Raw genomic sequence first — 56,309 nt, forward strand, 5'->3', positions numbered from 1 at the left:
CCGCGGTGGTGGTGCTGCTGGCGGTGATCCTGCGGCTGGCCCGGTTCTCCTGCGTGACGCTGCGTGACGGCATCTTCCAGGGGATGCCGAGCCCGTTCGGCGCCCTGACCGTCGTCGCGATCGTGCTGCTGGAGCTGCCCTTCGTGCCGACGCTGCTGGCGATCATCGGGGTGGCCTGGCTGATGGTGAGCCGGGTCGAGTACCCGAAGCCGCGGGGCCGGCTCGCGGTGGCGATGCTCAGCTGGATCGTGCTGAGCATGGGCATGCTGGCGGCCTGGGCGCTGGACGCCCCCGGCGGCCAGATGCTCCTGCAGACCGGATGCTCCCTCCAGATCGTGCTGGGCGCGATGATCCCGGTCTTCGCGACGGCCCGCCGGGTCAACACCTTCCGCGACAACCGCCGCGAGGCGCGCAGCGCACAGATCCAGTAGCGGATCGCGGTCCACGGACCGGACACGGAACCAGAAAGGCCCCCGCCGGGCGCGTCAGCCCGGCGGGGGCCTTTTGTCGTATCCGGGAGCACGCGGGCACGCAGGGCGCGGAAGCGGAGGCCCAGGGGGCGCGTCGCGGGCCTCCGAGCCCCGCGACGCGCTCCTGGCCCGTAGGCCACGCCCCGGCCCGTACGTCAGCGCCTCGGACGCGCCCCCGGCCCGTACGTCAGCGCCTCACAGCAGGAAGTCGCGCGCGAGGGCCTCCGCGGCCCGCTCCAGGAGCGGGCCCGCCTCGGCCATGCAGCGGGCCGGGTCCGGCTCCAGGTCGGTCAGCGGGTAGGCGCGGCGGATACCAGCCCGGCCCAGGGCCTCCGGCGGCAGGGCCAGGCGCCCGCAGACCGCCGCCACGTCCAGGCCAGCGGCGCGGGCCGCCGCCGCGACGCCGGCCGGTGCCTTGCCGTGCAGGGTCTGCTCGTCCAGCGACCCTTCGCCGGTGACGACGAAGGTGGCGCGGGCCAGGGCCGGGGCGAAGCCCAGCACCTCCAGCATGACGTCGATGCCCGGCCGGAAGGCGGCGCCCAGGCCGACGAGGGCGCCGTAGCCGATGCCGCCCGCCGCGCCCGCGCCGGGCGCCGCGGCGTACTCGGCGGCGCGGGGCCCCACCGCGGTCTCCAGGACCTTGGCGTAGTGGGCCAGGGCCGCGTCCAGCGCCGCGACGTCCTGTTCGCTCGCGCCCTTCTGCGGCCCGTAGACGGCGGGCGCGCCCTTGGGGCCGGTCAGCGGGTTGTCCACGTCGCCGGCGAGGACCACCTCCGCACGGGCGAGCCGCGCGTCCAGGCCCGACAGGTCGGCGGTGGCCAGATCGCGCAGCGGACCGCCGCCCGGTGCGAGCGGTGTGCCCGCGGCGTCCAGGAAGCGGGCGCCGAGGGCGGCGAGCATGCCCGCGCCGCCGTCGGTGGTGGCGCTGCCGCCGACACCGAGGACGATCGTGGCGGCGCCCGCGTCCAGTGCCGCGCGCAGCAGCTCGCCGGTGCCGTACGTGGTGGCCGTGAGCGGCGCGAAGCGGCCCTTCGGGAGGTGCTGGAGGCCGGACGCCTCCGCCATCTCGACGACGGCCGTGCCGTCCGCGTGGAGCGCGTAGGTGGCCGTCACCGGGGCGCCAACGGGGCCGGTGACCCGGACCTCGTGCCGGGTGAAGCCTGCCGCGAGGGCGGCCGCGACCGTGCCGTCGCCGCCGTCGGCGACCGGGACGGACTCCACCGCCAGGCCGGGGACGGCCCGGCGCAGCCCGGCCGTGACGTGGCGGGCGACCTCGGTGGCCGTGAGCGAGCCCTTGAATTTGTCCGCGGCGACCAGCACCCGCGGTGCCCGGTCCTGGTCTGCCGCCGGTGTCCTTGCTGCGTCCGCCACTGTTTCCCCTTGCTTTCGAACTGGCAGTCGCGCCGCTGCGACCTTATCCGGCGGGGGCCCCGGCGAACAGGGACCGATGACGCCGAACGGCGCGCCAAACCGGCAGAGGACCACTTTTCCGGCCATAGTGGGACGCCATGAGCGTGCAGACGTCCGAGGAACCGACGCCGAATTCCGTGCCGGGCAGCGCGGAGCACGATCCGCCGCCCGACCTGACCCTGGTCGGTGTCGGAGTGGCCGCGGTGCTCGCGGTGGTGGCCTGGGCGGCGCTGGGCAAAAAGAATTTCGAATCGGTCACCGATTCCGCACTGAATTGGGTGCTGGGGAATTTCGGCTGGCTGTTCGTGGTGGCCGCCGATGTCTTTCTCGTCCTGTGCGTCGTCATCGCCTTCAGCCGTTTCGGCCGTATCCGGCTCGGCAAGGACGACGCGGAGCCGGAATTCGGCAATCTGGCGTGGATCGCGATGATGTTCAGCGCCGGCATGGGCATCGGCCTGATGTTCTACGGCGTGGGCGAACCGCTCCAGCACTACGTCTCCCCGCCGCCCGCGAGCGGGGTCACGCCGCACAGTGGCGCCGCGGCCCGTACCGCGCTGGAGTACTCGTTCTTCCACTGGACCCTGACGCCGTGGGCCATCTACGGCATCGCGGGCCTGGCCCTGGCGTACGCGGGCTTCCGCAAGGGCCGCAGCAACCGGCTCAGCTCCGCGTTCGTCCCGCTGATCGGCGAGCGGCGGGCCGGCGGGCGGCTGGGGCACCTGATCGACCTGCTGGCCGTCTTCGCGACCGTCTTCGGTACGGCCACCAGCCTCGGCCTCGGCGCCCTCCAGGTCAGCAGGGGGCTCAACATCACCACGGGCGCGGCGGACAGCACCACCGTGCAGCTGGTCATCATCGTCGCGCTGTCCGCCGCGTTCGTGGCGTCGGCCTTCTCCGGCCTGCACAAGGGCGTCAAGTGGCTGTCCACCCTGAACATCGTGCTGGCCGCGCTGCTGATGCTGTTCGTCTTCGTGCTCGGGCCGACGGTGTACGTCCTGGACAGCATCCCGGCGAGCGTCGGCGGCTACCTCGGCGACCTGCTGCCGATGGCCTCGCGGACCGGCGCGTTCACCGAAGCGGACTGGCTCGGCGTCTGGACGATCTTCTACTGGGCCTGGTGGCTGTCCTGGGCCCCGTTCGTCGGCACGTTCATCGCGCGCATCTCGCACGGGCGCACCATCCGGGAGTTCCTGGTCGGTGTCCTGCTGGTGCCCAGCGGCGCCACGATGGTGTGGTTCTGCGTGATGGGCGGCAGCGCGATCCGGCTGGACGCCAGCGGCCTCGCCGACCTGGCGAAGAACGCGAAGGACGCGGAGGCGTCGCTGTTCGGGATGCTGGACGCGCTGCCGGCCGGGGCCGTGACCTCCTGGGCGGCCATGATCCTGGTGATGACGTACTTCATCACCAGCGCCGACTCCGCGTCCCTGGTGATGGGGTCGCTGACCAGCCGGGGCGCGCTGCACCCGCGGACGTGGCTGGTGGTCACCTGGGGCATCCTGATGGCCGCGGTCGCGGCGGTGCTGCTGGTGGCCGGCGGGCTCGGCTCGCTCCAGACGGCGACGATCCTGGTCGCGCTGCCCTTCGTGTTCGTGATGCTGGCGCTGTGCTGGGCGCTGCTGAAGGAGCTGCGCGAGGACCCTGGTGCCGGTCCGGCCCGGCACCACGCGCTGCACGGGCTGCGGGACGCGGTGCGCACCATCGTCGGCGAGACGATCACCGAGCAGGGGCGGACGCGCCACCCGCGGCTGCGGCGGGCCGCGGACGCCAAGCGGTCGGGCGACGACACGGGCACGCCGGGGCCGGGGACCTCCGGGCAGGGCACACCGGGACAGGGACCGCCCGAGCAGGGGCCCCCGGGGCCGTAGCGGGCGCCCGGGGAACGGACCGGACGACGGGCGCGCGCCGCGGCGCGCCCGGTACCGGACACGTACCGATCGGCGAACACACCTGTTCCCAGGGCGACTTGATCGGCACAATGAGCCTGTGCCGCATTACGACTATGTGGAGTTCCCGTTCGAGGACGCCACCGTCCGGGTGGAACTGGCGTCCGCCGGCGAGCCGGCCGGCGGGGCCGGTGACGCGGACCTGCCCGGCGGGATCGGCGGAGTCACACCGGTGGGCAGCGGTGCCCGGGTCACCGCCCTGGCGTCCGACGCGCTGCGGGCCGTACTGAGTCCGCTGGGGCCGGTCCTCCAGCAGGTGCACGACGCGGTGCGGTCGGCGCCCGATCCGCCGCGGGAGCTGGCCGTCACCTTCGGCGTGCAGATCGGCCAGGACCTGAAGCTGGGCATCGTGGGCAGCGGCGGCCAGGCGAGCATGACCGTCTCGGCGAGCTGGCAGTTCCCGGTTCGGGACTGAGCCGTGGGCTGGTTCACGGTGCCCGCGGACGAGCCCCCCGCGGACGCCCGCGGAGCCCTGGTCAGGGTCGTGGGCGGGCAGGCCCGGACGGCGGGCGCGGGGGTCTACCTGACCGCCCGGTACCTGCTGACCTGTGCCCACGTGGTCAACACCGCGCTCGGGCGGCGGCCGCTGAGCCACCCCGACCCGGGGGACGTCCGCCTGGAGGTCGCCTTCCCCGCGCTGTCCCCCGCCCCGGCCGTGCCCGCGCGGCTGGTCGTGTGGGTGGCTCCGCGTGCCGCCGACCGCGCCGGTCCGGCACCCGACGGGGCGCTGGAGTGGGCCGGTGACCTGGCCGTACTGGAGCTGGACGGGCCGCCGCCCGCCCCGGTGCGCGCGCTGCCCTGGGCGGACCTGGCCACCGGCCAGGAGGTACGTACCTGGTACGGCGGCGGGCAGCCGTTCACCTATGCCGACGTGCGGGTGGGCGCCTGCGACGGCTCGGTGGGCTATCTGGACGGGCAGCTGTCGGGCGCGGCCGTCGAGGAGGGCTACAGCGGCGGCCCCCTGTGGTCGCTCCGCGACGCGGCCGCGGTCGGCCTGATGATGGGCCGGATCACGGCGCCGGGCGGAGCATTCTCCGCCCAGCACACGGTACGGCGCAGCTGGGGCATCAGCCGGCAGGCGATCGAGGCCGAGCTGCTGCGGGCGGGCGCGGGCGGACTGCTGCCCCCGGACCGCAGGCGCGGTGCGGCGGCCTTCTCCGACGACAGCGGTTTGCGCGACATGCTGGCGGGACCGGTGCAGGCGCTGCTCGGGGTGCCCGCTGAGCGTGCCGCGCACGCCACGGCCCTGGGCGCGGAACTGGGCCTGCGCACCCCGGCGGACGGTTCGGCGCCCACCGTGGAGGAACTGGTCACCGTCCTGTACACGGAGCGGCGGGCGCTGCCGACCCTGAGCGAGTCGGTCGCCCGTACCGTCACCGACGGCGGGGCGCGCGCCGAGCTGGACCGGCTGCTGGCCCTGGGGCGGATGGTCGAGGAGGGCGGCCTGCTGTCGGTGGGCGAGCACCGCAAACTGCTCGCCAAGCTGACGGACCTGACCTGCCGTGATCCGGGGCTGCTCCCCCGGGCCGCCGCCGCGGCCCTGCAGTTCATGACGCTGCCCGCCCCGCTGCACGGCGCGCGGCTGTCGGCTTCGGCGGTGCCGGCCGCGCTGCGGGCGCTGGAGACCTGGCCCGGCGACTGCACGTCCGTACCGAACGAGACGCCCCGGCTGCCCGCGCTGGTGCGGGTGGTCGAGTACGTGGCGGCGGAGGTCGGCGGGCTGCCGGGCGAGGTGCTGCGGGAGTGGAGCACCCGGGTCGCGCAGCGGCTGGGCGTCCATCCGTCGGCGCTGGACGAGCGGCGGGCGGACGCGGCGCGCTGGGCCGCGCGGACGGCGTCGGCGGGTACCTGTGTCCTGGTGGAGCTGTCCCGGCACACGGACGACCCGCCGGACCGCTACCGGTGCTCGCTGTGGCGGGTGCGGGACGACGGCACGGCCGCCCGTGCGGGGCCCGGCGACGACCGTCCGCTGGACGGCGCGGGCATCGCCCGGCTGGTGCGCGCCGTCGCCAGTGGCGCGGAGGGTCCCGGGCAGGGCGTGCCGATGGTGGCGGTGGCCGTCGGCCCGGACGGGCTGCAGCTGCCGGTGGACGAGTGGGACGGCGCGGAGCCGGGTGAGCTGTATCCGGCGCCGCTGGGCGAGGACTTCCTCGTCGTCCTGCGCTGCCCGCAGGTGCGCCGGCACTCCCGTACCGCTCTGCACGATCTCAGCCGCCGCTGGGAGGCGCGGCGGCGCACCGGGCCGCTGATCGCCGACGAGCAGGTCACCAGCGACCGGGAGCTGATGGGGATGCTGAAGACCACGCACCGGGACCAGGGCAGCGTCGTGGTGCACGGGCCGCCCAAGCACCGGGCGCTGCTGCTGAACGTGTGCTTGTTCATGGGGGTGCCGATCGTGCTGTGGGACCGGGAGGCGGTCGACCACCGGCAGGCGGCGCGCCTGGAACCGTCGCGCCCGTCCGGGCCGTTGGAGGAACTGCCGGAGCGCATACGGCATTTCCGGGTACGGGCCCACATGGACCCGGCGCAGGCGGCCCGGCCCGCGCTCGTCTGGGAGGACGCCGGGCTGCCGCTGCCGGACGAGTTGCGGCTCGCCGATCCGGGTGCGGGAGCGCAGGGATGACAGGCGCGCGACGTACGAGGCGTACGGGCCGCGGCGCGCGGGTGCGGGCCGCGGCGGGAAGCGACGGCGGACGGGCGGGAGCGGATCGGCGATGACGGAGAACGACGCGTGGCGGCTCTTCCGGGGCGATCGCACGCCCCGGCGGGCGGTGCTGCCCCCGGCGCCGCCCTGGCGGCAGTTCGGGCCGCCCGGTGACGCGGACGGCGGGCGGCGGCGGGAGCGCCCGTACCTGATCGGCCGGGCGCAGGCGGACGTGGTGAGCGCCGCCCTGCACCTGCGGCGCCCGCTGCTGGTGACGGGCCACCCGGGCACCGGCAAGTCGTCGCTGGCGCACGCCATCGCCCACGAGCTGAGCCTGGGGCCGGTGCTCCAGTGGCCGGTCAACAGCCGTTCGGTGCTCAAGGAGGCGCTGTACGACTACGACGCCATCGGCCGGCTGCGGGAGACGCATCTGCGCCAGGAGCACGCGGGTCCCGAGCCGGACATCGGCACGTACATCCGGCTGGGGCCGCTCGGGACGGCGCTGGTGCCGCGCGAGGTGCCGCGGGTGCTGCTCGTCGACGAGCTGGACAAGGGCGACGTGGACCTGCCCAACGACCTGCTGATGGTCTTCGAGGAGGGCGAGTTCGAGATACCGGAACTGTCCCGGCTGCCGGAGGACCGCAGCGAGGTGGAGGTGCTGCTGCACGGCACGGACAGCGGGCGGGTGCGGGTGACGCGCGGTCTGGTGCGCTGCCGGGAGTTCCCGGTGGTGGTGATCACGAGCAACGGCGAGCGGGACTTCCCGCCCGCGTTCCTGCGCCGCTGTGTCCGGCTCGCGCTGCCCGAACCGGACGAGCAGCAGCTGCGCAGGATCGTCGCCGCGCACCTCGGCGAGGACGCCCTGCCGGGGATGGACGACCTCCTGCACACCTTCATCAACGAGCGGGCACACGGCGAACTGGCGACGGACCAGCTGCTCAACGCGGTGTTCCTGCGCAAGGGCGGGGTGGACCTGGACGCGCAGGGACTGCTGCTGGCGGTCCTGCACCGGCTCGGCGGAACGGTGTAGCCGTGCCGGGCGGCGGCTCCGGTTTCGAGCAGGTCGGTGCGGTCACCGGCTACGACCTCTCCACCCTGGAGCTGCTGGACGTCCTGTGGCTGGCCGGGCGGCTGCCCCGGGACGGTTCGGTGCCGCTGGCCGCACTGCTGGGGCAGCCGTCCGGGCCGCACTCCGGCGCGCAGCGGGTGCCGTCCGAGGAGCCGGACCGGCGGCCGGGCGGTACGGCCACGGGCACTTCCGGCCGGGCGCCGAGCGCCGGTGCCGTACCGGCCGGGCGCCGGCAGTCGCCATCCCAGCTCGCCGGCGCGCTGCACGCCGCCGCTTCGGCGAGCGGCGCCGTCGAATTCTCCGACACCGCCGCGCAGTCCGGGCACGAGGACGCCGGGGCGCTGCCCGTACGGATACCGGAGAGCAAGGCGCTGGGCCACGAGGAGCTGCGGCTCAGCCGCGCACTGCGCCCTCTCAAGCAGCGCCGGCCGCGCCGTGACCGCCAGGAGCTGGACGACGCGGCGACCGTGGCGGCGATGGCCGAGACCGGGCTGCCGGACGTGGTGACGCGGCCCGCCCGCGAACGGTGGCTGGATCTGACGCTGCTGATCGACGACGGCGTCTCCATGCTGCTGTGGCGCCGCCTGGCCGCTGAACTGCGGGCGCTGTTCGAGCAGTTGGGCGCCTTCCGGGACGTACGGGTACATGGCCTGGACAGCCGGTCGCCGGGCGGTCCCCGGCTGCGGGCGCGCCCCTTCGACCCCGATCCGGCGCTGCTGTCGCCCGCCTCGGTCGCCGATCCGTCCGGCCGCAGCCTCATCCTGGTCGTCAGCGACGGCGTGGGCTCCTGCTGGCGCGACGGCACCCTGCACACCGCTCTGGAGCGCTGGGCGCGGCGCGGCCCCACCGGCGTCGTCCACGCGCTGCCCGCGCACATGTGGAGCGGTTCGGGGCTGCGGGCCGAGCCGTGGCGGGTGACGACCCGGCGGCGGGGCGCGGCGAACGACACCTGGGACGTGGCCAACGCGCTGCTGCCCGCGGGCCTGGCCGACGACTTCCGCGGTGTCCCGGTCCCCGTCCTGGAGCCGCGCCGCGCGGCCGTCGCCGCCTGGGCCCGGCTGGTGGCCTCGCCCGGGGCGAGTGCCGAGCTGCCGCTGCTGGCACCGCCCGCCGCTCCCGGGGCGCGCCCGGTGGCGGGCACCCGCGGCCCGGACGCGGCGGACGCCGTGCTGCGCTTCCGCGACGCCGCCTCGGCCCCGGCGTACCGGCTGGCCGCCCATCTGGCCGCGGTGTCGCCGATCACGGTGCCGGTGATGCGGCTGGTGCTGGACGCGGTGCCGTGGCCCGCCGAGACGTCGCACCTGGCGGAGGTGTTCCTCGGCGGGCTGATGCGCCGCGCCGGGCCCGCGGACGGCGCGCAGCCGCAGCACCTCAGCTTCGAGTTCGCCGAGGGCGCCCAGGAGATCCTGCTGGACACCGCCTCCCCGATCGAGCTGCTGCGCACCACGCGTGCGGTGACCGAGCGGCTGGCGCGCCTGGTGGGCCGTTCGCCGGACTTCCCGGCGTGGCTGGCGCACCCGTCCGGTACGGGTGAACTCCTGCCGGGCACCCGGCCGTTCGCGTGGCTGGAGGACCGGCTGCTGACGCACCTCGGTGCCCGGCCGATGGCGCCGATCAGGGCGCTGCCTCCGGAGACGTACGAGGAGGCCCGGCTGCCGGACACGTCGGGGGCGGCGCCGTCCTGGCTGCCGCTGCGTCTGCAGGACCTGCACTCGCTCGGCCCGTACACCCTGCGGCTGCGCGGCGAGTCCAGTGGCGTTCCGAACGCGTACATCGGTGTGGACGAGGCGGGCGCGCAGGTGCTGCTGCGTGTGTCGCCGTCCGTCAAGTGGCCGATGGCCAGGGAGCTGCTGGGTGTCGAGTTGCGGGCACTGCGCCGTATGGGCGGGGTCTACGCCCCCGAGGTGGTGGCCAGTGACCTGGAGGGGCCGGTGCCGTGGATCGCTCTGCGGCTCGAACGGCTCAGTACGGAGCTGCCCGCGCCGACGCTGCGCGCGCTGCTGCACGCGGCGGGCCCGCTGCACGGCTCGCCGCTGTTTCCGTGGCTCGGATGGCACCTGGCGCGCGCGGTGAGCCGCTGCCACCGCAACAACATCGTGCACGGCGCGCTGACGCCCGGGACGGTGCTGGTCACCGAGGAGACGGTGCGGATTCTGGAGTGGGCCTCGGCCCGGATCGACGGTGAGTCCAGCGCGTCGCCGCTGGCCATGCCCACGCGTTCCCCGCACCGCGCGCCGGAGGTCACCTCCTGGGGTGAGTCGCGGATCGCCGCGGGCGACGTGTACGCGCTGGGCACGATCCTCGTCGACGCCGCGACGGGCCGGTCCTGGCGGTGGTACCAGAGCACCACCCTGCTCACGCTGGAGGAGTTCCTCCAGATGGACGCCGGGCTCCGGGACATCCTGCTGCGCTGCATCGACGTCGAGCCCGAGGCCCGTCCGACGGCCGCCGAGGTGGCCGAGGTGTTCGCGGGCTATCTGCCGGAGTCGGTCACCCGCGCCCAGGCCGCCGACGCACCGGCCGGTCCGTCCCCCGGCCTGAGCCCGGAGCTCACCGAGCCGGACCGCAGCGACGCCGACGCCGAACGCGACCGGCTGCTCGCCACCGTCCGGGCACCGCTGAGGCGGCCCCTGCACGTCGCGCTGCTCGCCCTCAAGGACCGGGTGGGCTGCACCACGACGACGACGGTGCTCGGCGCGCTGCTCGCCGAACAGCGCCGGGAGCATGTCCTGGCCGTCGACGCGGACCGGCACGCCGGCAGCCACATCCGCATCGCGCGGCGCGTCTACCGCGACACCGCCGCCCGGCTGTCGGACCTGGCGCGCTCCGTCGGCCACGTGCACGACTTCGAGGACTTCCGGCTGTTCGTGTCCCAGCACCGGTCGGGACTGCTGGTGCTGGCCAACGACTCCGTACAGCACCGGACCGGCCCGCCGGGTCAGTTCACCGACCGGGACTACGCGGCGGTGACCGCGCTCGCCGAGCCGTACTGCGCCGTCACCCTCGCCGACACCGACCGGTTCCCGCAGGCCGTGCTGGACCGCGCCGACCGGGTGGTGATCGTGACCCGGGCCGACCCGGCCGGGCTGACGCACGCGGAGCGGTCCATGGACCGGCTGCTCACGCTGGGCCTGCCGCATCTGGCATCGGACGCCGTGGTGGTGCTCAACCACAGCCGCCCGGAGGCCGGCTGGACCCTGAATCCGGCGACCGTGCGCGGGCTCAGTTCACGCTGCCGCGACGTGGTCATGGTGCCGCGCGACGGCCATCTGGCCACCGGCAGCGTGGTGGAGCTGTCCTGGCTCGCCCCGGAGACCTACCGGGCGTATCTGCGGCTGGCGGCGCTGCTGCTGGACCGGTGGTGAGACGCGTACACGGTGCTACGCGAACGCGGTGAGACGGTACGCGGTGAGACGGGTACGCGCGGCCCGTCGGCGGCTCCCGCGCCCACCGGGCGGCCCCGGGCCGGGCGGTGCGCCCCCGTGCACCGAATCACCTGTTCGGATGCATTCGGCCGCGGCAGGCGTCCGGTCCCCGCACCGGGGTGAAGCTCCTGGAGGGGGCGAGGGGAGGCCTGGTGCGACGACGCGACGTGGTCGTGGGTGCGACGGCGGCCGGTGCCGCGGCGCTGCTGCCCGCGGCTGCCGGTTCGCTCGGCCCGCGGCCGTACACCGAGCGGTATCGCGGCCGGACGATCCGCATCGACGCCCGGCAGGGCCGCGCCCGGGTGACGATCGACGGCCGCGAACTGGACCTGATGCGGATGGGAGAAGGCGCCTACCTGTCCCCGCTATGCCACTACGGGTTCGACCGGACGCCGCTGGCGGCCGCGCGGCGGGCCGTACGGCGGCTGCGCGGCGCCCGGCTGCTGCCGTCCCCGCCGGTTCGCTCATGGCCGGAACCCGTCGCGCCCGCGGCACCGGCGCCCGCCGCCCGCCCCCATGTCCGCAAGAACCACCTGGCGCTGACCGCGGAGGAACGGCGCCGCTTCGTGCACGCCGTCCTGGAGGCCAAGCGGCGCGGTGTGTACGACGCGCTGGTCGCCGTCCACATCCGGGCCAACTCCCACGACTACATCCACCGGGACCACGGGTGGCGCACCGCGCACCTGACCCCTTCGCTGCTCCCCTGGCACCGGCAGTTCCTGCTGTACTTCGAACAGGCGCTCCGCGCGATCGACCCCGGTGTCGCCCTGCCGTACTGGGACTGGACGAGCGACCGCGGCCGGGACTCGCCGCTGTGGGACGACGACTTCCTGGGCGGCGACGGGCGGCCCGGCGACCGGCAGGTGACCACGGGCCCCTTCGCCCGGCGCAACGGCTGGCGGCTGCGGGTCAACGTCCGGCCCGCCGGCGACGACGTGGAGTGGGCCAACGGCTATTACACCCAGGACGACCGGGACTTCCTCACCCGCGCCATGCGTCCGTCCGGCACCCTCTCGACGGTCCGGCAGCTGGAAGCGGCCCTCGCGCTGCCCGTCTACGACTGCCCTCCGTGGAACCACCTGAGCGGCGGGAAACCGCCCTACCCCAGCTTCCGCAACCACCTGGAGGGCTACGCGAAGTTCCCGTGGGAGCGGGACTGGGGCAAACTGCACGGCTCCGCCCACGTCTTCGTCGGCGGCCACATGGACTTCCTCGCCTCGCCCAACGACCCGGTGTTCTTCCTCCACCACTGCTTCGTCGACAAGATCTGGGCCGACTGGCAGCGCCGGCACCCCCATGTCCCCCACTACCTCCCGCTGGAGCCCGCCCGCGACGTGCCCGGTCTCCACACCCCGCTGGCCCCCTGGCACACGATGACGCCCGCCGACCTCCTCGACCACACCCGGTACTACCGCTACGACGTCTGAGGCAGGCCCGGCTCCGGCCCCACTACGCTCAAAGCATGACCACGGACTACGCCACTTATATCGCCGGACTTCCGCGGGTGCTCGCGGGGGCCGGAGTCATCTTCCGCGACGCCGACGGCCGGGTGCTGTACGTCGAGCCGAACTACCGCGACACCTGGATACTGCCCGGCGGCACCGTCGAGTCCGACGCGGACGAGTCGCCCCGCCAGGCCGCGCGGCGGGAGACCGCCGAGGAGATCGGCCTGGACATCGAGCCGGGCCCGCTGCTGGCCGTCGACTGGGTGCGCGGCACCGCCCGGCCTCCCCTGGTGTCGTACCTGTACGACGGAGGGGTGCTGGACGCCGGGCAGCTCGCGGCCATCCGCCTCCAGGAGACCGAGCTGCTGTCCTGGTCCCTGCTGACGTGGGAAGAGGCCGAGCCGCGGCTGGCGCCGTCGATGGCGCTGCGGATGCGGGCCGCGCTGGACGCGCTGGCGCGGGGCCGCGGGCCGGTGGAACTGGAGGACGGGGTCGCGCAGCCCGCCCCTTGACCTCAAGTCCCCTTGAAGTTGCATCGTCACTCCATGACGTTTTTCCCGGATTCCGCGGTCCGGCCCGGCCGCCTGGCGGTCGGCGTGACGCTGCCGTCGCCCGCCGTACAGCGGGAGCAGAAGCTCCCGCTCACCGAGGCGGCCCGGCACGCGGAACTGGCCGGGCTCGACCTCGTCGCGTACGGAGGGCGGCCGGCGGCCGGTACCCCGTCGCTGGACACCGTGGTGGCGCTGGCGGCGGTGGCCGCCGCGACCGAGCGGATCACCGTCGTCGGCGCGGCGTACGCGCCGGCGCTCCGGCCGCCCGTTCAGGCCGCCGAGGAGATCGCGAGCCTGCAACACATCGCGGACGGACGGCTGGTGCTGGGCGTGGGAACGGGCGGCGGGCGCGACCGGTGGGCGGCCGCCGGCGTTCCGTACGAGGAGCGCAACCGCCGGACCGACACGGTGCTGCGACTGCTGCCCCGCCTGCTCGCGGGCGAGCGGGTGCCGCTGCCGTACGGACCGGGGTACGCGGCGGTGGAGTGCGCGCCCGCCGTGCCGATGCCGCCGGTCTGGATCGGCGGCACCTCGCGCACCGCGCTGCGGCGCGCCGCACACCTGGGCGACGGCTGGTTCCCTTCCCTGGCACCGGCCGCCGACGTGGCCCGGGGCGCCGTGCACTTGGCGGAGCTCGCCGCCGCGTTCGGCCGCCCGTCCCCGGCCGTCGCCGTCGGCACCACCGGTGCGCTCGGCGCCGGACCGGACCTGCCCACCCGCGCGGACATCGCGGCGGGCCTCGCCGCGGCGCACGGCTCCCCGCGCGAACGCTTCGCGGACGTCCCCGTGACCGGCGGCTGCCGGGAGGCCGCGGAACGACTGCACCGGTACTGCGGCGCGGGAGTCACCCGCGTGCTGATGGACATCGCGGGCGGCGACTGGCGCCACCAGGTGGACTTACTCGCGGAGGTACGCGACCTGTTGCGCTGACGGCCCCGGCCGCCCGGCGGCTTCCCCGGCGTACGGCGGCGGGAGGGGCGCCCTAGGCTGCCCGCATGGAGCAGCAGAACACGGCGGCCGGCGGCGCCGGGGCACACGAGGCGGACGAGTCGCACGAGGGCCACTGGCTGGAGGGCATGGCAGCCGCTCTCACGAAGGTGCCGGGCGTCGTCGGTGTGACCCTCGGCGGCAGCCGGGCCAGGGGCACCCACCGCCCGGACTCGGACTGGGACCTGGGAGTCCACTACCGCGGCGAACTCGGCCTGGCCGCCCTCGCGGACCTCGCCGCCGAGGTCACCGGCGGGCCGGTGGAGATCCACGGACCGGGCGCGTGGGGCGCCTGGGTCAACGGCGGGGCGTGGCTGGTGCTGCCGGACGGCAGCCATGTGGACTGGCTGCTGCGGGACACCGACCGGGTGGAACGCGTGTGGCGGGAGTGCCAGGAGGGCCGGTTCGAGATCGGCGCCCAGGTGGGCCACCCGCTGGGCTTCTGGTCCCCGGCGTACGCGGGGGAGCTGGCCATGGCCCGCGTGCCGGCCGACCCCACCGGTGACCTCGGCCGTCTCAAGGAGGAGATGCGGGAGTACCCGGAGCCGCTGCGCGCCGCGCTGACCGGCACGTCGCTCTGGGACGCCGAGTTCTCGGTGGCCATCGCGGGCAAGTCCCGGGCGTCCGCCGACACCCTGCACGCGGCGCTGTGCCTGGCGCGGGCGGTGGGCGACCTGACCCAGGCCCTGCACGCCCACCACCGCACCTGGCTGATCAACGAGAAGGGCGCGCTCGCCGCGGCCGCCGCCCTGCCCGGCACACCGCCCGGCTTCGCGGAGCGCGCGGGCGCCCTGCTGGGCGGGATGGGCCGTACGGGCCCGGAGCTGGCGCGCTCGCTGGACGCGGCGGAGCGGCTGGTGGCGGACGTGCGGGCGGTGGTGGAGAGCGGCTGAGCACGGACGGCCGCGGGACGTGCGGCCTGCTCCCCCGGGACCGCCCGTCTCACCCGAAGAGCGCCTGCTGACCGCCGCGGTCCTGGTCCGGGCGCCCCCGCCCCCGCACGGGCGCGCCCCGCTCGAAGTCCAGCAGCCGCTGCTTGCGGTCGAGCCCGCCGCCGTAGCCCGTGAGACTGCCGCTCGCCCCGATCACGCGGTGGCAGGGAATGATGATGCCGATCGGGTTCTTGCCGTTGGCGAGGCCGACCGCGCGGGCGGCGGAGGGCTTGCCGAGGCGTTCGGCGAGCTGCCCGTACGAGAGCGTCCGGCCGTACGGGATCTCGCGCAGGGCGGCCCAGACGCGGCGCTGGAAGGGCGTTCCCCGCGGGGCGAGGGGCAGGTCGAAGTCGGTGAGGGTGCCGTCGAAAAAGGCGCGCAGCTGCCGGACGGCCGCCGCGAAGGGCGGGGTCTCCGGGTCCTCCGGCGGGCCGAAGGTCTCCTCGGGCGGCCGGTGGCGCTGGTCGGTCATGTAGAGGCCGACGAGGGCGTCCCCCTCGGCCACGAGGGTCAGCGGGCCGTACGGGGTGTCGGCGAGGACGGCGTGGCGGCGCTCGCCGGCCACGCCGGCGGTTTCGGAAACGGACATGATCGCCTCAGTCGGTCGGCAGGTGGTTGATGGGGTGGTCGTCGGTGGCCCACAGGTACTGGACGGCGTACGCGCGCCACGGCCGCCAGCGCGCCGAATACCGTACGAGCGCGGCCGGGGTGGCCGGCAGCCCGAGCCCGGCGGCGGCGCGGCGCAGGCCCAGGTCGGTCGGCGTGAAGGCGTCGGGGTCGCCGAGGGCGCGCATGGCGATGCACTCGACGGTCCACGGGCCCACACCGGGCAGCGCCGCGAGCCGCGCGCGGGCCCGGTCGCGGTCACTGCCGACGCCGAGCTGTACGGAGCCGTCGGCGAGGGCCGCGATCATGCCGGTGAGCGTGGCACGGCGGGTCCGCGGCATGGCGAGGGTCTCGGGGTCCAGCCCGGCCAGTTCGGCGGCGGAGGGGAAGAGGTGGGTCAGACCGCCCGCCGGGTCGTCGATGCTCCGGCCGTGCGCGGTGACCAGCCGGCCCGCGTGCGTACGGGCCGCGGCGGTGGAGACCTGCTGGCCCAGTACGGCCCGTACCGCGAACTCGTCCGCGTCCGCCGTGCGCGGCACCCGGCGCCCGGGCGCCTTGCGGACCAGCGGGGCCAGCACGGGGTCCTCGCCCAGCAGCGTGTCGACCGCCTCCGGGTCGGCGTCCAGGTCGAGCATCCGGCGGCAGCGGGCGATGGCTCCCGCGAGGTCGCGCAGGTCGGTGAGGGAGAGCCGGCAGTCGATGTGGCCGGGGCGCGGGGTCAGGGCGACGATGCCGTGCCCGTACGGGAGGGCGAGGGTGCGCCGGTACGCGCCGTCCCGCCACTCCTCCACGCCCGGTACGGCGGTCGCGGCCAGATGGCCGAAGAGGTTGTCCGGGCACAGCGGCTGCCGGAAGGGCAGCCGCAGGGCGAGCGCGCCGGGCAGCGCGGCGGCGGCACCCGGGCGGGCGCGCCGCCGCAGCTCGGTGGGCGCGAGGGCGAACACCTCGCGGACCGTGTCGTTGAAGGTCCGGATGCTGGCGAACCCGGCGGCGAACGCCACGTCCGCCATGGGCAGTTCACTGGTCTCGATGAGCAGCCGCGCGGTCTGGGCGCGCTGCGCGCGGGCCAGGGCGAGCGGCCCGGCGCCCAGCTCGGCCAGCAGCTGCCGCTCGATCTGGCGGGTGCTGTAGCCGAGCCGTGCGGCGAGTCCGGGGACGCCCTCGCGGTCGACGACGCCGTCGGCGATCAGCCGCATGGCGCGCGCCACGAGGTCGGCGCGCTCGTCCCACTGCGGCGAGCCGGGGCTGGCGTCCGGGCGGCACCGCTTGCAGGCGCGGTACCCGGCCTGCTGAGCGGCGGCGGCGCTCGGGTAGAAGGTCATGTTCTCGGGCTTGGGCGGCACCACCGGGCAACTGGGACGACAGTAGATACGCGTGGTGCGCACCGCCGTGTAGAACCATCCGTCGAACCTGGCGTCCTTGGACTGTACGGCGCGCAGACAACGCTCGAAGTCGGTGTGCATGTCTCCAGGATCGGGCAGCCGGGCACGGTCGGCTGGCGGATTTACGACATCAGCCTTCGGTGACCAGCGCGGCGGCCGGTGACCGGTGGGGTGGCATACGGCACCCGGCGCGAATTTGCACCGGGCCGGGGGCGGTGTGCGAGAGTTGGCCGACCCGGTCGGCCGGGCGCGCACGGGTGCGCAGCCGCTGCCGGGACCCCCTACTTCAGACGGACGGTTCCGGCCGCGCTTCCCGCGTGTCCGGAGTCGTTCCCATCCCTACGTCCTTCTCAGAGAGTGATGCAGGCAACGACTCTTCTTCCCCGGACCGAGGACCTGTTCACGCAGGGCCTGGAGCTCCAGGAGGGTGCCGCCCTCCTGCGTTTCGGCGCCGCGCGGCAGCGGCCCGCCGAGCGGACCAGCTGGTGCAACACCGGCGCCGTCGCCTGGCTCGACGGCGCCCGCGGGCACGTGTGGAGCGTCGGCGAGCCGGACGCCGCCGCCGGTCTCGTGCTGCGTGCCGCGCAGGGCTTCCCCGATCGCGTACGGGAGTTCACCGCGCCGCGCGGCACCGAGGCGCTGGTCGGCCGCCATCTGGCGGTGACCGACGTCGTCGAGTGGGTCTTCCGCTGGACACTGGAGGAGCCGCCCGTGCACCCGGCGGAGGACCGGGTGGTCGCGCTCGACGAGAGCCACCACGGGGAGCTGCTCGCCTTCCTCAACGAGCACAGCCCGGCCCACTCGACCGGCCCCGGCTCCGCCGACGTCAGTCTCTGGGCCGGCATCCGGGGCGCGGACGGGCGGCTGGTGGCGTGTGGCGCGATGAGCAGCCTGCGGGACAGCGGTGCGCCGCTGATGGCGTCCGTCGCGACCGACGCAGCCCAGCGCGGCCAGGGCCTCGGCGCGGCGCTGACCTCGTGGCTGACCCGGCACACCGTACGGCGGCACGGGTTCTGCACCCTGTGGCAGCTGGCCGACAACGCGCCCGCCGAACGGCTCTACACCCGGCTCGGCTACCGCAACGAGGATCCCTGCGTGGCGGCGCGGTTCGCCTGACTCCGAGCCGGGCCCGGTGAGCCCGGCGGGTGCGGGCCTCGTGGGCCCGGCCCGGCGTCCCGCCGGTCAGCGCACCTGCGCGGCGAACGCCTGGTACGTCCGCTCGTCGAACAGCACGAAGCGCACCTCCTCCACCGTCGTCCTCGCGGCCCGTACCGTCCCGGCGGCGATACGGGCCGCGTCGTCCAGCGGCCAGCGGTAGATCCCGGCGGAGACCGCCGGAAAAGCGACGGTACGGGCGCCCAGCTCGTCGGCGACCCGCAGCGACTCGCGGTAGCAGGAGGCGAGCAGGTCCGAGCGGTCCTCGGACTCCGCCCAGACGGGTCCGACGGTGTGGATCACCCAGCGGGCCGGCAGCCGGCCCGCCGTGGTCGCCACGGCCTGCCCGGTGGGCAGCCCCTTGCCGTAGTGCGAGGCGCGCAGCGCGCGGCACTCCGCCAGGATCTCGGGCCCGCCGCGCCGGTGGATCGCGCCGTCCACTCCCCCGCCGCCCAGCAGCGAAGAGTTGGCGGCGTTCACGACGGCGTCCACCGCCTGTTCGGTGATGTCGCCGGCGACGAGCGTGAGCGCGGGCGTGTCTGCGGTCATACGGCCATCATGTCCCGCGCACCGGGCCCGCGCCGCTTCCGGGGACGCGCGACGGTGCCCCGGCGCCCCCTTCCGTGACGGTGGCCGTCCGTGCGCCGGGCCAGGTGAGCTCGAAGTACTTCACCCGCTCGTCCTCGCCCACGAGCCGCATCCCGGCAGCGGTCATGACGCGCTGGGACGCGGTGTTGCCGTGGTCGGCGTCGCCCTTCACGCAGGTGATGCCGCGTTCCTCGGCCAGTCTCAGCAGCGCGCGCAGGGCCTCGGCCGCGTATCCGTGACCGCGTGCCCCGGGGACCAGGCCGTAGCCGATCGTCACGCTGCCGTTCTCGTCGGGCGGCCGGTGGAAGCCGAGGCTGCCGATCACCAGCCCGTCCGCCCGGCGGCGTATCTCGTAGTCCCCGAACGGCTGCGGGCTTCCGGTGGCCGCGCAGTGGCCCAGGAAGTCGGTGGCGGACTTCACGTCCCCGTCCGTCGGGTACCCGGGCGCCCACCGGTCTCCCTCGGCCGGTGCGCGCGCCACCATGCGCTCCGCCTCGGCGGCGGTCAGGGGGTGGAGCACCAGCCGCGCTGTCTCAAGGTCTGCCATGGCAGGGGGATTTACCACGTGCGACGAGCGGGCCGCACCGGGATTTCCGGCAGTTGCGCCCACCGCGGCCGGGGGGTCAGCGGGCCGTCGTGAGATACCCGGTGAGCATGGCGACGAGTTCGTTCTCGAACCGGGCGGTGTCGACCGGGTCCGGTGCGGCGCGGAGCCGGTGGACGACGAGTTCGATCGTGGCCACGACGAGCCGCGCGGCGACGTGGGTGTCCGCGACGCGGACCTCCGGATGCCCGGCGAACAGGGCGTGGACATGGGCGATCCGCTCCCGCTCGTGCCGGGAGATCCGGTCGAGGATTTCGGGGGCCCGGGGCCCCTGCTCCATCATGACGCGCAGCAGCTGGGGATCGTCGAGATGGTTGTCGATCGCGGCGCGCACGAAGAGGCGGATGATCTCTTCGAGGGAGTCGGGCAGCGGTCCGTTCTGGTGGCCGTCGGCGGCGGCGATCCCGGCGTCGAGGTGCCGGGTCATCAGCTCCACCAGGATCGCGTCCTTGTTCGGGTAGTACTGGTACAGCGAGCCGATCGAGACCCGGGCCTGTTCCGCGATGCGGTTGGTGGTTCCCGCGGCGTAGCCGTACTCGGCGAAAACGTGAGCAGCGGCGGCGAGGATGCGCTGCCGGGTGGCTTCGGCACGGGCCTGACGTGGCTGTTTACGTGGCTGAAGACCACGGCGGTCCGCTGTCATGCGCGCCTCCCGGACGGCCCCTCGAAAGCGAGTGGCAAAGACCTGAGCAATTGCTCACAATAGTGCCATGAGCTGCGGCGCAGCGGTGCTCGTCGGCCGTCGGCCCGAAGGCGCGGGCCGGACGGCGTCGCCGCCGCCCTCGCCCGCCCGCCGCCCCGCCCCTCCCGGAAGGAGCCCTCATGACGAACGTCCTCACCCGCCCCCGCCGGCTGTCCCCGGACGAGGTCCGCGCCCGGCTCGGTGAACCCGAACCGATGCTGGAGAACAAGAAGATCGACCACATCGACGAGTTCGTGCGCCGCTTCATCGCGCACTCGCCCTTCCTGTCGCTGGCCACGGCGAACGCGGCCGGACACGCCGACTGCTCGCCGCGCGGCGACTACCCGGGGTTCGTGAAGGTCCTCGACGAGCACACGCTCGCGATACCCGACCGGCCGGGCAACCGCATCGCCGACTCGTTCCGCAACATCTCGGAGAACGGCGAGGTGGGGCTGCTCTTCCTGGTGCCCGGGATGTCGGAGACCCTGCGGGTCAACGGCTGCGCCTACCCGACCGACGAGCCCGACGTGCTCGCCCGGATGCACACCGAGGCCAAGGCACCGGTCCTGGCGATCGTCGTCGAGGTGGCCGAGGCGTACTTCCACTGCGGCCGCGCGCTCCTGCGGTCCCGGCTGTGGGACCCGGCGAGCCAGGCCCTCGCCGACGAGCTGCCGTCGGCCGGTGAGATCGCCTCCGCGCAGTTCGGGGGCGACATCGGCCCCCAGCACTTCGAAGCCGCCCTCGAAGACGCCTACCGGAAGCTCTTCTGACCGTGCCGAAAGGTAATCGCTGATGCAGCGGACTCTCCTCGACCGCATCGACCCGGCCGCCGAGGGCGTCGTCTCCCTCGTCCTGCGCGGCGCCGACGGCCCGCTGGCGCCCTGGGAGCCGGGCGCCCATGTCGACCTGGCCCTGCCGAACTGGCTGACCCGCCAGTACTCCCTGTGCGGGGACCCCGCGGACCTCGGGACCTACCGGGTCGCCGTACGGTACGACCGGCTCAGCCGGGGCGGCTCCGAGTACATCCACCGCTTCCTGCGCGCGGGCCGCCCGCTCGACGTGTCGCTGCCGCGCAACAACTTCCCGCTCGACCCCGCGCCGGGCTACCTCTTCCTCGCCGGCGGGATCGGCATCACCCCCGTCCTGCCGATGCTGCGCGCGGCGGCCGCGGCGGGCCGGCCGGCCCGGCTCGTGTACGCGGGGCCGTCGCTCGCCGCCATGCCGTTCGCCGAGGAGTTGCGCTCCGCCTACGGGGACGCCGTACGCCTCGTCGCCACCCGGCAGGACGGCAGGCCGGACTTCGCCGCGCTGGCGGCGGAGCTGGCACCCGGCACCATGGTCTACTGCTGCGGCCCGGCCTCCATGCTCACGGCGGTGGAGGCCGCCTTCCCCGCCGAGCGGCTGCGCACGGAGCGGTTCCGGCCGGAGCCCAAGGTGTTCGGCCCCGACACGGCGTTCGAGGCCGCCTGCGCCCGGTCGGGGCGGACGGTCCAGGTGGATGCGGACGAGTCGCTGCTGAACGCCCTGACCCACGCCGGGTTCCCCGTGTCGTCCGGATGCCGCGAGGGCGTCTGCGGCAGTTGCGAGATCGCCGTCCTGGACGGGGAGGTCGAGCACCGGGACGACGTCGGCGCCGCCGAGGGCCGGATGTACGCCTGCGTGTCCCGGGCGCTGGGGCCGCGGCTGGTGCTGGACCTCTGAACCGTACGGGGCAGCGGTCCGCCAGGCGGGCCGCTGCCCGCTGACCGGAGCGCCGCCCGGTCAGCGGGTGGGCCGGAGCCGGGACCAGACCGCCCGGGCCGCGTGGTGGCCGGACATGCCGTGCACGCCGGGGCCGGGCGGGGTGGACTGGGAGCACAGGAACACCGCCGGGTGGGCGGTGGTGTACGGGACGCGGGCCAGTTTGGGGCGGACGATCAGGCCGAGGCCCGCGGCGGAGCCGGCGCAGATGTCCCCGCCGACGTAGTTCGCGTTGCGGGCGGCCAGCTGGGGCGGCCCGGCGACGGCGCGGGCCAGCACCAGGTCGCGGAACCCGGGCGCGAAGCGCTCCAGTTGACGCTCCACCACCTTTGTGGCGTCGCCCTCCCAGCCGTGCGGGACGTGCCCGTACACCCAGAAGGTGTGCTTGCCCTCGGGGGCGCGGGTGGGGTCGACCAGGGACGGCTGCGAGGTGATCAGGAAGGGGACGGACGGGTCGCGGCCGTCCGCCGCCGCGCGCAGCGCCGTGCCGATCTCGCCGCTGGTGGGGCCGAGGTGCACGGTGCCCGCGCGCCTGGCGTCGGCGGAGGTCCACGGCACCCGGCCGGACAGCGCGTAGTCGATCTTGAAGACGCCGGGGCCGTACCGCACGCCGCGGTAGGCGTTGCCGAGGCCCGCGATCCGGGCGAGGGCGGTCGGCGAGGTGTCGAAGACATACGCACGGGCCGGGGGCAGGTCGTCCAGCCGCTTGACCTCGTAGCCGGTGTGCACCACACCGCCGTGCAGGCGCAGCAGCGCGGCCAGCGCGTCGGGAACGGCCTGCGAGCCGCCACGCGGGATCGGCCAGCCGCCCGCGTGCGCGGCGAGGGCGAACAGGAGCGCGGCGCCGCCCGTACCGGGGCTGGTGAGCGGCGCGATGACATGCGCGGCGAGCCCGGCGAACAGGCCGCGCGCCTTCTGGCCGCGAAAGCGCCGGTTGAGCAGGGCGACCGGCTGGGCCGCGGCCAGGCCGAACCGGGCGTATGCCACCGGGTCGCGCGGCAGGCCGAGCCACTGGGTGCGCAGGAAGTCCGCTGCCAGGGTCTCCCACCTGCCGTGGAAGGGCGCGAGGAGTCTGCGGTACGTCCCGGCGTCGTGCGCGCCGAGGGACATGGCCGTCTCGCCGATGGAACGGGCGAGCACCGCGGCCGTGCCGTCGGGGAAGGGGTGCGCCATCGGCAGGTCGGGGTGCAGCCACCGGAGGCCGTACCGCTCCAGGTCCATGGCGGCGAAGGCAGGAGAGCCGGCGGCGAGCGGGTGCACCGCCGAGCAGGGGTCGTGGCGGAAGCCGGGGAGGGTCAGCTCCTCGGTGCGGGCGCCGCCCCCGATGGTGTCGTGGGCCTCGAAGACCTCGACGGCCATGCCACGGCGGGCCAGTTCGACGGCCGCGGTCAGCCCGTTGGGGCCCGCCCCGATCACCACGGCATCGAGCATCGTCGGCACCTGCGCCACTCCCCTCGTGTACGACCCTCGCCGTTGAGGATCAGTTGGCGGCCGCCAGCAGTCCGAGGATACGCCGGGCGGTCTCCTCGTCCCGTGCGGCGGTGAACGGCAGCGCGTTGCCGCCGGTGATGCGGAAGGGCTCGCCGGCGACCGTGCCGTTCGCGCCGCCCGTCTCGTGGACCAGCAGCAGGCCCGCGGCGTGGTCCCAGGAGTTCTCCCAGCTGAAGGCGACGGCGTCGAGCTCGCCACGGGCGATGTGCAGATACTCCAGGCCCGCCGAACCGCAGGGGCGCGGGGCGATGCCGTCGGTCTCCAGGGCGGCCAGGACCCGCTTCTGCTCGTCGGTGGTGAAGTCGTAGTGCGATATCGCCACGTCCAGCACCGCACCGGCCGCCGGGGGACCCGCCGGGCGCAGCGGCTCCCCGTTCAGCTCGGCGCCGGCGCCGCGGCGGGCGGTGGCCATCAGGTCCAGGGCGGGCGCGTACGTCCAGGAGGCGAGCAGTTCGCCGCGCAGCGCCAGGGTCACCAGGGTGGCGAAGCCGGGGTCGCCGTGCACGAACTGGCGGGTGCCGTCGACCGGGTCGACGATCCACACCGGCGCGTCACCGGCCAGCGCGTCCAGCACGGCCGGGTCGGCGTGCACCGCCTCCTCGCCGACGACCAGCGAGCCGGGCAGCAGGCTCGTCAGGTCGGCGGTCAGCCGCTCCTCGGCCAGCCGGTCGGCGACCGTGACGAGGTCGTGCGGGCCGTTCTTCTCCAGCACCTCGTGGGCGGCGAGCTGCCGGAACCGCGGCATGATCTCGGCCGCTGCCGCCTTGCGTATGGCGTCCTCGACCGCGACCGGGTCCAGCACCCGCAGCACCTCGTCCGCCGTGTGCGCCGGGGCGGCGGCGGCCGTGCCCGTCCCTTCCGTCGTGTCTCCCGTATCCGTACGAATCGCTTCGATCATGACTCCATCGAACCACGGCCCACTGACACGGGGTCTGGACGGAAGGTGAACTCCGGATGCCGGAGCCGGGCCCGGCGAGGACCGCGGCCCCCTACCGCCCCACCGCGTACCCCTGCATTCCGCGCGGGTTCGCCGCCGCCGACAGCACCCCGGTCTCCGGGTCCCGCGCCACCGCGGACAGCCGCCCCTCCGACCACGGGTCGCCGACGGTCACCGCGTGCCCGCGCCGCCGCAGCTCCCCGATCACGTCCGCGCCGATGCGGGACTCGACGGTGACGCTGCCGGGCCGCATGGCGCGCGGGAAGAAGGAGCCGGGGAAGGAGTCGTTGTGCCAGTTCGGCGCGTCGATGGCGCCCTGGAGATCGAGGCCCCCGCGCACCGGCGCGCGCAGGGCCGCGGCGAGCAGGAAGTGCAGCTGCCACTGATCCTGCTGGTCGCCGCCGGGAGTGCCGAAGGCCATCACGGGCACGCCGTCGCGCAGCGCCAGGGAGGGCGTGAGGGTGGTGCGCGGCCGGCGTCCCGGCGTGAGCGAGTTGGGCAGCCCTTCTTCCAGCCAGGCCATCTGCAGGCGCGTACCGAGCGGGAATCCGAGCGCGGGGACCACCGGGTTGGACTGGAGCCAGCCGCCGGAGGGTGTCGCGGAGACCATGTTGCCCCAGCGGTCCACGATGTCGATGTGACAGGTGTCGCCGCGGGTGGCGCCGCTCCGGTCGACCTCGGGCGCGATCACGGGCGCCGCACCGGGGGTGGCGGGCGTCGCCACCGTGGGTTCACCCGCTCCCCGCCCCGCGGCGCCCGGCGCCTCGCCCGCGTCCTCCCCCGCCGCGACGGCCAGGGCGTGCTCGCTCAGCCGCGGCGTGCGGCCGTCCGGGCTGCCGGGCCGCAGTTCGTACGAGGCGTGCTCGCCGATCAGCGCGCGCCGCCCCGCGTTGTAGTCCTCACCCAGCAGCGTCCCGAGCGGCACCTCGGCCGCGTCGCCGTACCAGGCCTCGCGGTCGGCCATGGCCAGCTTGCAGCCCTCGATCAGCAGGTGGGTGTACTCGGCACTCCCGTACGCGGGCAGCACCGGCGGCAGCAGAGCAAGCTGCTGGAGCAGCACCGGCCCCTGCGACCAGCCGCCCGCCTTCGCCACGGTCCAGCCGTTCCAGTCGTAGGTGACCGGGTCCTCGTACGTGGCGGAGAAGGCCGCCAGGTCGTCGCCCGTGAGGGTGCCCGCGTGCCGCTCCCCGGAGGTGTCCATGGCGGGGCGGGCGGCGAAGGCGGCCAGCGCCTCCCCGATGAAGCCCTCGCGCCAGATCCGCCGGGCCGCGTCGATCTGCGCCTCCCGGCCCGCCGACGCCGCCTCGCACTCGCCGATCAGGCGACGCCAGGTGGCCGCCAGCGGCCGGTTCCGCAGCAGCCCGCCGGGCGCGACCGGCCGCCCCTGCGGCAGGTAGATCTCGGCGGACGATATCCACTCCGTCTCGAAGAGTTCGCGGACCGTCGCGACCGTCCCACCCACCCGTTCGACGGCCGGATGACCGTGTTCCGCGTAGCCGACGGCGTACTTCAGCACCTCGCCCAGGGTCTTGGTGCCGTGATCGCGGAGCAGCAGCATCCAGGCGTCGAAGGCGCCGGGCACGGCGGCGGCGAGCGGCCCGGTGCCGGGCACCAGCCCGAGCCCCAGCGAGGTGTAGTGCGCCACGCTCGCCCCGGCGGGAGCGGGCCCCTGCCCGCAGAGCACCCGCACCGGCCCGTCGGCGGGCGCGAGGATCACGGGCACCTCACCCGCCGGCCCGTTCAGGTGCGGCTCGACCACATGCAGCACGAATCCCGCGGCCACCGCCGCGTCGAAGGCATTGCCCCCGTCCTCCAGAACACCCATCGCGGACTGGGACGCCAGCCAGTGCGTGGTCGCGGCCATGCCGAAGGTCCCCTGAAGGGTCGGGCGGGTGGTGAACACGGTTCTCCTCGCATCGTGCGGACGGTCACGCGGTCTCTTCGGGCCCCTCCCCCGTACGGCCACCGGGAATGCCCGGAGCGGGGGCCTTCCTGATCACATCTTCCGCACGACGGCTGCCCGCAAATCCGTTCGCCGCCCCGGCCGGCCCTGCGTACGCTCACGGCATGACCGGCACCGACCCCGCCAGCCCCACGCCCGACGACACCTCCCGGCGCCCCCTGGTGGCGATCCTCAGCGGCGCCGGCATCTCCACCGACTCCGGCATCCCTGACTACCGCGGCCCGAACGGGCTGTGGCGGCGGGACCCCGAGGCGGAAAAGCTCGTGACGTACGACTACTACATGAACGACCCGGAGATCCGGCGCCGTTCCTGGCGGATGCGGCAGGACAGTCCGGCCCTGCGCCCGGCCGAACGCGGCCCACGAGGCGATCGCCCGGCTGGAGCGCTCCGGCGTCCCGGTCCGGGTCATCACGCAGAACGTCGACGGACTGCATCAGCTCGCGGGCATCCCCGACCGCAAGGTCCTGGAGCTGCACGGCACGGCCCGCACCGCCGCCTGTACCCGCTGCCACGCCCGGTCACCGATGTCCGAGGCCCTCGCGCGGGTGGCCGCGGGCGACCCCGACCCGGCGTGTGCCGTCTGCGGCGGCATCCTGAAATCGGCGACGGTGATGTTCGGGGAACGGCTCGACCCGCAGGTGCTCGGTACGGCGATGGGCGTGGCAAAGGCGGCCGACGTCTTCATCGCGGTGGGGACGAGCCTCCAGGTCCAGCCCGCCGCCTCGCTCGCCGGGATGGCCGCCGAGCGCGGCGCGCGCCTGGTCATCGTGAACGCCGAGCCCACCCCGTACGACGAGCTGGCCGCCGAAACGATTCGCTCCCCCATCGGCACCGCCCTCCCGGAGCTGCTCGCCACCCTCGCCCCCTGAGCAGCCCGGCTCCGGAACCGCCCCCTTTGCCGGGAATGCCACCGGCGGCGCTACCGTTGACCCGGCTGCCGGCCGCCCGGGCCGTGCGCCGGAACAGAACAGCGGGAGGATGCGCCGTGCAGGGCAAGCACCACGGTGAGTACAAGGTGCCGGGCGGCAAGCTGGTGGTCGTCGATCTCGACGTGACCGGCGGGGCGCTGCGTGACGTGCGGGTGGCGGGGGACTTCTTCCTGGAGCCGGACGAGGCGCTCGGCGCGATCAACGCGGCGCTGGAGGGGGCGCCCGCCGACACCGACGCGCGGGGCCTGGCGGCCCGGATCGAGGCGGCGCTGCCGTCCGGCGCGGTGCTGTTCGGGTTCACGGCGGAGGCCGTGGGCATCGCGGTGCGCCGCGCGGTCGCGCAGGCCACCGACTGGACGGACTTCGACTGGCAGATCATCCACGAGGAACCGCAGCCGCCCGCGCTGCACATGGCGCTGGACGAGGTGCTGACCACCGAGGTCGCGGCCGGGCGGCGGCCGCCGACGCTGCGGGTGTGGGAGTGGGACCGCCCGGCGGTCATCATCGGCAGCTTCCAGTCGCTGGCCAACGAGGTGGACCCGCAGGGCGCCGCGCGGCACGGTGTGACGGTCGTACGGCGCATCAGCGGCGGGGGCGCCATGTTCGTGGAACCGGGCAACACCATCACCTACTCCCTGTGCGTACCCGCCTCGCTCGTGCAGGGGCTGACCTTCGCCGAGAGCTACGCCTATCTGGACGACTGGGTGCTGACCGCCCTCGGCGACATGGGGATCAACGCCTGGTACAAGCCGCTCAACGACATCGCGACGGATGCCGGGAAGATCGCCGGGGCTGCCCAGAAGCGCATGGTGGCCGGTGACGGGGCGGTGCTGCACCACGTGACCATGTCGTACGACATCGACGCGGACAAGATGGTCGAGGTGCTGCGGATCGGCAAGGAGAAGCTGTCCGACAAGGGCACCCGCAGCGCGAAGAAGCGGGTGGACCCGCTGCGCCGGCAGACCGGGCTGCCGCGCGCCGAGGTCATCGAGCGGATGATCGGTTCGTTCCGCGCGCGGTACGGCGGCAGCGACGGCGCGGTCACCCAGGAGGAGATGGCGCGGGCTCAGGAGCTGGCGGGCGGCAAGTTCAGCACGCCGGAGTGGACGGCGCGGGTCCCGTAGTTCCCGTGGTCCCGTGGTCCCCATAGGCCCCGCGGCTCCGTGGACCCCAGGCCCCACAGTCGTGGGACCTACGCCGGGCACGGCCTCGCGCACCCGCGCCGTCCTGCCCAGGAAGCGCCGTCCTGCCCAGGAAGCGCCGTCCTGCCCAGGGAGCGCCGTCCTGCCCAGGGAGCGCCGCCCGTCCCCGACGCAGCCGCGCCCGCGCGGCGGCAACCCGCCGACGGGCCGGGCGCCCTACGCCGCCGTGCCCAGCCGGAAGCGGGCCGCCACCTCGTCCGCGAGGTCGGTGGCGCGGCGGCCGCCGTCCATGGTGATCACGGTGTTGCCGTGGGCGGCCGCCTGGCGGCGCACCTCCGCGTCCCACAGTTCGTCCCGGGCCAGCCGCTTGGCCAGGGTGGCCTCCGGGGCCCGGCTGCCCCAGCTGACCAGGGACCGCACCGGGACGCTGCGGCGGGCGCGCAGTGCCGCCAGCCGGAATTCCGGTGTGGGGAGCAGGAACACGGCCTGGTCGGGGCGGGTGAGCAGGGGTGCGAGCTGGCTCGGCAGATTGCCGAACCAGTCGACCAGGACGGGCCGGTCGGCGGGCATCGCGAGCAGGTCCTCGACCTCGAACGCGAAGGTCTCGGCGACCACCCGCTGGGCGAATCCGCACGCCTCGTCGGGGCTGCGGCTGTCCCACAGGGAGCCGGGCGGCTCGTCGCGGGCGGCGTGGAAGTGCGGGTGCTGCCGCGGGGTGCAGCGGGGCAGCCAGGTGTGCTGGGCCAGGTCGCCGCGGTAGATCACGGCGCCGTGGCGCCGGGCCAGGATTATCGCCAGCGTGCTCTTGCCCGCTCCGGTGCCGCCGGCGATCCACCGCACGTGGGAGAGCCGGCCGGCCGAAGCGGTCGAACGGATGGGGGGACCGAAGGGTGTCTCCGATGGGGGGCGCCTCATACGGTCCATGGTCCTCGCATCGACCGTGCGGCTCCAAGACCGCCCCGTATGGGAAGCATCAGGAGTGGGCAAAGAGTTGGAAGGGACGGTTGAGTCGGTGCGCGCCCCCGCGCGCCTTCGCGCGTCCTGTGCGCCCCCGTGCAGCCCGTGCGCCGGTCAGCGCACCGGATCGTACGGCGTCAGGTCCGCCCCCGGGTCCGCGCCGGTGGCGAGCAGCGCGGCGACGCGCCCGGCCCAGGGCCCGATGGTCAGTCCGGTCGGGCCCAGGCCGTCGGCGACGACCAGACCGTCCAGGTGAGGGACCCGGCCGAGCAGCGGCCGGATGTCCGGGCCGACGGGGCGGAAGCCGACGCGGGTCTCCAGGTGCGTGGCGCCCGCCAGGCCGGGCGCGGCGGCCAGGGCTTCGGTCAGCACCTCGGACAGTCCCGCGGCCGTCACCCGGTGGTCGAACCCCGCCCCGGTCTCGCGGGTGGCGCCCGCCACGATCCGCGAGCCGTCGAACGGGACGAGGTAGTGCCCGGTGGCGCGCGGCATGACGACGGGCCAGTGCCCGGTGTCCGCGCCGGGCAGTGACAGGTGCACGATCTGGCCGCGTTGCGGCGCGACCCGTACGGTGATGCCGGACGCGGCCAGGAGCTCCGCCGCCCAGGCCCCGGCGGCGACGACGACCGCGTCCGCGGCGATGTGCTCGCCGTCCACCTCGATGCCGGTGACGCGGCCCGCCGTGTGCAGCAGTGCCGCGCGTCCGGTGCGCAGTGAAGCGCCCCGCCACCGCGCCTGGCGCAGCAGCGCGTCGCGCAGCCGGCCGCCGTCGACGCGGGCACCGGCGGCTATGCGTACGGCCTGTGTGCCGGGCCCGAGCGGCGGGAACAGCGCACGCGTCGCGGACGCGTCGAGGAGGTCCACCTCGCCGGTGTCCGCGGCGCCGTCCCGCCGCTCCAGCACCCGCCGGCGGATGCGGTGCAGGTCCGTGTCGTCGGCGGCCAGGGCGAGCGCGCCGACGGCCCGGTACCCGATGTCGCGCTCGCCCGCTTCCGCGAGTTCGGCGACCAGCCCGGGGTAGTACCGCGCGCCGGCCGCTGCGGCGCGGAACCACTGCGCGTCGTCCTGCTCGGAGGCCCAGGGGCAGACGATGCCCGCCCCGGCCGCGGTCGCCTCGCCGGGCTGGGCGCGCCCGGCCAGCACCACGTCCGCGCCCAGCCCGGCCGCGTGCCATGCGGCGCTCGCTCCGACGATGCCCGAACCGACCACGGCGACGCGCATCCCGTGCCTCCTCCCCGCGGACCGTCAGCCCGCGAACTCCGCGATGATCCGTTCGCCGTACGCGTCGATCGTGGCGTCCCTGGCGTCGTGCATGGCGTAGAGCGCAAACTGGTCCACACCCAGCTCCCGGAGGGCGTGCAGCTTTTCGAGCTGCGCCTCGGGCGGGCCGAGCAGGCAGAAGCGGTCCACGATCTCGTCCGGGACGAAGGCCGTGTCGGGGTTGCCCGAGCGGCCGTGGTGGGCGTAGTCGTACCCTTCCCGCGCCTTGATGTACGAGGTGAGCGCCTCGGGCACCATGCCGGAGTGCTCGCCGTAGCGGCTGACGAGGTCCGCGACGTGGTTGCCGACCATGCCGCCGAACCACCGGCACTGCTCGCGAGCGTGGGCGAGGTCGTCGCCGACGTACGCGGGGGCCGCGACGCAGATCTTGACGTCCGACGGGTCGCGGCCCGCCGCCGTCGCGGCGTCCCGTACGGCCTTGACCATCCACTCGGTCAGGAACGGGTCGGCCAGTTGCAGGATGAACCCGTCCGCCAGCTCGCCGGTCATCTTCAGGGCCTTGGGGCCGTACGCGGCCATCCAGACCGGCAGCCGCCCGTCGCGCACCCACGGGATGCGCAGCGGGTGGCCGCCCACGTCGGTCTCCCGGCCCTCCGCGAGGTCGCGGATGATGCGGATCGAGTCGCCCAGGCGGGCGAGCGTGTTGGGGGCGCGCCCGGCGACCCGCATCGCCGAGTCGCCGCGACCGATGCCGCAGACGGTGCGGTTGCCGTACATGTCGTTGAGGGTCGCGAAGGTGGAGGCGGTGACCTCCGGCGTGCGGGTGGAGGGGTTGGTGACCATCGGGCCGACGATCAGGCGTTCGGTGTGCTCCAGGATGCGGCTGTAGATGACGAACGGCTCCTGCCACAGCACGGAGGAGTCGAAGGTCCACCCGTAGCCGAAGCCCCGCTCTTCGGCGCGGCGCATCGTGGTGACGACGTCGGACGCGGGCGGGTCGGTCTGCAGGACGACTCCGAAGTCCATCTCGGCCTCCTCAGTTCAGGTACTGGCAGGTGCCACGCGGGATGTACTGGCCGTGCCCGGCACGGCCGGTGTACCGCCGCCCGTCGACGACGGTCTCGCCGCGCGAGAGGACGGTCTCCACGCGGCCGGTGACCGTGCGCCCCTCGTACGCCGAGTAGTCGACGTTCATGTGGTGGGTGGCGGCCGAGATGACATGCTCGGCCGCCGGGTCGTAGATGACGATGTCGGCGTCCGCGCCGGGCGCGATGGTGCCCTTCTTCGGGTACAGGCCGAACATCCGGGCCGGTGTGGCGCAGGCGATCTCGATCCAGCGGCGGCGGCTGATGTGCCCGTCCACGACGCCCTGGTGGAGCAGGTCCATGCGGTGTTCGACGCCCGGCATCCCGTTGGGGATCTTGGAGAAGTCGCCGCGGCCCAGCTCCTTCTGCCCCTTGAAGCAGAACGGGCAGTGGTCGGTGGAGACCACCTGGAGGTCGTTGGTGCGCAGCCCGCGCCACAGCGCGGCCTGGTGCTCGCGTGGCCGCAGGGGCGTGCTGCACACGTACTTCGCGCCCTCGAAGTCCGGCTCGGCGAGGTTGTCGGTGGACAGGAACAGGTACTGCGGGCAGGTCTCGCCGAAGACGTTCAGGCCCTTGTCGCGGGCCTGTGTCAGTTCGGCGACGGCTTCCTCGGCCGAGACGTGCACGATGTACAGCGGCGCGCCGGCGACCCGGGCGAGCTGGATCGTACGGTGGGTGGCCTCGGCCTCCAGCAGTTCGCGGCGCACCTCGCCGTGGTAGCGGGGGTCGGTCCGGCCCTCCGCCAGGGCCTGTTCGACGAGGACGTCGATGGCGATGCCGTTCTCGGCGTGCATCATGACCAGTCCGCCGTTGCCCGCCGACCGCTGCATGGCGCGCAGGATCTGGCCGTCGTCGCTGTAGAAGACGCCGGGGTAGGCGGTGAACAGCTTGAAGGAGGTGACGCCCTCCTCGACCAGCAGGTCCAGCTCCTTGAGCGCGTGCTCGTTCACGTCGGAGAGGATCATGTGGAAGGCGTAGTCGACGGCGCACTGGGCGTCGGCCTTGGCGTGCCAGGTGTCCAGGCCCTCGCGCAGCGCCCGGCCGCGCGTCTGGACGGCGAAGTCGACGATCGTGGTCGTACCGCCCCAGGCGGCGGCCCGGGTGCCGGTCTCGAAGGTGTCGGAGGAGAACGTCCCGCCGAACGGGAAGTCCATATGGGTGTGGGCGTCCACGCCGCCCGGGATGACGTACTTCCCGGTGGCGTCGATGGTGCGGTCGGCGTCCTCGGTCCAGCTCTCGGCGGTGGTCGTGCCGTGCGCGGCGAGGGCGGCGATCCTGCCGTCCTCGACCAGGACATCGGCATGGATCTCATCGGCGGCGGTGACGACCAGGCCGCCGCGGATGACTGTACGGCTCATGCTTCCGGCTCTCCCTTCCACACACACCAGTGGTGCTCGGCGGCGCCGGAAGGGACACGGCCCGGCGTGGTGTGCCGTCCGGGCGGCCCGCCCCAGGTGACGCCGCGCCACGACCGGTCTACACCCGTAGAGCGCGGCCGTGCAGCAGACCGTAGAAGCATGTCACCCACCGTGGCAACACCATGTCCGCAGATCAGGGGGAACTGACGGGGTGTCGGCCGCGCGGGGCCCCCTCGTCGGCGCGGTGGCCTTACTTCATCGATTGCGCAATCCGGGAACCTTGTCGTGGCCGGCCGCGTTCCCCGGTGGGGGGAAACGCGACACACCGGACCACACGCACACGCAAACAGGAGACACAGCACCATGGGCGTCAGCCTCAGCAAGGGCCAGAACGTCGTCCTCAACCAGGACGGCACTCCCCTCGCGGACGTCACCGTCGGCCTGGGCTGGGACGCCCGGCCCACCGCCGGCGCGGACTTCGACCTGGACGCCTCGGCGGTCGTCTGCGGCCCCGACCAACGCGTCCTGTCCGACGCGCACTTCGTCTTCTACAACAACCTGACCAGCCCGGACGGCGCGGTCCGGCACACCGGCGACAACCTCACCGGCGAGGGCGAGGGCGACGACGAGCAGATCCTCGTCGACCTGGACCGCCTCGGCGAGGAGACCGGCCAGGTCGTCTTCACCGTCTCCATCCACGACGCCGAGCAGCGCGGCCAGAGCTTCGGACAGGTCGACGACGCGTACATCCGCGTGGTCGACAACCTGACGGGCCGCGAGATGTGCCGCTACGAGCTGTCGTACGACGCCGCGGGCGAGACGGCGATGGTCTTCGGCGCCCTCTACCGGCGCGGCGGCGAGTGGAAGTTCCGGGCCATCGGGCAGGGTTACGCGTCGGGGCTGGCCGGTATCGCCACCGACTACGGCGTCAACGTCGGCTGACCCGCGGCACACGAAAGGGGCGCGCCCGGACGGGCGCGCCCCGAGCCGTGCCTACAGGTGCGAGGCGATGGCCGGCATCAGGTCCTGGAAGGTGCGGCCGTTCGCGGGCTCGCCGATGGCGGCCATCTCCCAGCCGCCGCCGGAACGGCGGACCTTGGCCATGATCTGCGCGGTGTACTGGCCGCCGCCGGTGAGGGTGTAGCGGGCCAGTTCCTGGCCGTTCGTCTCGTCGACCAGACGGCAGAACGCGTTCTGCACCTCGGCGAAGGTCTGCCCGGTGAAGGAGTTCACCGTGAAGACGATCTGGTCGACACGGGCGGGCACCCGCTGGAGGTCGACGAGGATCGCCTCGTCGTCGCCGCCCTGCCCCGCGCCGCCCACCAGGTTGTCGCCGGTGTGGCGTACGGAGCCGTCGTCGCTGATCAGGTGCTGGAAGAAGACGACGTCGACGGGCTCCTGACCGGCGAAGAGCACGGCCGAGGCGTCGAGGTCGATCTCGCGGGCCATCAGCTTGGCGAGGAAGCCCTTGCGGGCGGCGGCCTGCCAGCCGAGCCCCATCCGTACGACGCTGAGCTCGCCTCCGCCGGACTTGCTCAGACTGATCTTCTGACCCTTGTCCAGGTTCACGGTCATGTGCTGTCACTCCTGCGTCGGGATGGCATGCCTTGGACAGGGCGGCGACGGCCGCCGCCACCGGCCGGGGAATGGAAAATCTACAGCACTGTAGAGGTAATGAAGAAGTAAAGACGCGGGCCGCTGGACGGGGAACGGCAGCGCCCGTCGGACCGTACGGACGGCGAGCACCGCGCGTTCGGCACTTGGTGGGCCCCGCCGGAATGCTCACAGCGGGGCCCAGTCGTACGGTACCCAGCCGGGCGCCCGCACAACAGACCGCGTAGCGGCCATTCACGGCGCCGAGAGCGCCATCTCCGCCGGACGTTCCGCCAGCCGCAGCAGTGCCCGCGCCGAGGGCGACCCGGGCTCGGCGTGGTAGGTGACCAGCTGCTGGTCCGGGTCGGCCGGCAGGCTGAGCGTCTCGTACGCGAGCGACAGCTCCCCCACCACCGGGTGCGCCAGACGCTTTCTGCCGAAGCCCTTGTCCTGGACGTCGTGGGCCGCCCAGATCCGCCGGAAATCCGCGCTCCGGCCGGTCAGCTCGTCGATCAGCGCGCACAGCTTCGGGTCGCCGGGATACCGGCCGACGTCACGGCGCAGCTGGGCGACGACGTGTGCGGCCTTCTCCTCCCAGTCGGCGTACAGCTCGCGCGCCGCCGGGGCCAGGAAGAGCTGCCAGGCCATGTTGCGCTCACCGGGAGGCATGGCGTCGAAATCGCCGAGGAGCGCGCGGGCGAGCCGGTTCGAGCCGAGGATGTCCAGCCGCCGGCCGACCACGTACGCGGGGACGCCGTCCATCGCGTCGATCAGGTCCTGGACGGCGGGACGCACCCACTGCGGCCGGGGAGCGGGACGGTGGCGCCGGGAGACCGGCCCGGCCAGGCGGGTCAGGTGGGAGCGCTCGGCCCCGGTCAGCCGCAGCACGTCCGAGACCGCGTCGAGCACCGCGGCGGAGACGTTCTCCCCCCGCCCCTGTTCGAGCCGTGTGTAATAGGCGACACTGACCCCCGCCAGCTGCGCCAGCTCTTCCCGCCGCAGGCCGGGTACCCTGCGCCGCCCGCCGTGGTGGACCAGACCGACGTCCTCGGGCTGGAGCCTGGCGCGGCGGGAGCGGAGGAATTCGCTCAGTTCGGTGCGCTGGTCCATCCCTGAATTATGGCGCGTACCGCCCGGGGAACGGCGCGGGGGCCGCGGGGCGCCCGCCGCCGTACGGCCCGGGCGGTCCGCCGGAGCGGTCCGCCAGGGTGGTCCTCGCAGTGGTAGGAACGCCGAGCGTAGGTTCAACAGGGCACTGGTTGCCCTGGGCACACAAGCCCACCCTGGAGTACATGAACCGCACCACCGTTCCCGCATACGCAGCACCCGCCCCGAAGGCTCCGCTGGAGCGCATCACCATCGAGCGCCGCGAGCTGGGCGCGCACGACATCCTCATCGACATCAAGTTCACCGGCATCTGCCACTCCGACATCCACACCGTGCGGGCGGAGTGGGGCGACGGCGGGCACTTCCCGGTCGTCCCCGGCCACGAGATCGCGGGCGTGGTCAGCGAGGTCGGCGCCGAGGTCACCCGGTACGCGGTCGGCGACCGCGTCGGCGTCGGCTGCTTCGTCGACTCCTGCCGCGAGTGCGAGAACTGCCTGGCCGGACTCCAGCAGTACTGCACCGGCGAGCTGGGCCAGGTCGGCACGTACAACGCCGTCGGCCGGGACGGCGTGCCCACCCAGGGCGGCTACTCCACCCACCTCGTCATCGACGAGAACTACGCGCTGAGCATCCCGGACAGCCTGCCGCTGGACGCCGCCGCGCCGCTGCTGTGCGCGGGCATCACCCTCTACTCGCCGCTGGCGCACTGGAAGGCCGGCCCCGGCAAGCAGGTCGCCGTCGTGGGCCTCGGCGGGCTCGGCCACATGGGCGTCAAGATCGCGCACGCGATGGGCGCGGAGGTCACCGTACTGAGCCAGTCGCTGCGCAAGCAGGAGGACGGCCTGCGGCTCGGCGCCGACCGCTACTACGCCACGTCCGACCCGGAGACCTTCGAGAAGCTCGCCGGCAGCTTCGACCTGATCGTCAACACCGTCTCCGCGCAGCTCGACCTCGACGCCTACCTGGGCCTGCTGCGCACGGACGGCACCCTCGTCCAGCTCGGCGTGCCGGAGCACCCGCTGCCGATCGCACCGTTCGCCCTCATCGGCAACCGCCGCTCCTTCGCCGGCTCGCTGATCGGCGGCCTCCAGGAGACCCAGGAGATGCTGGACTTCTGCGGTGAGCACGGGCTGACCTCGGAGATCGAGGTGATCTCCGCCGACCGGATCAACGAGGCGTACGAGCGGGTGCTCGCCAGCGACGTCCGCTACCGCTTCGTGATCGACACCGCGACGATCTGACGCCCCGGGACCCCGGTCGCGCACCCCGGGTGCCGCCACGTGGGCGACACCCGGGGATCACCGTCGGTACTGTCCCGGCGACGGCTTCCGTGCTACCGTCAATTCAGTTGCAGTTTTGGTACCCATAAACTTTATGTGCGCCTGACGGTATGTGACCGTCGGGCGCATTCTGTTTCTGCCGGTCACATCCGGATGGGCTCAATTGCGGCGACCCTGGAATCCGCGCAGTGCGGATTCCTCAACTGCCTCGATCGAAGGATAGCGACATGGCAACCGGCACCGTGAAGTGGTTCAACTCCGAAAAGGGTTTCGGCTTCATCGAGCAGGACGGCGGCGGCGCCGACGTCTTCGCCCACTACTCGAACATCCAGGCCCAGGGCTTCCGTGAGCTGCAGGAAGGCCAGAAGGTCACCTTCGACGTCACGCAGGGCCAGAAGGGCCCGCAGGCGGAGAACATCGTTCTCGCCTGACCTGACGCGTACGGCCGGGCGGTCGTCCGCGACCGTCGGCCGGCACGGCAGGACCGCGTAAGGCGCGAGCCGGAAAACCATCCGAAAGGGTGATTTTCCGGCTCGCGTCTTTTCGTGCCCGCTCGCCCGTACATTCCCCGGCCCCTTTGTCCGCACCGGCAGAGCGCCGACGGGGAGTCGGACCGGGAATTTTGCCCGGCGGACCATACCGGGTGCGACATATCGGGCGCCCCGGCAGGGTGGGCCCCCTCAGTCGGGTGACCACGCGCGCTCGGCCGCCCGCAAAGCCTCCGCCAAAATTCCCGCGCCCTCCTCCGCCTCCCCGACGGTCAGCGACAGCGGCGGCGCGATCCGCAGCACCGCGCCCGTCAGGCCGCCCTTGCCGATCAGCAGGCCGCGCTCGCGGGCGGCCTCCACGACGAGGTCCGCCGCCCGCGGCGACGGCTCGTCGGTGCCGGGTACGACCAGTTCGACGCCGATCATCAAGCCGCGCCCGCGCACCTCCCGCACACAGCCCAGCCCCGCGCCGACCGCCCGCAGCCGCTCGATGAGCAGGCCGCCGACACGCCGGGCGTTGCCCTGGAGGTCGTGTCCGAGGAGGTGGTCCAGATTCGCCAGGGCCGCCGCCATGGTGACCGGGCTGCCGCCGAAGGTGGAGATGGAGTGCGCGCCGAGGCAGTTCATGACGTCGGCGCGGGCGACGACGCCGCCGACGGACAGGCCGTTGCCGATGCCCTTGGCGAAGGTGAGCAGGTCCGGCGGGCCGTTGCCGGCGTGCGCCTGCCAGCCCCAGAAGTGATCGCCGGTGCGGCCCCAGCCGGTCTGCACCTCGTCGGAGATCCACAGGATGCCGTGCCGGTCGAGCACCTCGCGGAAGGCCGCGTAGAGCCCGTCGGGCGGCGAGGTGAAGCCGCCGACGCCCTGTACCGGCTCGGCGATGAGCGCGGCGACGCCCGCCGTCTGGCGGAGCATGTCCTCCAGGTCGGCGACGCAGGCGTCGGTGTACGCGGCGTCGGACAGCCCGGCGTACGGGCCGCGGCCGCGTACGCCCCCGTGCACGTACAGCGTCTGGAGCGGCGAGAGGCCGGTCGGCGACCAGGCGGCGTTGCCGGTGACGCCCACGGCGGAGAAGGACCGGCCGTGGTAGCTGTTGCGCATCGCCAGGATCTGGTTCGACTTGCGGTAGGCCGTCGCCAGCAGGAGCGCGGTGTCGTTCGCCTCCGTACCGGAGGTGGTGAAGAAGACCCGGGCGTCGGGGATGCCGGAGAGCGCGGCGATCCGCTCCGCCAGGTCGACCATGGGGCGGGACAGGTAGAGCGTCGAGGTGTGCAGGATGCGGCCGGCCTGCTCGGCGACCGCCCTGGTCACCTCGGGCAGCGCGTGGGCGGTCATGGTGGTGAGGATGCCGCCGAAGAAGTCCAGGTAGCGGTTGCCGTCCGCGTCCCAGACGTGGCGGCCCTCGCCGTGCGTCAGCTCGACGGGCCGCTCGTACAGCAGCGTGAGCCAGTCCGGGAGGACGGCGCGGTGCCGGGAGCGCAGGTCGGCGGCCGGCACCCCGGCCCCGGACGCGTCCCGGGGCCGGTACGAGGAGGTCATGGCCGGGTCAGGCCCTCGTACGCGTCGGGGCGGCGGTCCCGGTAGAAGGCCCACTGCTGCCGCACCTCGTCGATGAGGCCGAAGTCCAGGTCCCGTACGACCAGTTCCTCCTTGGTGTCGCTGGCGACGTCGCCGACGAACTGCCCGCGCGGGTCCACGAAGTAGCTCGTGCCGTAGAAGTCGTTGTCGCCGTACTCCTCGACGCCGACCCGGTTGATCGCGGCGACGAAGTACTCGTTGGCCACCGCGGCGGCGGGCTGCTCCAGCTGCCACAGGTAGGCGGACAGGCCGCGGGAGGTGGCGGAGGGGTTGTAGACGAGCTGGGCGCCGTTGAGGCCCAGCTGGCGCCAGCCCTCGGGGAAGTGGCGGTCGTAGCAGATGTAGACGCCGATCCGGCCCACGGCCGTGTCGAAGACCGGCCAGCCGATGTTGCCCGGCTTGAAGTAGTACTTCTCCCAGAAGCCCTTGACCTGCGGGATGTGGTGTTTGCGGTAGGTGCCGAGCACCGTGCCGTCGGCGTCGATGACGGCGGCGGTGTTGTAGTAGAAACCGGACTGCTCGACCTCGAACACCGGCACCACGATCACCATGCCGGTCTCGCGGGCCAGCTCCTGCATACGGCGGGTGGTGGGGCCGTCGGGCACCGGCTCGGCCCAGCGGTAGTGCTCCGGCTCCTGCACCTGGCAGAAGTACGGCGCGTTGAAGACCTCTTGGAAGCCGATCACCTGCGCGCCCTGCGCGGCCGCCGCCCTGGCGTGTTCCTCGTGCTTCGCGATCATCGATTCGGTGTCGCCGGTCCAGGACGCCTGAACCAGTGCGGCGCGTACGACGTTACGGACAACATCGGCCATGAGCTGCTCCTTCGTCGAGCCGTCGGCCACGGGCCATGCGGATCTACGCGTGTGGAGGCGACCGTAGGCCTCGTACAGCGGCGAGGCAAGAGCATCTCCACCGCGGCGGGGCCGTGGAGCACGGAAGCGAGCGGCGGGGCGCGGGAGCCGGCCGGGGTCAGCCGCCCGTGCCGCCGGCGCGCAGGGCGTGGGTGATGTCGCGGTGCCGGTGCGGCGAGACGCCCGCCGCGGCGTCCAGGAGCAGCGGGGTCAGCTCGTCCGGCGCGCTCGCGGCCGCCGCCACCGCCTCCTCGGGCGTACGGGCCCGGACGAGCGCCGCGAACAGTTCGCGCGCCTGGACCGGGCGGCCCGCGCCGAGCAGCGCCAGCGCCGTGTCCGCCACTTCCCCGACCGGACGGGCGACGCCCTGGCGCAGCAGGCGCGCGCTCTCGGCCGTACGGCCCGCGGCGGCCAGCGCGTCGGCGGCAGCGGCGAGCCGGCCGGGCGGCAGGCAGGCCGCCTCCCAGAGCAGCGTCGGCACCTCGGCGACCAGACCGGCGTGCTCCAAATCCCCTATCAGGAGGGGCAGCTCGGCGGGGTGCGCATGAGCGGCGGCACACAGCAGGGCGTGCGCCTCGCCGCCGCGCCCGGCCGCCCGCAGCCGGGCCAGACGGGCAGCGCTGGTGGAGGTGCGGGCGGCGAGAGGGGCGAGGGATGGGAGGGGTGTGCCGGAAGTGGGTGTGCGAGGGGCGGCAGGCGCGGTGCGGGGCCGGGCCGCGGGGAGGGCGCCGGGCGCTCCGGGGGCCTCTTCGGGCGAGGGCGCGCCGCCGCCCGAACGGCGCTTTCGCGTACGGGCCTTGGTGACACGCCCCGCTTCCGCGCGGGCCCCGTTCCTGCGGCCCCACCGTGTGGCATGGCCGCCGTCCGGCTCCTCCTCGGCCACACCGGCGAAGCGTGCCCCGCGCGGTGCCGGACGAGGGGACGCGCGGGGTGCCACGGCCGGTTCATCGGCGGAGGTTCCCTCCGCCCCAACCCGGTCCTCCAACCCGGCGAACCGCGCGCCCTTGGGACGCCGGGAGCTCTCCCCCGACGGCGCCGCTCCCGCAGCCTCCGACGCGCTCACGCCCATACCCGTACCGCCCGTACCCGTACCCGGGCCGGTGGCGCCGTCCAGGAACCGGCGGGCCGCCACTCGGTCGGCCAATGCGTCGATCCGGCCCTGGAGTTCGCGTGCCCGCACCCCGGACCGTATGTGGTCGTCGCGGGCCCAGGCCAGTTCGTCGGCCAGCCGCTCCGCGCCGGGCCCGCCGTCCGACGCCCGCAGCGCGGCGAGCAGTTCCCGTTCGCGCAGCGCCGCGTACTGCCGCTCGCGCAGCATCACGTCCAGCCGGTCGCCGAGGTGGCCGGGGGCACCCGGGCGGGCGTCGTACGCCTCGACCGCCTCCGCGTGGAGGCGGCGCGCCCGTGGCGCGGCGGTGCGTACGGCGTGTTCGCCGCGCCGCCCCGCGAGGTCGTGCAGCAGCGACTCCACGACGTCCCAGGGCGGGATGTCCGCCCCGTCCAGGCAGGCCCGCATCCCCGCGGGGTCGCGGAGCGTGAAGACGCCGTACCACCCGGCCGTCTCGTCGAGCATCCGCGTCAGCCCGCGCAGAAATCGCGCGAACTCCCTTACCGGCACTTGCGGTTGGTCCCCAGTCACGTTCCTCTCTCCCCTCCCCCGGCCCCCGCCCGTCCCCACCCCACGCCCGACCCGCATTCGACACCAGCCGTGTTTCGGCCTGGATTACGGATGCGCTACGGGCGGCTTTCCGGGACCTCTCCCGCACCGGCCGGGCGGCCGCCCGCCGTTGTCGGTGGTGGGGCCCGGTCCGCGGACATGGCCGAGACGCTCCGGTGCGGCGCCGGTCCGGCGGCGCGGCGCGTGAGACTGATCACCGGTCCTCCGGGCCGGGCCCGGCACAGAGCGGTACGCCCGGCCGGAACGCGAACCATCAGCCGTCTTGAGTGGGTTTTCTCCGCAGGTGGTGAGTACATTGGCTCCCTGCGGAACCGGGGTGATCTCTTCCGTCGGGGGCCACCGCCAGGTCCGTACGCCGTGCCCGCATCCGGCGGCAGCCGTGCCCCACGAGAGAATGGACCTCCCTTGACCACGCCCCGCCTCGTCCCGCTCTCCCCGACCACCTGGGCGTGGACGCACGACAGCACCGCCTGGGGCTACAGCAACTGCGGCCTCGTCGCGTCCGACGGCGAGGCCCTCCTGATGGACACCCAGTTCACGCTGAAGGGCACCCGGCAGCTGCTGGACGCGATCGCCGACGCCGTACCGTCCGCGACGATCACCACCGTGGTCAACAGCCACCAGAACGGCGACCACACCTGGGGCAACGAGCTGGTCGGGGACGCGGAGATCATCACGTCCGAGGCGTCCGCCGCGCACCTGTGCCACGAGATGAGCCCGGACATGCTGTCGGCCCTGAGCCGCAGCGAGCCGACCAGCGCGGTCACCGCCTACGCCGTCGAGCACTTCGGCGGCTTCGACTTCGACGGCATCACCGTCACCGGACCGACACGGACCTTCACCGGCAGCCTGGAGATCACCGTCGGGCGCACGGCGGTGCGGCTGCTGGACCTGGGCGCCGGACACAGCGCGGGCGACGTCGCGGTGCACGTGCCCGAGGACGGCGTGGTGTTCACCGGCGACGCCCTGTTCCACGGCGGCCACATGATCGTCTGGTCGGGCTCGCTCACGTCCTGCGTCGCGGCCTGCGACACCCTCCTGGCCACCGGCGCCACCACCTTCGTACCCGGACACGGCGCCGTCACCGACCGGGCGGGCCTCACGGCCTTCCGCGACGAGCTGTCCCGGATCTTCGAGACGGCCACCGCCCACGCCCGCCGCGGTACGGAGCTGGCCGAGGCGGCACGCCTGGTCAAGGCGGCGCACGCCGGCGGGCTGGCGCACCCCGAGCGGCTGTTCACCGCGGTCGCCGCGGCCTACCAGGAGGCGGGCGCGGAGCACGTCCCCTCCACCACGTTCGAACTGGTCGAGGGCATGGCCCGGCTCGCGAACGCCTAGCGTCCGCGGGTCCGCCCGGAGGCGCCTAGAGCGCGTCCGCCACGGGCCGACCGCCCGGCGCCGCGTGGATCGGCGCCGGGTAGTCGGACGGCACCACCAGCATCAGCCGCTGCGTACGGTCCCCGAGCGGCGCGAAGCAGCGGAAGGTGACCTCGAACTCCTCGTCCCCGTGGCCGGGCAGATACAGCCAGCGCCGGTCGCCGTCCGGGTGGGTGACCGTGGTGAGGTCGTCGGTGAGCAGCCGGGCCGCGACCCGGTCGCGCTCCTTGATCTCCGCGACGACCTCCGCCAGCCGCCGGTTCTCCGGCTGCTCGGCGGCGGCCAGCCGCAGCTGGGACGCCATCGGCTTGGCCCAGTCCTCCTCCCAATCGATCAGCTGGAGGCGGGCCTCGGGATAGGTGAGTGCCCAGATCATGACGTTGATGCCGTGCTTCATCCACGGCCAGTCCTGCTCGCACGCCGCGTTGTACAGGAGCACGTCCCAGGAGGCGTCGGACAGGTACGCCGGCCAGGGCTGCACCTGGATGAGCGCGGACGTCGACGGGTCCACGGTGCCGGAGGGGCGGTACAGCGGCGGCGGCACCTGGCCCCGCGCGTAGACGAAGAGGGTGTGCCGCTGGGCCTCGTCGAGGTCGAGGATGCGCACGATGCGCTCCAGCCACTCGGTCTTCGGCCGGTCGATCCGGCCGGACTCCAGCCTGCGGTACCAGCCCTCGGTGACGCCGGTGAGCACCGCCATCTCGGCCTGGGTGATGCCGAGCCGGTCGCGGTGGCCGAATTTGGCGGTGAAACCCGGCACCTGGTTGGGGTCGCGGGGGCCGCGCCAGTCCCGCAGGAAGTCGCCGATGCGGTGGTTGCTGGACATCCGGCGCCCGACTCCCTGGCTTGGTAAAAGGATCGAAAAGTTACGGCCGACTGTAACCCGGTGCCGTCACGCGCCGGAGGAGCCCCCTCCCCTTCCGCCCGGCCCGAAAAGTACACCAAACCCGGCACTTCATCCTATTACCTCCGCCATACCGACACGTCACCTACCGGAACTCCCCGTACCGGTCACCCCGGGTGACCGGCGCCGGACGAGAACGGTCGGTCGGTTTGTGTCAGAGTGACTGACCGCGCCCGCCGGGCCCCCAGCAGCAATCGAAAGGCAGCCATGAGCCGCAGCGTCTTCATCACCGGTGGCAACCGGGGCATCGGCCTGGCGATCGCACAGGCCATGGCGGCCGACGGGGACAAGGTGGCCGTGACCTACCGCTCGGGCGAGCCGCCGGCCGGCGTCCTGGGCGTACGGTGCGACATCACCGACCCGGAGCAGGTCGAGGCGGCGTTCCGGCAGATCGAGGAGGCACACGGCCCGGTCGAGGTGCTGGTCGCCAACGCGGGCATCACCCGCGACGCCCTGCTGATGCGCATGTCCGAGGACGACTTCGGCGACGTCGTCGCGACCAACCTGACGGCGGCCTACCGGCTGGCCAAGCGCGCCACCCGCGGCATGCTGCGGGCCCGCAAGGGCCGCATGGTCTTCATCGGCTCGACCGTCGGCCTGCGCGGCGAGGCGGGCCAGGCGAACTACGCGGCGGCCAAGGCGGGGCTGGTCGGCCTCGCCCGCTCCCTCGCCCGCGAACTGGGCTCGCGCGGCATCACCGCCAACGTGGTCGCCCCCGGCCTGACCCGGACCGACATGGCCGCGGCGCTGCCCCAGGAGCGCCTGGACGCCATGACGGAGCAGATCCCCCTGGGCAGAATGGCCCGCCCCGAGGACATCGCCGCGGCGGTCCGCTGGCTGGCCGGCGACGGGGCGTCGTACGTCACCGGTGCCGTCATCCCGGTGGACGGCGGCGCCGGCATGGGCCACTGAGCCCCGCGCCACCACACATCTTCAGCCACGCCCGCGCCGCACCTTCCCGGCGCGGGAGGACACACCCACCCCACGGGGGCGGTGCCGTGAGCGCTTGGACGGGGGTCAGGCGCTCACGGACACCGGGGGCAGGAGGGGAGCCTGTGAGGCGTCGGATTCCGGCGTCTCACAGGCGCGTTTCCCGGGCGGCTTCCTGAGCGAAGACCTCCGGTGGAACGGGCGCCAACGGACATCGACGGGCCCCGGTCAGCACGCCCCACTCGACAGGTGAACTTGCAAGTCTGCCTGTCATGATTCTACGGTGCCGCTATGCCCGACCAGGAACAGGAACGTCTGGCGGCCGAACTGCGCGCCACCGTCGGCCTCCTCATGCGGCACCTGCGCGCCGTCTCGCAGCAAGGCGAACTGACCGCCTCCCAGCGCGCGGCGCTCGCCCGGATCGACACCGAAGGGCCCACCACCATCGCGGCGCTGGCCCGCGCGGAGCTCGTACGGCCCCAGTCGATGCGGCTGACCATCGGCGCCCTGGAGGACCGGGGAGTGGTGCGGCGCAGCCCGCACCCGACCGACGGCCGGCAGGTCGTCTTCTCCCTCACCGAGGAGGGGCGGCGGATGCTCGGCGAGGCCCGGCAGGCCAAGCAGAACTGGCTCGCCGTCGCCATCGCCGAACGCCTGGACCCCGCCGAACAGCGGACGCTGGCCGACGCGGCCGAGCTGCTGCGGCGGCTGACGGGGGAATGAGGCGCGAAGGCCCCGTCCCCGATACCCGTTCCTTTCGGGCGCTCCCCCGCGAGCACGCCCGCAACGACCCAGGAGCAGCCCACCCATGCCCGTCACCACACTCGACGCCACCACCGCCCTCATCGTGATCGACCTCCAGAAGGGCATCACCGCCCTGCCCACGGCCCACCCCTCCGCCGAGATCGTCGAACGCTCCGCGCGGCTCGCCGCCGCCTTCCGCGCGCGGGACCTGCCCGTCGTGCTCGTCAACGTCGCGGGCGGCGCTCCGGGCCGTACGGAGACCGGGCGGCCCGGGGGCACGCCGCCCGCCGACTGGGCCGAGCTGGAGCCGGGACTCGACCGGCAGCCGGCCGACGTCACCGTCACGAAGCAGACGTGGGGCGCCTTCCACAACACCGCTCTCGACGCGGAACTGCGCCGCCGGGGCGTCACCCAGGTCGTCGTGACGGGCATCGCGACCAGCATCGGCGTGGAGTCCACCGCGCGTGCCGCGCACGAGCACGGCTACCACGTCACCGTCGCGACGGACGCGGTCACCGACATGGACGAGGAGGCGCACCGCCGCAGCCTGGAGAAGATCTTCCCGCGCCTGGGCGAGACCGGCTCGACCGAGGAGATCATCGCCCTGCTGGGCTGACGGGCCCCGGAGGCGGCGCGGGGGCCGCGCCCCTGGCCAGGAGCAGCAGGGCGTCGACCAGGTCCTCGGCGGTGGAACCGGTGGCCAGGCGCCGCAGCTGCTGCCCCGTGACCAGGGCGACGACGGTCCCCGCGAGCCGCTCGGCGTCGGCGACGCCCAGCGCCGTCAGGATGCGGGCGGCGAGCCGGTCGTACGCGGCGAAGCACTCGGCCGCGGCGGTCCGCAGCCGCTCGTCGCGGCCGGCCTGCACATACAGTTCGAACGGCGCGATGTGCTCGCTGTCGAACTCCGTACCGCCCGCGACCTGGCCGACCAGCGCCGCGGCCTCGGCCAGGCCGATCCGGTCGACGCGGCTGTCCTCGGCCAGTTCGGTGAAGCGCCGGGTCTCCTCGTCGACGAAGCGCAGCAGGCTCTCCCGCAGCAGGTCGTGCTGGGTCGCGAAGTGGTACGTCACCGAACCCAGCGAGACGCCGGCCTCCTTCGCGATGCGCCGGTTGGTGACGGCGGCGACGCCGTCCCGCCCGATGATGCGCAGCACGGCGCCGATGATGCAGCGCCGGGTGTCGGCCGCCTGGCCGGGGCCGGGCGCGGGCGTGGCCGACGAGCCGGGCGCGGTGGCTTCCCCGCCCGTCCCGGCTCCCGTCCGTCCCCGCCCGGCGCTCTGTCCCGGCCCGGCGCTCCGCGCCGTCATCGGTCCACCGCGTCCGACGACCCCGCCGCGCCGGGCGCCCGGAGCCGGTCGGCGGCCACCATCAGGCTCCGGATTCGCTCCCGCCCCCGGCCCGGTCCCCGGCCCCGCTCTCCCTGCCGCTTCCCGCCGCGGGTCCCGGTCACCGGCGCCGCCGGGCCGTCGTCCGTCGCCCCGTACCGCTCCGTCGTCGCCTCCGGCCACCGCTCGTGCCACCGCAGCTGCCCCTCCAGCTGGGCCGCCAGTGAGATCAGCAGCGGTTCCGAGTGGGACGGGCCGAGGAGCTGGGCGCCCAGGGGCAGTCCGCCCGCGGTGAAACCGGCGGGGACGCTGACGCCCGGCCAGCCGAGGACGTTCCACGGCCAGGCGTACGGGCACGCGGCGATCATGGCCCGGTCCGTCTGCCAGCCGTTCATCCGCGCGAGCGTGCCGACACGCGGCGGCGGCGCGGCCGTGGTCGGCGTGAGGATGAGGTCGTACGAGCCGAACAGCGCGCCCACCCGCCGGTGTTGCCGCCGTTCCGCCAGCCGTGCCCGGCGCAGCGCGGGGCCGCCGAGGAGCCGCCCCAGCCGGGCCGCTTCGCGGGTGCGGCGGTCCAGCAGGGCGGGGTCGGGCGCCCGCGCCACCCATTCCCGTACGCCCGTCGTCGCCCGCGGCACGAACGCGAGGCCGATCAGCCCGTAGTCCGGTTCGGCCTCCTCGACCTGGTGGCCGAGGCCCGCGAGGGTGCGGGCGAGGGCGGTGACCGCGGTCCGTACCTCCGGGTGGAGCGGTTTGGGCGTACCGGTGAAGGCCGGTTTCCAGGAGAGCGCGATGCGCAGCCGGCCCGGGTCGCGGTCCGCCGCCGCGCGGGCCGCCACGGGGCGGGGCCGGTGCAGGTCGCCGTCGTGGTTGCCGGCGGCGGCGTCGAGGAGCAGGGCCGCGTCCCGTACCGTACGGGCCAGCGGGCCGAGCACCGTGATGCCCTGGAACGACTCCGCGTCGGGCCAGGTCGAGATGCGGCCGCGCTGGGGCTTGATGCCGACGAGGTGGGTCCAGGCGGCGGGGATGCGGACCGAGCCCGCGCCGTCCGTGCCGAGGGCGCCCGGCACCAGGCCGGCGGCGACGGCCGCGGCCGAGCCGCCCGACGAACCGCCGGGTGTGTGGCCGGGGTTCCAGGGGTTGCGGGTGTCGCCGAAGGCGGGGCCTTCGGTGAACGGCCACTGTCCCAGTTCGCAGGCGTTGGTCTTGCCGACGACGACGGCCCCGGCCCGGCGCAGCCGCCGTACGGCCTCGGCGTCCGCCGTCTTGGGCGGGAACTCCCCGGCGCAGCCGAACGCGGTGGGTTCGCCCGCCACGTCGGTGTCGTCCTTGACGGCGAGGGGGACGCCGAGCAGCGGCAGCCGCTCGCCCGCGGCCAGTCGGCGGTCGGCCGCGGCGGCCTCGGCGAGCGCGGACTCGGCGCGGACCCGCCGGAAGGCGTTGACGGTGTCCTGGGTGGCGGCGATGCGCTCCAGCGAGCGCCGTACCAGTTCCACCGACGACACCTGGCCGGCCGCCAGCGCCGCGGCCTGCTCGGCCAGTCCTTCGTACTCCCTGGTGCCGTTGTCGCGTACGCCCATGGCTCCCCCTTGCCGGCACTGTTCGTTCGAACGAACAACTTCGACGGTAACCGGGGCGGGCGCCCGCTTCAACGGGGCGCTTTCGGCCGCCGCGGCGCCGGTGTGCCGCGGGCCGTGGGCCGCGCGGTGCGGGCTACGGCCGGGCCCGGCCGAGTTCCGCGAGGCGGGTGAGGGCGGGCAGGGCCTCGGCGATCGCCTGCCGCTGCCCGGAGGTCAACCGGGCCACCAGCGGCTCCAGATGGCGCGTCCGGTCCGCGTGGCGGGAGCGGCCGACCCGCCGTCCCGCCTCGGTGATGCGGACGAGGACGGCGCGTCCGTCACTGGGGTCGGGGCGGCGCTCGACGAGTCCGTCCCGCTCCAGCCGGGTGACCAGCTGGGTGATGCCGGGCTGGCTGACCTGCTCGGACCTGGTCAGTTCGGTCAGCCGCAGCGGTCCGTCGCTGAAGGCGAGGGTGTCCAGCACCGACAGCGTGGTGACGGACAGCTTCTCCGGCACGGGGAGCCGGACGTAGAAGCGGTGGAACTGCTCGATCGCGGTGGTGAAGGCGTCCACATCCAGGTCACCGGCCGGAGGGTGGCCGGGGGTGTCGCCTGCGGCGCGGTCCGGGGAGGGTCTCGGGTCGTCGTTCACCCCGAAAACCTATCCTATGTTCAATAAGTCACTTATAGGAATGCCGCCCGGCCGCGCCGCCCATCGCTACCGTGTCACTTCTGAGGGCGTACCACCATCGCCGACCCGCCCCCGCGCCGCACCTTCTCCGCCGCCGCCAGCCAGCGTCCGTCCGGCAGGCGCTGCACACCGGCCGCGGCGCCGATCTCCGGATTGCGGGTGAACGTGTGGCCGATGGCCTCCAGTTGCGCGCGGACCGGGCTGTCCCACAGGCCGGGTTCCAGCTCGGTGGCGGCGGCGTTGCGCTGGCTGGCGCGGGGCGCGGCGATGGCGTCGACCAGCGGCATCCCGCGGTCCAGGTGGTTCAGCAGGCTCTGCAGGACGGTCGTGATGATCGTCGCGCCGCCGGGCGACCCGAGGGCCACCACCGGCCGGCCGTCCCGCAGCACGACCGTCGGGGACATCGAGGACCGCGGACGCTTGCCCGGCCCCGGCAGGTTCGGGTCGTGCACGGCCGGGTTCGCCGGGGCGAAGGAGAAGTCCGTCAGCTCGTTGTTGAGCAGGAAGCCGCGGCCCGGTACGACGATGCCGCTGCCACCGGTCTGCTCGATGGTGAGGGTGTAGGAGACGACGTTGCCCCACTTGTCGGCGACGGTCAGATGGGTGGTGTTCTCGCCCTCGTACGTCGTCGGGGCGGCCCGGCCGCCGGCGTCGCAGGGCCGCGGGTGGCGCGGGTCGCCGGGCGCCAGCGGGCTGGTGAGCACCGCGTCGTCCTTGATCAGGCAGGCCCGGGAGTCGGCGAACCGCTGCGAGGTCAGACCGCGCGTCGGCACGTCCTCGAACTCCGGGTCGCCCACCCAGCGCCCCCGGTCGGCGAAGGCGATGCGGCTGGCCTCGATGTAGCGGTGCAGGTAGTCCTTCTCGCTCAGCTCGGACAGGTCGCTGTGCTCCAGGATGTTCAGCGCCTCGGCGATGCTCGTGCCGCCGGAGGAGGAGGGCGCCATGCCGTACACGTCCAGCCCCCGGTACCGGCTCCGGGTCGGCGCCTGACCGCGCACCTCGTACTGCCGCAGGTCCTTCGCCGTCAGATCACCGGGCCGTACCCTTCGGTCGGCGCCGGGGCGCACCGGCGGCTTCCGCACGGTCCGCGCCACGTCCTCGCCGAGCCGCCCGTCGTACAGCGCGTCGACTCCCTTGTCGCCCAACTCCTTGTACGTACGCGCCAGGTCGGGGTTCTTGAAGGTGGAGCCGACGACCGGGAGCCGCCCGCCGGGGAGGAAGAGGCGGGCGGTGGCCGGGAAGTCGCGGAAGCGCGCCTCGTTGGCGGCGGTCTGCGCACGGAAGGTCGCGTCGACCGTGAAGCCGTCGCGGGCCAGCTTCTCCGCGGGCTTGAGGAGTTCGCCCAGCGGGCGGGTGCCCCACCGGTCCAGCGCGGTGTCCCAGGTCGCGGGCGTACCGGGGGTGCCGACGGACAGGCCGCTGGTGACCGCCTGGTCGAACGGGATCGGTGTGCCGTCCTCCAGGAAGAGGCCGCTGTCCGCGCTGCGCGGCGCCGTCTCGCGGCCGTCGAGGGTGCGTACGGTCCGGGACTTGGCGTCGTACGAGACGAAGTAGCCGCCGCCCCCGACGCCGGACGAGTAGGGCTCGGTGACGCCGAGGGCCGCGGCGGTGGCGACGGCGGCGTCGACGGCGTTGCCGCCCTTGCGCAGCACCTCGATCCCGGCAGCCGAGGCGTCGGCGTCCACGCTGGAGACCGCGCCGCCGTAACCGACCGCGACGGGGACCTTCGCCGGGGTGGTGCCCGGGGCCTTCGCCGGGGCGGGGCCCGGCGGGTGCGAGGCGGACGGCGGCGGGGCGGCGGACGGTGACTGGGCCGAGGCCGGGACGGCGGCGAGCGAGCCGGCGAGCGCGGCCGCCACCCCCAGTACGGAAAGACGTCGGGCCGGTGTCATGCGCGTTCCCTCCTGGCCTGTGCGGGCGGCAGGGGCCGGAGCCTACCTGCGTGATCACGGGGGCGACAGGGGGCGCGAGGGCGGGGCGCGAAAGGGGCGCGAAAGGGCGGCCGCCACGCGGGGGCGCAAAGGTACGGCGGCTCGCATAGCGGGCGCCGGCCCCATGCCCGTACGGACCCGGGCAAGGCAGCCCAGCCGCCCGCCCCGCGTTCGAACACACTCCCGGACAGCGGCTACGCTCCCCCGCCATGGACGACTCCCTGCTCCTCCTGACCGTGGCGGCGGCCGCCCTCGTCGTGGGCGCCGCGGCCGGCTGGGCCGCGCAAGCCGCCGCGGCGCGCCGCAAGCTGAGCCGCGAGCAGAGCTTCTTCGGGCTGCCCGACGGGGCGGAATGTGTGCTGGTCACCCACCGGGACAGCACGTCGGCCCACTGGAGCATCCCGCGGCACGACGCGCTGGCGCTGCTCGGGCTGGCCTCGGTGGTGGAGAACTGCGGGGCGCACGCGGAGGTCGCGCCGCACGACACCGGACTACAGGGTTTCGGCGCCCGCACCGAGTTCTGCGTCGGCGACCCGACCGCGCACCGGCGCCTGGCCGCGCACCTGGCGAACCTGCTGCCCGGGGTGGCCGTCCACCCCGGCGACGAACACGGCATCGGCCGCGGGACGTTCGCCGTCGGCGGCTCGACGCACCGACTGGAGCCCGGCGCCGTGGAACACGTTCTGCTGGCCCGGCTGACCGCCGTCGAGAGCGGCCGTCCGGTCTTCCTCGCGGCCGGCCAGCGCCCGGTCACGCACCGCGCCGCGGTACGGCACCTGGTGCGCAACCGGGCGCGGCTGGCGCGCAAGTACGGCGCCGACGGGCAGTTCTGCCTGCTGCTCAAGGTGGTCAACTCGCAGGCGTACGGGCCCGACGTGGTGGAGGTGGTCGGGGACGTGACCAAGGCCGCGCTGGCGCCGCCGGAGCCGAAGGGGCACCGCGCCGGGGTGTAGGGGGACGGGCGGCCCGGCGGGTGGCCGGGCTCAGCCGAAGTACATGACCTCGGGTGCCGGACCGCCGAGGTACGGCCGCCAGTCCGCGAGACCCGGCCCGTTGGGCGTGCCGGTGGCGGCGAAGGCGGCGAGCGCGCCGCCGAAGACGTGCGCCAGTTGCCGCCCGGCGGCGCCCGGCCGCCCGAGCATGGGGCTGTCGGCGAAGGCGTCGAACGTGCCGAAGAGGAACGGCAGCTCCGCGCAGTGGGTGGCGCCCAGCGTGCCGTCGCCGCCGTCCGGAGCCCGGTCGAAGCGGTAGACGTACGCGGGTGTCCCCTGCGCGGCGCGCTGCTCCGCGATGCGGACCGCCCCGTCCCGGAACAGCCGGCCGGTGGCCGCCTCGGTGAGGAGGCCGACGGGTGACGCGTCGGGCCGCAGGCGGGCCAGGTCGTCGTACGCGACCGCCGCTTCGTCCGGGTCACCGCCGCGGAAATCGTCACCGGCGTCCTCGCGCATGATCCGCAGGACGTCGTCCCGGGTGAGGGACCCGGCCTGCTCGTCGGAGGCCAGGAAAGCGGTCATCTCGTCCCGCACCGTGCCGATCAGCAGCTCGGTCCCGCCCAGCGCGCCCTGCGCGACGGCCTGCTGCGGGCCGGCCGGCATCATGGCGCCGCCGAGCACCGGGTACATGGGCGGCGCGACCCGGCCGGGCCGCCATCGGTCCGCGGCCAGGCGGGCGTACGCGGCGAGCAGCCGTTCCACCGGCAGCGCGCGCAGCTCCCGCAGCGCGGCGCCCTCGTTGCCGGGCACGGCCGCCTTGTCCGGCATGCCGAGCAGCCGCAGGAAGTCCCCGGTGCTCTCGGCCGCGGCGGCCGGTTCCTGGGGCGGCAGGCCCCACGGCCCGCTCTGCGCGACGACCCGGCGCACCGGGCCGCGGGCCTGCGGGGCGACCGCGAGGGCGAGGGCGGAGTACGCGCCCGCCGACTGGCCGCCGACGGTGATACGGGCGGGATCGCCGCCGAAGGCCGCGATGTTGTCGTGCACCCAGTGCAGCGCGGCGGCCTGGTCTCGGAGGCCGAGGTTGTCGGCGCCCGCCTCCGGGAGGAAGAGGTAACCGAGCGGTCCGACGCGGTAGTTGGCGGTGACCACGACGAGGCCGCCGAGCGCGGCGAGCCGGGCGCCGTCGTACCAGTCCCAGCCGCCGGAACCGCTGGTGAAGCCGCCCCCGTGGAACCACACCAGCACGGGGCGGCCCCCGTCGGCCGCCGCGCCCGCCGGGCTCCAGACATTGAGGGTCAGACAGCCGTCCTCGTCCCAGTCGGGAGTACGGCGCCCCATGACGCGCTCCAGGCGGGACGGGCCCTGCGGCACGGCGGGCCCGGGGCGCGTCGCGTCCCGGACACCGGTCCAGCCCTCGTGCGGGCGCGGTGGCGCGAAGCGCAGGGCCCCGACCGGCGAGGCGGCGTACGGAATCCCGCGGAAGGCGGCCACCGGCGGCGCGTCCGCCGGGCCCGCCGCGTCGGCGATGTCCGTGCCGCCCGGCCGCCGCCCCGCACCCGCCGCGCCGTCCGGCACGGGGCCCGCCGCGCCACGCACCCGTCCCCGCTCCGTCTCCACGGCCTGCCACCACTCGCGTCCTGCGGCCATCGGCTCCGTCCTCTCCTCCGGTTCGGCCCCCGCGCAGCTTCCGTTCTACGCGACGGGCCGCGCCTGCCGTGCACCTCCCCGCCACGAGGTGCACGGCCCGGCCTCCCGCCGCTCAGCGGCACCCGGCGAATCCCCGTGTGGTACTCCTGTACCAACGGCTCCGGCGTGCCGGGGCCGCGGGTGACCGGCCGAACCCCTGCATGAGGGAGCTCCGTGATGACCGAGCGCAAGCCCCCCGGCGTCGACTTCGAGACCTGGACCGACCGGCAGATCCGCGAGGCGGCGGAGCGCGGCGAGTTCGCCGACCTGCCCGGCTTCGGCAAGCCGCTGACCGGCCTGGAGAAGCCGTACGACGACATGTGGTGGGTCAAGGAGAAGATGAGCCGGGAGAACCTCTCCTTTCTGCCGCCGACGCTCGCGCTGCGCAAGGAGGCGGAGGACGCGCTCGACGCGGCGGCGCGGGCGCCTTCGGAGGGGGCGGTGCGGCGGATCGTCGGCGAGATCAACACGAAGATCCAGGAGGCGGTCCGGCAGCCGCCGCCCGGACCGCCGCTGAACCTGGAGCCGTTCGACGTGGAGAGCGTCGTGAGCGACTGGCGGGCACGGCGCGCGAAGTAGCGCGCCCGCGGGCACCGCGCCGTCACCCCGTCCGCCGCTCGGTAGCCAGCCACCCCGCCAGCCCGAGCATCGCGACGCCGGTCGTCGCGTCGAGCCGCCGCCGAACGCGCCGGGTGATCCCCAGGGCCTTCAGCCGGCCGCCCAGCGCGGCGTAACCGCAGGCACAGCCGAACTCCACCGCGATGTAGGCCGCCCCCAGGGCGAACAGCGGAACGACGACGTGCGACGCGTCGCGGGCGAGGAACTGCGGCAGGAACACGGTGAAGAGGACCAGGGCCTTCGGGTTGGCAGCCGCGACGACGAACTCCTGCCACGCCAACCGGCACACCGACACACCGGGTTGCGGCTCCGGCGCCGGCGCGTCGGGGTGAGCCTCCCCCGCCGGTACGGCGCAGCGCGGCTCCCGCGCTCCTCCCCCGGCGCCACCGCGCCCGGTCTGCGCGCCGTCCGCCGAGCGCCCCGCCGTGACCACCGTGCGCAGCCCGAGCCACGCCAGGTACACCACCCCACCCCACTTGACGACGTTGAACGCCACCTCGGAGGCGGTCAGCAGCGCCCCCAGCCCGGCCGCCACCGCGGCCACCATCAGCGCGAACGCGCCGAACCGCCCCAGCGAGGCACCCACCGCGGCGCGCGGGCCGTGCCGCAGCCCGTTGCGCAGCGCCAGCAGTTGGTTGGCCCCGGGCGTGGCGGCCAGCAACAGGGCCGCCGGGAAGAACGCGGCCCACTCGACATCGGTCACCATGCGCCGACGTCTACCCCGCGGCGGGGCAGGCGTCACGGAGCAGGGGCCGAACGCCGGACAGCCCGGCCCGGCCGCGGCCCGGTCACGCGCCGGCCCCCGGCCCTCCGCTACGGCCGCAGCGCCTCCCGTACGGCATGGCAGGCGTCGATCGCGCGAATCGTGGCCTGGGTGCACAGGCGGCAGTGCTCGTGGCGGCCGGCGTGCGCCCGGCACAGTTCGTTGCTGCGTTCGCAGGCGACCACGCACGCGTCGAGCTGCGCGGCCAGCAGCCGGGTCTCCCCGCCGCCTTCCCGCAGCAGCAGCCGGAGCGTCGCGCCGACGACATCGTGGCAGTCCAGGTCGGCGCGGGCCGCTTCCCGCATGCGGTCCGCGTCGTCGGAGGCGAGCATTCCCGTCGCGCAGACGAGGGCGGTCTGCTCGCAGTCGGCGAGCGCGTCGGCGGCCGGGGCCAGGACGTCGGTGCCGAGCCTGGCCTTGGTGGTGATGCTGTCGAGGAGTGTGCGGGTCTGGAGCATGACGGCCTCCAAGTGCGGTGTTTCCGGGCCGGTTCCGGCACCGCATCCCGGTGGCCGGAGGGTGGCCCGTGGATGCCCTTCGACCCGAACCTACTGCCGTCCGGCGCGCCGGGACAGGCGCACGGCAGGGCCGTCTTCGCCACCTCCGTCCGGCGCGCCCGTTCTGTCCGCCCCGTCCGTTCCCGCCCGGCCCGCCCGTTCCCGCCCGGCCCGTCCGCGGCATCCCAAATTGGCATCGCATACTCCAATTCAGTACGGTGGAGCCGTGCGACTGACGAAGAGCACCGACATCGCGCTCCGCATCGCCATGCGGCTCGCGGTCCTCGACGATCGGGGCGACCCGCCGACCACCCGCGAGGTGGCCGGTGCCGTCCAGGTCCCGTACACGCACGCCGCCAAGGTGGTGAGCAGACTGCAGCACCTCGGCGTCGTGGAGGCCCGGCGCGGACGCAACGGCGGCCTGTCCCTGACCCGGGCCGGCCGCACCGGCTCCCTGGGACACCTGGTCCGCGAGCTGGAGGGCGTCGGCGACGTGGTGGGCTGCGAGGACGATCCGCCCTGTCCACTGCGGGCCGCCTGCCGGCTGCGCAGCGCCCTGCGTACGGCGCAGGAGGCGTTCTTCGCGTCACTGGACCCGCTGTCCATCGACGACCTCGTGGGCACCCCGACCGGCCCCCTGCTGCTCGGCCTGTCTCCGCGCCCGAAGGGCTGAACGGCCCTACCGCGCACCCCCACCCCCGCTCGTACGCTTACCGAGAAATGCGAATCTAAGATGCAAGTTATTTGCGTCATCGCATCTCCGCCGACCGACCCCCTCAGCACTTCCCGAGAACCGGAGCACCCGATGTTGTCGTCCCAGTCCGCCGCAACCGTCCGCGCCACCCTTCCCGCGGTCGGAGCGGCCATCGGCGAGATCACCCCGCTCTTCTACGACAAGATGTTCGCCGCCCGCCCCGAGCTGCTGCGCGATCTGTTCAACCGCGGCAACCAGGCCAACGGCAGCCAGCGCCAGGCCCTCGCCGGCTCCATCGCGACGTTCGCGACGTACCTGGTGGAGCACCCGGACGAGCGCCCCGACGCGATGCTGGAGCGCATCGCG

50 protein-coding genes and 2 pseudogenes (1 of these 52 running past the window's edge) are annotated in these 56,309 nt (G+C 74.3%); 26 read left to right on the plus strand and 26 right to left on the minus strand.

The window, feature by feature from the left end; translation table 11 throughout:
- A pseudogene (locus ACFV57_RS37540) lies at positions 1–431 on the plus strand (CDP-diacylglycerol--serine O-phosphatidyltransferase); the annotation flags it as partial.
- Between the two features lie 234 nt (positions 432–665).
- Here ACFV57_RS37540 and ACFV57_RS37545 read toward each other — a convergent pair.
- Complete coding sequence (locus ACFV57_RS37545) at positions 666–1,790, minus strand: glycerate kinase (RefSeq protein ID WP_385242138.1); 1,125 nt, start codon at positions 1,788–1,790, stop codon at positions 666–668.
- Between the two features lie 188 nt (positions 1,791–1,978).
- Here ACFV57_RS37545 and ACFV57_RS37550 point away from each other — a divergent pair, with 188 nt between their 5' ends.
- From ACFV57_RS37550 to ACFV57_RS37590, 9 genes are all read left to right on the plus strand, one after another.
- Entirely contained in the window at positions 1,979–3,745 is a 1,767-nt protein-coding gene (locus tag ACFV57_RS37550) for a BCCT family transporter (RefSeq protein ID WP_385242003.1), read from the plus strand.
- A gap of 118 nt (positions 3,746–3,863) precedes the next feature.
- Positions 3,864–4,238, plus strand: coding sequence for a CU044_2847 family protein (locus ACFV57_RS37555; protein ID WP_385242006.1), 375 nt, complete (start codon positions 3,864–3,866; stop codon positions 4,236–4,238).
- Positions 4,239–4,241: 3 nt separating this feature from the next.
- A complete protein-coding gene (locus tag ACFV57_RS37560; RefSeq protein ID WP_385242009.1) occupies positions 4,242–6,446 on the plus strand; it encodes a trypsin-like peptidase domain-containing protein in 2,205 nt (734 codons plus the stop codon).
- A gap of 91 nt (positions 6,447–6,537) precedes the next feature.
- Positions 6,538–7,497: an AAA family ATPase gene (locus ACFV57_RS37565; RefSeq protein ID WP_385242012.1), complete on the plus strand. Its 960-nt coding sequence runs from the start codon at positions 6,538–6,540 to the stop codon at positions 7,495–7,497.
- 2 nt (positions 7,498–7,499) lie between these two features.
- Positions 7,500–10,901 (plus strand): SAV_2336 N-terminal domain-related protein, encoded by a 3,402-nt coding sequence (locus ACFV57_RS37570; RefSeq protein WP_385242015.1) that lies wholly within the window; start codon positions 7,500–7,502, stop codon positions 10,899–10,901.
- Between the two features lie 212 nt (positions 10,902–11,113).
- Complete coding sequence (locus tag ACFV57_RS37575; protein WP_385242018.1) at positions 11,114–12,388, plus strand: tyrosinase family oxidase copper chaperone; 1,275 nt, start codon at positions 11,114–11,116, stop codon at positions 12,386–12,388.
- Positions 12,389–12,423: 35 nt separating this feature from the next.
- On the plus strand, positions 12,424–12,918 hold the full coding sequence (locus tag ACFV57_RS37580) for an NUDIX domain-containing protein (RefSeq protein WP_385242020.1): 495 nt from the start codon (positions 12,424–12,426) through the stop codon (positions 12,916–12,918).
- Between the two features lie 33 nt (positions 12,919–12,951).
- Positions 12,952–13,887: an LLM class flavin-dependent oxidoreductase gene (locus ACFV57_RS37585; protein ID WP_385242022.1), complete on the plus strand. Its 936-nt coding sequence runs from the start codon at positions 12,952–12,954 to the stop codon at positions 13,885–13,887.
- Between the two features lie 146 nt (positions 13,888–14,033).
- Positions 14,034–14,837 carry a nucleotidyltransferase domain-containing protein gene (locus ACFV57_RS37590; protein WP_385242141.1) on the plus strand — a complete coding sequence of 268 codons (804 nt, stop codon included), beginning with the start codon at positions 14,034–14,036 and terminating at the stop codon, positions 14,835–14,837.
- A 49-nt stretch (positions 14,838–14,886) separates the two neighbouring features.
- On the opposite strand, the gene ACFV57_RS37595 is transcribed toward ACFV57_RS37590, so the two are convergent.
- Both ACFV57_RS37595 and ACFV57_RS37600 read right to left on the minus strand, forming a co-directional pair.
- Positions 14,887–15,465 carry a methylated-DNA--[protein]-cysteine S-methyltransferase gene (locus tag ACFV57_RS37595; protein ID WP_385242025.1) on the minus strand — a complete coding sequence of 193 codons (579 nt, stop codon included), beginning with the start codon at positions 15,463–15,465 and terminating at the stop codon, positions 14,887–14,889.
- A gap of 7 nt (positions 15,466–15,472) precedes the next feature.
- Entirely contained in the window at positions 15,473–16,945 is a 1,473-nt protein-coding gene (locus ACFV57_RS37600; protein ID WP_385242028.1) for an AlkA N-terminal domain-containing protein, read from the minus strand.
- A gap of 279 nt (positions 16,946–17,224) precedes the next feature.
- On the opposite strand from ACFV57_RS37600, the gene ACFV57_RS37605 reads away from it, so the two are divergent.
- Positions 17,225–17,980 carry a GNAT family N-acetyltransferase gene (locus tag ACFV57_RS37605; RefSeq protein ID WP_385242031.1) on the plus strand — a complete coding sequence of 252 codons (756 nt, stop codon included), beginning with the start codon at positions 17,225–17,227 and terminating at the stop codon, positions 17,978–17,980.
- A gap of 66 nt (positions 17,981–18,046) precedes the next feature.
- Here ACFV57_RS37605 and ACFV57_RS37610 read toward each other — a convergent pair whose 3' ends face one another.
- The 3 genes from ACFV57_RS37610 to ACFV57_RS37620 form a co-directional block, all read right to left on the minus strand.
- Positions 18,047–18,568: an O-acetyl-ADP-ribose deacetylase gene (locus ACFV57_RS37610; protein WP_385242034.1), complete on the minus strand. Its 522-nt coding sequence runs from the start codon at positions 18,566–18,568 to the stop codon at positions 18,047–18,049.
- 7 nt (positions 18,569–18,575) lie between these two features.
- A complete protein-coding gene (locus ACFV57_RS37615; protein WP_385242037.1) occupies positions 18,576–19,154 on the minus strand; it encodes a GNAT family N-acetyltransferase in 579 nt (192 codons plus the stop codon).
- Between the two features lie 76 nt (positions 19,155–19,230).
- Entirely contained in the window at positions 19,231–19,854 is a 624-nt protein-coding gene (locus ACFV57_RS37620; protein ID WP_385242040.1) for a TetR/AcrR family transcriptional regulator, read from the minus strand.
- 179 nt (positions 19,855–20,033) lie between these two features.
- On the opposite strand from ACFV57_RS37620, the gene ACFV57_RS37625 reads away from it, so the two are divergent.
- Both ACFV57_RS37625 and ACFV57_RS37630 read left to right on the plus strand, forming a co-directional pair.
- A complete protein-coding gene (locus ACFV57_RS37625; protein ID WP_385242043.1) occupies positions 20,034–20,663 on the plus strand; it encodes an MSMEG_1061 family FMN-dependent PPOX-type flavoprotein in 630 nt (209 codons plus the stop codon).
- Between the two features lie 22 nt (positions 20,664–20,685).
- Positions 20,686–21,594: a PDR/VanB family oxidoreductase gene (locus ACFV57_RS37630; protein WP_385242045.1), complete on the plus strand. Its 909-nt coding sequence runs from the start codon at positions 20,686–20,688 to the stop codon at positions 21,592–21,594.
- A gap of 60 nt (positions 21,595–21,654) precedes the next feature.
- Here ACFV57_RS37630 and ACFV57_RS37635 read toward each other — a convergent pair whose 3' ends face one another.
- The 3 genes from ACFV57_RS37635 to ACFV57_RS37645 form a co-directional block, all read right to left on the minus strand.
- The gene (locus tag ACFV57_RS37635; RefSeq protein WP_385242048.1) at positions 21,655–23,073 is read right to left on the minus strand and encodes a phytoene desaturase family protein; all 1,419 of its coding nucleotides are present in this window, start codon (positions 23,071–23,073) and stop codon (positions 21,655–21,657) included.
- A gap of 40 nt (positions 23,074–23,113) precedes the next feature.
- On the minus strand, positions 23,114–24,022 hold the full coding sequence (locus tag ACFV57_RS37640) for an inositol monophosphatase family protein (RefSeq protein ID WP_385242051.1): 909 nt from the start codon (positions 24,020–24,022) through the stop codon (positions 23,114–23,116).
- A 91-nt stretch (positions 24,023–24,113) separates the two neighbouring features.
- Positions 24,114–25,964 carry a gamma-glutamyltransferase family protein gene (locus ACFV57_RS37645; RefSeq protein ID WP_385242054.1) on the minus strand — a complete coding sequence of 617 codons (1,851 nt, stop codon included), beginning with the start codon at positions 25,962–25,964 and terminating at the stop codon, positions 24,114–24,116.
- Between the two features lie 164 nt (positions 25,965–26,128).
- Between ACFV57_RS37645 and ACFV57_RS37650 the strand changes: the two are divergent.
- Positions 26,129–26,894: pseudogene (locus ACFV57_RS37650) on the plus strand (NAD-dependent deacetylase).
- 116 nt (positions 26,895–27,010) lie between these two features.
- A complete protein-coding gene (locus ACFV57_RS37655; protein WP_385242057.1) occupies positions 27,011–28,078 on the plus strand; it encodes a biotin/lipoate A/B protein ligase family protein in 1,068 nt (355 codons plus the stop codon).
- 234 nt (positions 28,079–28,312) lie between these two features.
- Here ACFV57_RS37655 and ACFV57_RS37660 read toward each other — a convergent pair whose 3' ends face one another.
- From ACFV57_RS37660 to hydA, 4 genes are all read right to left on the minus strand, one after another.
- Positions 28,313–28,936: a hypothetical protein gene (locus ACFV57_RS37660; RefSeq protein ID WP_385242059.1), complete on the minus strand. Its 624-nt coding sequence runs from the start codon at positions 28,934–28,936 to the stop codon at positions 28,313–28,315.
- A gap of 231 nt (positions 28,937–29,167) precedes the next feature.
- Positions 29,168–30,274, minus strand: coding sequence for an NAD(P)/FAD-dependent oxidoreductase (locus ACFV57_RS37665; RefSeq protein ID WP_385242062.1), 1,107 nt, complete (start codon positions 30,272–30,274; stop codon positions 29,168–29,170).
- A gap of 24 nt (positions 30,275–30,298) precedes the next feature.
- Positions 30,299–31,300, minus strand: coding sequence for a TIGR03842 family LLM class F420-dependent oxidoreductase (locus ACFV57_RS37670; RefSeq protein WP_385242065.1), 1,002 nt, complete (start codon positions 31,298–31,300; stop codon positions 30,299–30,301).
- Between the two features lie 10 nt (positions 31,301–31,310).
- Complete coding sequence (gene hydA, locus ACFV57_RS37675; protein WP_385242068.1) at positions 31,311–32,717, minus strand: dihydropyrimidinase; 1,407 nt, start codon at positions 32,715–32,717, stop codon at positions 31,311–31,313.
- A gap of 363 nt (positions 32,718–33,080) precedes the next feature.
- Between hydA and ACFV57_RS37680 the strand changes: the two genes are divergently transcribed.
- Positions 33,081–33,659, plus strand: a complete 579-nt coding sequence (locus tag ACFV57_RS37680; RefSeq protein ID WP_385242071.1) for a TerD family protein — start codon at positions 33,081–33,083, stop codon at positions 33,657–33,659.
- A 51-nt stretch (positions 33,660–33,710) separates the two neighbouring features.
- Here ACFV57_RS37680 and ACFV57_RS37685 read toward each other — a convergent pair whose 3' ends face one another.
- Positions 33,711–34,292, minus strand: coding sequence for a TerD family protein (locus tag ACFV57_RS37685; protein WP_385242074.1), 582 nt, complete (start codon positions 34,290–34,292; stop codon positions 33,711–33,713).
- Positions 34,293–34,565: 273 nt separating this feature from the next.
- Positions 34,566–35,420, minus strand: a complete 855-nt coding sequence (locus tag ACFV57_RS37690) for a helix-turn-helix transcriptional regulator (RefSeq protein WP_385242077.1) — start codon at positions 35,418–35,420, stop codon at positions 34,566–34,568.
- 182 nt (positions 35,421–35,602) lie between these two features.
- Here ACFV57_RS37690 and ACFV57_RS37695 point away from each other — a divergent pair, with 182 nt between their 5' ends.
- Together ACFV57_RS37695 and ACFV57_RS37700 are read left to right on the plus strand one after the other, a co-directional pair.
- Positions 35,603–36,658 carry an NAD(P)-dependent alcohol dehydrogenase gene (locus tag ACFV57_RS37695; protein ID WP_385242080.1) on the plus strand — a complete coding sequence of 352 codons (1,056 nt, stop codon included), beginning with the start codon at positions 35,603–35,605 and terminating at the stop codon, positions 36,656–36,658.
- Positions 36,659–36,924: 266 nt separating this feature from the next.
- Complete coding sequence (locus tag ACFV57_RS37700; RefSeq protein WP_385242083.1) at positions 36,925–37,128, plus strand: cold-shock protein; 204 nt, start codon at positions 36,925–36,927, stop codon at positions 37,126–37,128.
- 249 nt (positions 37,129–37,377) lie between these two features.
- Here the strand turns inward: ACFV57_RS37700 and ACFV57_RS37705 are convergent, their stop codons facing one another.
- From ACFV57_RS37705 to ACFV57_RS37715, 3 genes are all read right to left on the minus strand, one after another.
- On the minus strand, positions 37,378–38,724 hold the full coding sequence (locus ACFV57_RS37705; RefSeq protein ID WP_385242086.1) for an aspartate aminotransferase family protein: 1,347 nt from the start codon (positions 38,722–38,724) through the stop codon (positions 37,378–37,380).
- Positions 38,721–39,575 carry a nitrilase-related carbon-nitrogen hydrolase gene (locus ACFV57_RS37710; protein WP_385242088.1) on the minus strand — a complete coding sequence of 285 codons (855 nt, stop codon included), beginning with the start codon at positions 39,573–39,575 and terminating at the stop codon, positions 38,721–38,723. Before ACFV57_RS37710 ends, ACFV57_RS37705 begins: the two co-directional genes overlap by 4 nt.
- Before the next feature lie 157 nt (positions 39,576–39,732).
- On the minus strand, positions 39,733–41,253 hold the full coding sequence (locus ACFV57_RS37715) for a hypothetical protein (protein WP_385242091.1): 1,521 nt from the start codon (positions 41,251–41,253) through the stop codon (positions 39,733–39,735).
- A 444-nt stretch (positions 41,254–41,697) separates the two neighbouring features.
- Here ACFV57_RS37715 and ACFV57_RS37720 point away from each other — a divergent pair, with 444 nt between their 5' ends.
- On the plus strand, positions 41,698–42,630 hold the full coding sequence (locus tag ACFV57_RS37720) for an MBL fold metallo-hydrolase (protein WP_385242094.1): 933 nt from the start codon (positions 41,698–41,700) through the stop codon (positions 42,628–42,630).
- 25 nt (positions 42,631–42,655) lie between these two features.
- On the opposite strand, the gene ACFV57_RS37725 is transcribed toward ACFV57_RS37720, so the two are convergent.
- Positions 42,656–43,495 (minus strand): helix-turn-helix domain-containing protein, encoded by an 840-nt coding sequence (locus tag ACFV57_RS37725; RefSeq protein ID WP_385242097.1) that lies wholly within the window; start codon positions 43,493–43,495, stop codon positions 42,656–42,658.
- A 285-nt stretch (positions 43,496–43,780) separates the two neighbouring features.
- On the opposite strand from ACFV57_RS37725, the gene fabG reads away from it, so the two are divergent.
- The 3 genes from fabG (at position 43,781) to ACFV57_RS37740 (ending at position 45,863) form a co-directional block, all read left to right on the plus strand.
- Positions 43,781–44,485, plus strand: coding sequence for a 3-oxoacyl-ACP reductase FabG (gene fabG / locus ACFV57_RS37730; RefSeq protein ID WP_385242100.1), 705 nt, complete (start codon positions 43,781–43,783; stop codon positions 44,483–44,485).
- Between the two features lie 309 nt (positions 44,486–44,794).
- The gene (locus tag ACFV57_RS37735; RefSeq protein WP_385242103.1) at positions 44,795–45,226 is read left to right on the plus strand and encodes a MarR family winged helix-turn-helix transcriptional regulator; all 432 of its coding nucleotides are present in this window, start codon (positions 44,795–44,797) and stop codon (positions 45,224–45,226) included.
- An 85-nt stretch (positions 45,227–45,311) separates the two neighbouring features.
- The gene (locus ACFV57_RS37740) at positions 45,312–45,863 is read left to right on the plus strand and encodes an isochorismatase family protein (protein WP_385242106.1); all 552 of its coding nucleotides are present in this window, start codon (positions 45,312–45,314) and stop codon (positions 45,861–45,863) included.
- Here ACFV57_RS37740 and ACFV57_RS37745 read toward each other — a convergent pair.
- From ACFV57_RS37745 to ggt, 4 genes are all read right to left on the minus strand, one after another.
- Positions 45,844–46,554 carry a TetR/AcrR family transcriptional regulator gene (locus ACFV57_RS37745; protein ID WP_385242109.1) on the minus strand — a complete coding sequence of 237 codons (711 nt, stop codon included), beginning with the start codon at positions 46,552–46,554 and terminating at the stop codon, positions 45,844–45,846. The genes ACFV57_RS37740 and ACFV57_RS37745 overlap by 20 nt on opposite strands.
- Complete coding sequence (locus ACFV57_RS37750) at positions 46,551–48,152, minus strand: amidase (RefSeq protein ID WP_385242112.1); 1,602 nt, start codon at positions 48,150–48,152, stop codon at positions 46,551–46,553. The genes ACFV57_RS37745 and ACFV57_RS37750 overlap by 4 nt, the downstream gene beginning before the upstream one ends.
- Positions 48,153–48,285: 133 nt before the next feature.
- A complete protein-coding gene (locus ACFV57_RS37755) occupies positions 48,286–48,783 on the minus strand; it encodes a MarR family winged helix-turn-helix transcriptional regulator (protein WP_385242115.1) in 498 nt (165 codons plus the stop codon).
- Between the two features lie 74 nt (positions 48,784–48,857).
- Positions 48,858–50,714 (minus strand): gamma-glutamyltransferase, encoded by a 1,857-nt coding sequence (ggt, locus tag ACFV57_RS37760; RefSeq protein ID WP_385242117.1) that lies wholly within the window; start codon positions 50,712–50,714, stop codon positions 48,858–48,860.
- Positions 50,715–50,962: 248 nt separating this feature from the next.
- Here ggt and ACFV57_RS37765 point away from each other — a divergent pair, with 248 nt between their 5' ends.
- Positions 50,963–51,706 (plus strand): hypothetical protein, encoded by a 744-nt coding sequence (locus tag ACFV57_RS37765; RefSeq protein WP_385242119.1) that lies wholly within the window; start codon positions 50,963–50,965, stop codon positions 51,704–51,706.
- A gap of 30 nt (positions 51,707–51,736) precedes the next feature.
- Here the strand turns inward: ACFV57_RS37765 and ACFV57_RS37770 are convergent, their stop codons facing one another.
- Positions 51,737–53,332: a carboxylesterase/lipase family protein gene (locus ACFV57_RS37770; protein WP_385242122.1), complete on the minus strand. Its 1,596-nt coding sequence runs from the start codon at positions 53,330–53,332 to the stop codon at positions 51,737–51,739.
- 216 nt (positions 53,333–53,548) lie between these two features.
- On the opposite strand from ACFV57_RS37770, the gene ACFV57_RS37775 reads away from it, so the two are divergent.
- A complete protein-coding gene (locus ACFV57_RS37775; protein ID WP_385242125.1) occupies positions 53,549–53,950 on the plus strand; it encodes a DUF1992 domain-containing protein in 402 nt (133 codons plus the stop codon).
- A gap of 22 nt (positions 53,951–53,972) precedes the next feature.
- Here the strand turns inward: ACFV57_RS37775 and ACFV57_RS37780 are convergent, their stop codons facing one another.
- Positions 53,973–54,695 carry a LysE family translocator gene (locus tag ACFV57_RS37780; RefSeq protein WP_385242128.1) on the minus strand — a complete coding sequence of 241 codons (723 nt, stop codon included), beginning with the start codon at positions 54,693–54,695 and terminating at the stop codon, positions 53,973–53,975.
- Between the two features lie 107 nt (positions 54,696–54,802).
- On the minus strand, positions 54,803–55,210 hold the full coding sequence (locus ACFV57_RS37785) for a hypothetical protein (protein ID WP_385242130.1): 408 nt from the start codon (positions 55,208–55,210) through the stop codon (positions 54,803–54,805).
- A gap of 265 nt (positions 55,211–55,475) precedes the next feature.
- Between ACFV57_RS37785 and ACFV57_RS37790 the strand changes: the two genes are divergently transcribed.
- Positions 55,476–55,922 carry an RrF2 family transcriptional regulator gene (locus ACFV57_RS37790; RefSeq protein ID WP_385242133.1) on the plus strand — a complete coding sequence of 149 codons (447 nt, stop codon included), beginning with the start codon at positions 55,476–55,478 and terminating at the stop codon, positions 55,920–55,922.
- A 132-nt stretch (positions 55,923–56,054) separates the two neighbouring features.
- Positions 56,055–56,309: the 5' end (the start) of a globin domain-containing protein gene (locus ACFV57_RS37795; protein WP_385242136.1), read on the plus strand. Its footprint extends 960 nt past the window's final position; the window shows 255 of its 1,215 coding nt (coding positions 1–255); it begins with the start codon at positions 56,055–56,057; its stop codon lies beyond the right edge, outside the window.

Origin of the sequence: Streptomyces sp. NPDC059788 (assembly GCF_042732265.1) — a bacterium.
Lineage (GTDB): Bacteria > Actinomycetota > Actinomycetes > Streptomycetales > Streptomycetaceae > Streptomyces.

Coding starts and splice junctions, on each gene's coding strand:
- ACFV57_RS37550 (WP_385242003.1), top strand. CDS start 1,979: ATGAGCGTGCAGACGTCCGAGGAACCGACGCCGAATTCCGTGCCGGGC.
- ACFV57_RS37565 (WP_385242012.1), top strand. CDS start 6,538: ATGACGGAGAACGACGCGTGGCGGCTCTTCCGGGGCGATCGCACGCCC.
- ACFV57_RS37580 (WP_385242020.1), top strand. CDS start 12,424: ATGACCACGGACTACGCCACTTATATCGCCGGACTTCCGCGGGTGCTC.
- ACFV57_RS37585 (WP_385242022.1), top strand. CDS start 12,952: ATGACGTTTTTCCCGGATTCCGCGGTCCGGCCCGGCCGCCTGGCGGTC.
- ACFV57_RS37590 (WP_385242141.1), top strand. CDS start 14,034: ATGGCAGCCGCTCTCACGAAGGTGCCGGGCGTCGTCGGTGTGACCCTC.
- ACFV57_RS37595 (WP_385242025.1), bottom strand. CDS start 15,465: ATGTCCGTTTCCGAAACCGCCGGCGTGGCCGGCGAGCGCCGCCACGCC.
- ACFV57_RS37600 (WP_385242028.1), bottom strand. CDS start 16,945: ATGCACACCGACTTCGAGCGTTGTCTGCGCGCCGTACAGTCCAAGGAC.
- ACFV57_RS37605 (WP_385242031.1), top strand. CDS start 17,225: ATGCAGGCAACGACTCTTCTTCCCCGGACCGAGGACCTGTTCACGCAG.
- ACFV57_RS37610 (WP_385242034.1), bottom strand. CDS start 18,568: ATGACCGCAGACACGCCCGCGCTCACGCTCGTCGCCGGCGACATCACC.
- ACFV57_RS37615 (WP_385242037.1), bottom strand. CDS start 19,154: ATGGCAGACCTTGAGACAGCGCGGCTGGTGCTCCACCCCCTGACCGCC.
- ACFV57_RS37620 (WP_385242040.1), bottom strand. CDS start 19,854: ATGACAGCGGACCGCCGTGGTCTTCAGCCACGTAAACAGCCACGTCAG.
- ACFV57_RS37625 (WP_385242043.1), top strand. CDS start 20,034: ATGACGAACGTCCTCACCCGCCCCCGCCGGCTGTCCCCGGACGAGGTC.
- ACFV57_RS37630 (WP_385242045.1), top strand. CDS start 20,686: ATGCAGCGGACTCTCCTCGACCGCATCGACCCGGCCGCCGAGGGCGTC.
- ACFV57_RS37640 (WP_385242051.1), bottom strand. CDS start 24,022: ATGATCGAAGCGATTCGTACGGATACGGGAGACACGACGGAAGGGACG.
- ACFV57_RS37665 (WP_385242062.1), bottom strand. CDS start 30,274: ATGCGCGTCGCCGTGGTCGGTTCGGGCATCGTCGGAGCGAGCGCCGCA.
- ACFV57_RS37670 (WP_385242065.1), bottom strand. CDS start 31,300: ATGGACTTCGGAGTCGTCCTGCAGACCGACCCGCCCGCGTCCGACGTC.
- hydA (WP_385242068.1), bottom strand. CDS start 32,717: ATGAGCCGTACAGTCATCCGCGGCGGCCTGGTCGTCACCGCCGCCGAT.
- ACFV57_RS37680 (WP_385242071.1), top strand. CDS start 33,081: ATGGGCGTCAGCCTCAGCAAGGGCCAGAACGTCGTCCTCAACCAGGAC.
- ACFV57_RS37685 (WP_385242074.1), bottom strand. CDS start 34,292: ATGACCGTGAACCTGGACAAGGGTCAGAAGATCAGTCTGAGCAAGTCC.
- ACFV57_RS37690 (WP_385242077.1), bottom strand. CDS start 35,420: ATGGACCAGCGCACCGAACTGAGCGAATTCCTCCGCTCCCGCCGCGCC.
- ACFV57_RS37695 (WP_385242080.1), top strand. CDS start 35,603: ATGAACCGCACCACCGTTCCCGCATACGCAGCACCCGCCCCGAAGGCT.
- ACFV57_RS37700 (WP_385242083.1), top strand. CDS start 36,925: ATGGCAACCGGCACCGTGAAGTGGTTCAACTCCGAAAAGGGTTTCGGC.
- ACFV57_RS37705 (WP_385242086.1), bottom strand. CDS start 38,724: ATGACCTCCTCGTACCGGCCCCGGGACGCGTCCGGGGCCGGGGTGCCG.
- ACFV57_RS37710 (WP_385242088.1), bottom strand. CDS start 39,575: ATGGCCGATGTTGTCCGTAACGTCGTACGCGCCGCACTGGTTCAGGCG.
- ACFV57_RS37725 (WP_385242097.1), bottom strand. CDS start 43,495: ATGTCCAGCAACCACCGCATCGGCGACTTCCTGCGGGACTGGCGCGGC.
- fabG (WP_385242100.1), top strand. CDS start 43,781: ATGAGCCGCAGCGTCTTCATCACCGGTGGCAACCGGGGCATCGGCCTG.
- ACFV57_RS37735 (WP_385242103.1), top strand. CDS start 44,795: ATGCCCGACCAGGAACAGGAACGTCTGGCGGCCGAACTGCGCGCCACC.
- ACFV57_RS37740 (WP_385242106.1), top strand. CDS start 45,312: ATGCCCGTCACCACACTCGACGCCACCACCGCCCTCATCGTGATCGAC.
- ACFV57_RS37745 (WP_385242109.1), bottom strand. CDS start 46,554: ATGACGGCGCGGAGCGCCGGGCCGGGACAGAGCGCCGGGCGGGGACGG.
- ACFV57_RS37750 (WP_385242112.1), bottom strand. CDS start 48,152: ATGGGCGTACGCGACAACGGCACCAGGGAGTACGAAGGACTGGCCGAG.
- ggt (WP_385242117.1), bottom strand. CDS start 50,714: ATGACACCGGCCCGACGTCTTTCCGTACTGGGGGTGGCGGCCGCGCTC.
- ACFV57_RS37765 (WP_385242119.1), top strand. CDS start 50,963: ATGGACGACTCCCTGCTCCTCCTGACCGTGGCGGCGGCCGCCCTCGTC.
- ACFV57_RS37770 (WP_385242122.1), bottom strand. CDS start 53,332: ATGGCCGCAGGACGCGAGTGGTGGCAGGCCGTGGAGACGGAGCGGGGA.
- ACFV57_RS37775 (WP_385242125.1), top strand. CDS start 53,549: ATGACCGAGCGCAAGCCCCCCGGCGTCGACTTCGAGACCTGGACCGAC.
- ACFV57_RS37780 (WP_385242128.1), bottom strand. CDS start 54,695: ATGGTGACCGATGTCGAGTGGGCCGCGTTCTTCCCGGCGGCCCTGTTG.
- ACFV57_RS37785 (WP_385242130.1), bottom strand. CDS start 55,210: ATGCTCCAGACCCGCACACTCCTCGACAGCATCACCACCAAGGCCAGG.